Raw genomic sequence first — 56,727 nt, forward strand, 5'->3', positions numbered from 1 at the left:
GTCGGCGCCGCGTCGGTCGAGGGGTTCCGTCGTGTCATGCAGGGCCTTATGGACGACAGGACGCGGCGCGTGCTCGAAGATGTGATCGCGGCGGGCGAGCGGGCGCGCCGGGCCAGGATGTGAAGGCGTCGGGTTGGGCGGCCTGGCAAGGGGCGCGGGCGACAGGGGTGTGGGCGAGGAGCATGGACGGACGGGACAGCGGAACGCGGGATGGAGCGGTCGCCGGGGCGCATATCCTGGTGGTGGATGACGACCCGAGGCTGCGGCGCCTGCTGCAGCGTTACCTGACCGAGCAGGGATTCCGTATCAGCGCGGCGGCGTCGGCGGCGGAGGCGCGGCAGGTGCTGGGGTTCATGCAGCCCGACGCGATGGTGCTGGACGTGACCATGCCCGGCGAGACCGGGCTGGCGCTGACCCGCGCGCTGCGCGACGAGGGGCAGGATCTACCGATCCTGCTGCTGACGGCGCGGGGTGAGCCCGAGGACCGTATCACCGGCCTGGAAGCCGGGGCGGACGATTATCTGGGCAAGCCGTTCGAGCCGCGCGAGTTGCTGTTGCGCCTGAAGGCGCATCTGCGCCGCTTCGCGCCGCCCGCGCCGTCGGAAAATCTGCGCGTGGTGCGGCTGGGCGGCCTGGAATTCGACCCCGCGCGGGGATTGCTGCAGGGCCCCGGGGGCAGCGTGCACCTGACCGGCGGCGAGGTCGCGCTGCTGACCGTGCTGGCGCGCCGGCCCAACGAGACGCTGTCGCGCGAGGAGATCGCGCGGGTCCTGGACATGGAGGAAATCGGCGAACGGGCGGTGGACGTGCAGGTGACGCGGCTGCGCCGGCGGATCGAGTCCGATCCGCGCGAGCCGCGCTTTCTGCAGACGGTGCGTGGCAAGGGCTATGTGCTGAAACCGGGATTATAGCGGCGCGGGGGGCGGTCGGTGCCGCTGTTCGGTGATCGCCGGCGGGAGCGCCGGGCCGGGCCCCCGCCCATGGCGGGGTGGCGCCGCCGCATGGACCGGCCGGTGCGCCGGGTGCTGCCGCGCTCGCTGCTGGGGCGGTCGCTGCTGATCGTGCTGATTCCGCTGCTGGTGACGCAGGGGATCTCGCTGGAGCTGTTCTACGGCAATTACCTGAAGGTCGTGTCGCGGCGCATGTCGGGCAGCATCGCGGCCGAGGTCGCGCTGACGGTGGACCTGCTGAACCATTATCACACCGCCGGCGACCGGAGCTGGATCATGCAGCGGGTGCGCCGGCGCACGCAACTGGACATAGGGTGGCAGCCGGGATGGCGGCTGACCCGCATCGGGTCGAGCCACGTGCTGGGGCCGATGGATGACGACCTGGCCCAGGCGCTGGCGGATTCGCTGGGGCGGCCGACCTATATCGACTGGATCGGCGACAGGCATACCGTCCATATCTATATCCAGCTTCCCGACGGGGTCCTGAGCGTCGGCGCGCCGCGCAAGCGGCTGGACGTGGCACCGATCTGGTTCGTGGCCTGGGCGGTGGGCAGCACGCTGCTGCTGTTCATGATTGCCAGCCTGTTCATGCGCAACCAGGTGCGGGCGATCCGGCGGCTGGCGCGTGGGGCGGAATTGTTCGGCCTGGGGCGCGATACCGGGCCGATCCGGCCGGAGGGCGCGCAGGAGGTGCGCAAGGCGGCGGTGGCGTTCAACCGCATGCAGGAGCGGATCTTCCGCTTCGTGGCGCAGCGGACCGCGGTGCTGGCCGGGGTGTCGCACGATCTGCGCACGCCGCTGACGCGGCTGCGCCTGTCGCTGGCGATGATGCCGCAGCAGGGGAGGGTCGATGCCGCCGCGCTGCGGGACGACGTGGCGGACATGATCGCCGACATCGCCGAGATGGAGCGGATGATCGAAAGCTATCTGTCCTTCGCGCGGGGCGAGGGGGCCGAGACGCCGGTGTCGGTCGGAATCGGGCCGCTGCTGGAGGATGCCGCCGCGTCCTTTCGCCGAGCGGGGGGCGAGATCCTGTCGATTTCCGTGCCGGTGCCGGTCGAGATCATCGTGCGGCCGGATGCGATCCGCCGGGTGTTGGACAATGTGATGCAGAATGCCCGCCGCCATGGCGGGCGCGTGGCGTTGAGCGCCGCGCCGGACGGGCGCGTGATCATGGTGTGCGTCGACGATGACGGGCCGGGGATTCCGCCGGACCGGATGGAAAGCGTCTTTCGCCCGTTCGAAAGCGGCAGCGGGGGCGGCACGGGGCTGGGCCTGACGATCGCCCGCGATATCGTGCGGGCGCATGGCGGCGACATCGCCCTGCGCGCCAGCCGGCTGGGCGGTCTGCAGGTGCGGATCGTGCTGCCGCTATAGGCCGGTGTCAGGACAGGCCGGCATCAGGCCGCGATATCAGGGCAGCGAATTGCCCGTGCCGCCATGGCCCGGACCGTTGTTGAAGCCCATCGGGCCGGTGCTGCCGCCGAACGTGCTGTCCAGGTTGCTCATCGGGTTGTAGCGGCCAACATTGCCCAGGATCTGCTGCATGATATTGACGCTGGTGCCCGGAGTCGGGGTGACGGCGCCGACCATCGAGACGGGGCGCGCGTTGCTCTTGTCCAGGGTGCGCAGGGTGCGCAGCGTACCCTTGTCGTCGAAATTCAGCACCACGACCTGCTGCTGGCGGATGCTGGGGAAGCTGAGCGGCGTCTGCGCGGTCCGCATGGAGATGTAGATCCACGTATTGTCGTCGAACGTGGCGCGCGTGGTCGGCGAGCCCAGCAGGTCCATCGCGTCGGCACGCGTGCTGACGCCGGGTTTGAGCTGGGTATAGTCGTCGCGTTCGATCAGCGAGCCGCGCTGGAACGGCCGGGACGAGAAGACCGAGCAGCCGGAGAGGAGCATGCCGAGGCCGACGACGGCGCAGGGGAGAAGGCGCCTCGCCGGGCGGAGGGCCGAATTCGTGTCCGAAGGTGACCGCATGGCCTGAAGGGCGTCCTGATCCAGGGTAAACTCATCTGTCGGGTGCCCGATTGGGGTGGCGAAGTCAATTCTCCATCGCCATAGATGGGTGAATATCCCGCGTGCCGGCCGGACCGGAGAGCGGGCGGTGTATAGCGTATAAAGGAGCTGGCTGTTCATGGAGGCGGAATTTTCCCGCAAGGTCGCGGTGGGGCGGATCGCCGCGTCGGGCATGGACCTGACGATCGAGGCGGACGCGCGCGAATGCGCCGCCCTGGCCGCGCGTTTCGGCCTGCCGGCGGTGCGCGCGCTGTCCTGCCGCTATCGCCTGACGCCGGGACGGCGGGGCGAGGTCTATGCCGAAGGCTGGCTGGCCGCGACGGTCGACCAGGTGTGCGTGGTGACGACGGATCGGTTTGCCAACGGGGTGGCCGAGACGTTTGCCGCGCGCTTCGTCCCGGCCGAGCGGTTTCGCGAGGATGAGGATCTGGACCCCGAGGCGGTGGACGAGATCCCTTATGCGCGGGACATGATCGACCTGGGCGCGCTGGCGGCCGAGGAATTGTCGCTGGCGCTGGATCCCTATCCGCGCAAGCCGGGCAGCGTGCTGCCCGAAGGTGTCGGCCAGGTGGATGTTCCGCCCGCGAATCCCGGAGACGGGGATACGTCCAGGGACGCGTCGGGGGAGATGTCGGGGGAAAAGCAGTCGCCCTTCGCCGCCCTGGCGGCGCTGAAGAAGGCGCCCAACTGACCGTGCGGCGGGGTGCGTGGCCGGAGAGATGCTTGCGGAATGTCGTGCGGTCTGCTAGAGGCGCCCCCTCATTGTCGATAACTGACCGGGACCCGTGTGATGACGGAGCCCGGTTAAGATCCCAGATCGGAGGGGCCCGGGCCCATGGCTGTACCCAAGAGAAAAACCTCGCCGTCCCGTCGCGGCATGCGTCGCAGCCACGAGGCGCTGCGCGTGCAGGCCCACGCCGAGTGCGCGAATTGCGGTGAACTGAAGCGGCCGCACCATGTTTGCAGCCATTGTGGCCATTATGACGGCCGCGAGGTCGTTGCCGCCGGCAAGGCGCTGAAGACCGCCGTCCGGGCCTGAGCCGGCGGCGCATGGCCGGCCGGTCGCCGGCCGCCCCGCCCCGCGGGACGCCGTCCCGTGGCGGTTTGTGGTTTTGGTGTTCTCCCGGCAGAAGGCAGGCATGAGCGAGACAGGTTCCTCTTTTTCCGGGGCTGAGCCCTTCACGCTGGCCATCGACGGCATGGGTGGGGATGGCGGTCCGGAAGTCGTGGTGGCCGGTCTGGCGATTGCGGCGGACAGGCATCCTGGCGCGCGGGTCCTGCTGATCGGGGATGAGGCGGCGTTGCGCGCGCAACTGGCGCGCCATCCCAAGGCGGCGGCGATCTGCACGATCCGGCCGGCCGGCAGCGCCATCGCCATGGACATGAAGCCGACCGCGGCGCTGCGGGTGCGCGATTCATCGATGCGCCTGGCGATGGATGCGGTGGCCCAGGGCGAGGCCCAGGGCGTGGTGTCCGCCGGCAATAGCGGCGCGATGCTGGCGCTGGCCAAGATCGTCGTCAAAACCCTGCCGGGCGTGTCGCGTCCGGCCATGGCGGCCATCAGCCCGACCCTGAAGGGCGACGTGGTGATGCTGGACCTGGGCGCCAATGTCGCCTGCGACTGGCGCAACCTGGTGGAATTCGCGGTGATGGGTGCGGCCTTCGCCAATGCGGTGCTGGGCCTGCGGGCGCCCACGATCGGCCTGCTGAATGTCGGTTCGGAAGAGCTGAAGGGCGACGAGAGGCTGCGCCAGGCGGCGGACGTGCTGCGCAACAGCCCGCTGGCCGCGCAATTCCACGGCTTTATCGAGGGGCACGACATCACGGCGGGAACGACCGACGTGGTCGTGACCGACGGATTTACCGGCAATGTCGCCCTGAAGACCGGAGAAGGCGCGCTGAAGATGGCGTTCGTCCTGCTGCGGCAGGTCTTCCGGTCGGGCCTGCTGGCCAAGCTGGGCTATCTGCTGGTCCGGCCGGGGCTGGAGCGGATGCGCGAGTGGCTGGATCCGCGCCGCTATAACGGCGCGGTATTCGTGGGTCTCAATGGCGTCGTCGTGAAATCGCATGGCGGGACCGACGCCGAAGGCTTTGCAGCGGCGGTGGACGTTGCCATGGATATGGTGACGCACCGGTTCAACGAGAGCATTCGCGAACAATTGTTGCGCATGGAATCGCTGACGGCCATGCGGCCGGGGGCGGACAAGGAGCAGCCGGCGGTTGCCGCCGTAAGCTGATCCGCAGCCCTGCCCGACCGGCGGCCTGGCTTGGCGGTTTGGAATGATGGACATGATGGCGAGACGTTCGCTTCTGGTCGGGTTCGGCGGTTATCTGCCGGACCGGATCGTGACCAATGATGAGCTGGCGACGCGCCTCGACACGTCGGACGAATGGATCAGGGCCCGGACCGGAATCGCCCAGCGCCATATCGCGGGGCCCGGCGACACGGCCGTGAGCATGGCCAGCGCGGCGGCGTCGCAGGCGCTGGACTATGCCGGCATGCGGGCCGGGGACGTGGGCGCCGTCATCGTGGGGACCAGCACGCCGGACCAGGCTTTTCCGGCGACCGCGGTCAGGGTGCAGGCCGAACTGGGCATGACCGGAGGGTTCGGCTTCGATCTGGCCGCGGCGTGCTCGGGCTTCATCTACGCGCTGTCGATGGCGGATTCGCTGATCCGCAGTGGGCAGGTCGATTCGGTTCTGGTGATCGGCAGCGAAGTCTATTCACGGATCGTCGACTGGTCGGATCGCGGCACCTGCGTGCTGTTCGGCGACGGGGCCGGGGCGGTGCTGCTGCGCGCGGCGGGAGACGAGGATGAGGACCGGGCGGGGATCCTGTCGACCCATCTGCATTCCGACGGGCGGACCGGCGACCTGCTTTATGTCGACGGGGCGGTCGGGCAGCGCGAGAAGAGCGGATTCCTGCATATGCGCGGGCGCGACGTGTTTCGCCACGCGGTGGCCAAGCTGTCGGATTCGGTCGATGAGGTGCTGCGGGTCAATGGACTGAGCCATGGCGACGTGTCGTGGCTGGTGCCGCACCAGGCCAATCTGCGGATCATCGAGGGCGTGGCGCGCAAGCTGGAATTGCCGCCCGAGCGGGTGATCGTGACGGTCGACCGCCATGCCAATACCTCGGCGGCGTCCATTCCGCTGGCGCTGAACGAGGCTGTGCGCGACGGGCGGATCAGGCCGGGCGACCTGGTACTGATGGAAGCGCTGGGCGGCGGGTTGACCTGGGGATCGGCGCTCGCGCGGATCTGAGGCGGGGCGAGGCCGGGGGGCGGGCCGTGTCCGGGCCATTCGGGCGAATCTGTGAAGATGAAAAATTGACGCCGGTCAATGCATTGAATTGACGGTGCATCGCGGCGTGCCTAGGTTTGCTGGCATGAGCACAGTGACCCGCGCCAGTCTGGCAGAACATATCTATAGTCAGGTCGGACTTTCCCGCAACGAGTCGGCGGACTTGCTCGAACACGTGCTTGAGCGGGTCGCCAAGGAACTCGAAGCCGGAAATACGGTCAAGATCAGTGGCTTCGGAACCTTTTCCGTCCGTCAGAAGGGGCGCCGGACCGGCCGCAACCCCAAGACCGGGGTGGAGGTGCCGATCCTGCCGCGATCGGTGCTGGTGTTCCGGCCCAGCCAGTTGCTGCGGTCGCGCGTGAACGGCCAGCCGGACGACGGAAACGAGGAAGACGGCGAATGAGCGCCGCCAGCCCAGGGCAGGAATTCTGGCAGGATGATGCCTCGACCCATGCGGTGGAGGCCGCCGGCGGATATGGCCAGGCGGGAGATGGCCGGATGGAAGAGGGACAGGCGGGGGACGACCCGGCCGGGCGGCTGAAGAAGGCGCCCCATGCCTTTCGCACCATCAGCGAGGTGGCGGACGAGCTGCATGTGCCGCAGCATGTCCTGCGTTTCTGGGAGACGCGATTCAGCCAGGTGCGTCCGCTGAAGCGCGGGGGTGGCCGGCGTTATTACCGGCCCGACGATATCGAACTGCTGCGCCGGATTTCCGATCTGCTCTATGTCCAGGGCTATACGATCAAAGGCGTGCAGCGGATGCTGCGTGAAGGCGCGGATGTCGTCATTCCCGCCGGGTCGGCGGACGGGAGCGACGACGAGGATCTGTTCGGCCAGCCCGAGGAGAGCCCGGCGCATGGAGCGGCGGCCGCGGCCGGGCAGGACGGCGTGGCGGGTCCTGAATCGACGGATCCTGAATCGGCAGGCTTCGAACCGACAGAGCCTGGGCTGGTTTGTGGGGAACCGGTCATTCTGGGGGCGGAAAGCGCCCCCGACGTTGCGGGGCAGGCGCCGTTCGTGACGCCTCCGGCCGCAGCATCCATTTCCGATACCGTCCCGCCTTCGGGTCCGTCCCAGGGGGTGGAGATTTCGGGCGTCGAGTCTTCGGAGACGCGGCCGGCGGCGGATTCGGAATCCGAGCGAATCCGGCAGGAGAACCTGCTGCTGAAGGACAGTCTGCGCGGGATTCTGGTGGAATTGCGTGCCCTGCGGCGGCTGATTCCGGTCTGAGCCGGATTCGGGCCGCGAACACGGGTTGCGGTCCGCGCCGGGCGCTGCTACACGGCGTGTCGTCGCAGACGGACGGGCAGTAGCGCAGCCTGGTAGCGCATCAGTCTGGGGGACTGGGGGTCGTGGGTTCGAATCCCGCCTGCCCGATATTCCCGTCTGCGACCGTTTTCCCTTCTTTCGATGAGTTGGATCATGCGGGGTATCAGCCCCGCGTCAGCCTCCGTCCAGGCAGCGGTCGCGCGTCCAGTTGCGCCACATCAGGTGCATGACCGCCATGATGGCCGGGCCCATGAAGAGGCCCAGCAGGCTCCAGCTTTCGACGCCGCCCAGGATGCCCGTCAGGACCCACAGGAAGGGCAGTTCGGTCGAGCCGCCGATCAGGGCCGGGCGGACGAAATGGTCGGCCACGAAGATCACCGCCATCCCCAGCCCGAGGATGGCCAGGGCGGCGATCGTCGCCCCCTTGACCAGCAGCAGCAATGTCACCAGCCCCACCGCTATGACGGCGCAGAACGGGATCATGGCCGCGACGGCGGTGAAGACGCCGAACAGGAACGGATGCGGGGCGCCGGCGATCAGGTAGGCGACCCCCATGACCGCGCCTTCGCCGATTCCCACGAGAACCAGGCCGGCGACCGTGCCGTGGACCGAGGCGATGATCTGCTGGGCGATCGTCTCGCCCCGCTTGCCGAAGGCACGGCGCGAGACGATGAGGCATTGGCGGATGATGGTGTCGCCGTCCTTGAGCAGGAAGAACAGGGTCAGGATCGAGAACGAGAACAGCAGGCCGCGATGGAAGATCTGCTCGCCCACGCGCTGGGTGACCTGCATGGAATGGCCGAGATTGAAGGAATGCAGGAAGCCCGATACGTCGTCGGGGTTCTGCAGGTGGCTTTCCCACCAGCCGCCGAGCGATGCGGCCCCGAAGGGCAGGCGGTGGATCCAGGTGGGGACCGGCACGCCGGAATGCCGGGCCTCGTTCATCCAGGCCGCGACGCCCTGAGCCTCGCGCGCCGCTTCGAGCGCGAATATCCCCAGCGGGACCAGGAAGATCAGCGCGATCACGATGGTGAACAGCAGCGGCAGCAGGATGCCGTTCGATTGCGCTGCCCGGCGCCGCCGGACGGCGGCATAGGGCGGCCAGGCGGTGATCGCGAAGATGCCGCCCCAGACCAGCGCGGCCAGGAAGCCATGGACGGTGTAGAGCGCGAGCAGGGTGAAGAACACCGCCAGTAATCCCCGGGCGATGCGCTGCGCACGCAGTTGCTCGCGCATCTGGCGGAAGGGCGCGCGATCCGATGGCGGGGGCAGCAGGGCCGGGGGGGCAGTGTCCGTCATGCGCATCGTCCTTGGGAGCAGATCCGTCGAGAGTGGCCGTGTCGGGCGGGGGAGTGTTTCATGTCCGTCTGCGTATCGTCGGTCAGGCGGGCTGGGACATCGTTGCTGCCCAGATGGCGAACGCCTGGATGAGGGCGGATTCCTTCAGCGAGTCGAAGCGCCCCGAGGCGCCGGCATGTCCGGCCTCCATATTCATGCGCAGCAGGATCGGGCGGGTGGCGGTGGTATGGGCGCGCAGGCGGGCGACCCATTTGGCGGGTTCCCAGTAGGTCACGCGCGGGTCGGTCAGGCCGCCGATCGCCAGGATGGCCGGATAGGGACGCGGTGCGACCTGTTCGTAGGCCGCGTAGCCGGCGATCAGGTCATAGGCGGCTTCGTCCTGCAGCGGGTTGCCCCATTCCGGCCATTCGGGCGGTGTCAGGGGCAGGCTGGTGTCGGACATGGTGTTCAGTTCGTCCACGAAGGGCACCACGGCGACGATGCCGGCCCACAGATCGGGCCGCATGTTGGCGATCGCGCCCATGACCATGCCGCCGGCCGAACGGCCGTCGCCGACGATCCGGCCGGCGCGGGTGAAGCACGCGGCGATGAGTTCCTCGGCGCAGGCGATGAAATCGGTGAAGCTGTTGGGCTTGTTGCGGCCGCGCCCGCCCAGGAACCAGTTCCAGCCTTTTTCGGACCCGCCCCGGACGTGGGCGATGGCGTAGAACCAGCCCCGGTCCACCAGGCTGAGCGTTTCGGTGGAGAAGGCCGGTTCGATCGCGTGGCCATAGGCGCCGTAGCCATAAAGCAGCAGCGGCGCCGAGCCGTCGATGGGCGTGCCGCGCCGGCCCAGCACGGTGATGGGCACCTGTTCGCCGTCGGGCGCGGTGGCGGTCAGCCGCCAGCAGCGATAGAGCGCCGGGTCGTGGCCCGAGGGAATGTCCTGGGTCTTGAGCAAATGGCGCGTGCGGGCCTGCATGTCGTAGGCATGCCATTGCCGCGGCGTGGTCGGCGACTGATAGACATAGCGCAGTTCGCGCGTGTCATATTCATAGCTGCCCGAGAGGGAGAGGACGTAGGCGTCCTCGTCGGATGAAAGGGTGTGCTGCCGGCCGTCGGTGTCGCGGATCACCAGGGCGGTGTTGGCGTCGCGGCGTTCGCGCCAGACCAGGTGGCCCGAGAAGGCCATGCAGCCGGTGATGTAGCGCCCGGGTTCGTGCGGCACGAGGTCGCGCCAGTTGGCGCGGCCGGGCGCAGTGTCGGGGGCTTCGGCCAGCTTGAAATCGACCGCGCCGTCGGCGTTGGTCAGGATAACGAAGCGGTCGCCCCAATGGCTGAGGTCATAGCGCACGCCGTTGCGGCGCGGTTCGACGCAGCGCGGGGCGTCCTCGGGCCGTGCGCCGGGGATCAGCCAGGATTCGGACGTGTCCTGGTTGCTGGCGGAAATGACGATCCAGCGCCCGGAGCGGCTGGCCTCGACCCCGATGAAGAAACCCGGATCCTGTTCGTGATAGACCAGCGTGTCGGCATCGGTGCCGATCCGGCGGCGGAAGATCCTGGTGGGGCGGCCATGATCGTCGCGCCAGGTCCAGAACAGCCAGGCCGAGTCCGGCGAGAAGGCGAAATTGCCGCTGCAGCTTTCGATCGCGGGGCCGACCTGCGCGCCGCTGGCGATGTCGCGGATGACGACGCGGTAGATTTCGGAGCCCTGGCTGTCCTCGGCATGGGCGAACAGCCTGTGGTCGGGGCTGTGGGCAGTGGCGGCGACCGAGAAATAATCATGCCCCCGGGCCGCCTGGTCGACATCCAGCAGGACGGTTTCGTCTTGCGGCCTGCCCTCGGGGTGACGGGCATGGATCGGATGCTGGGCACCGGCGGCGAAGCGCATATAGTAGCGCCAGGGACCGTGCGGCAGGGCGGGATAGCTGTCATCCTGGCGGATGCGGCCCTTCATCTCGGCGACGATGTCGGCTTGCAGCGCCTCGGTCGGGGCGAGGATGGCGGCGGTATAGGCGTTTTCCGCATGCAGGTGCGCCGCGATGTCGGCGCGCAGCACCGACGGGTCGCGCAGGACGTCCTGCCAGTTCTCGTCCTTCATCCACGCATAGTCGTCGACGCGGACCCGTCCGAGCTGCGTGATCCGGCGCGGATCCGTGCGGGCGACGGGGGGCGTGGTCATGGGCATCTTCTCCAGCGCAAGGCGCCGCCCGGCGGACGCGGACGGGCCGTCGGGGGCAACCATACAGGACGCGCCGCACGCGCGACAGGGGCGCGGGTCAGAACGCCTGGCAGCCCGGGCGGATCGTCAGGCCGACCGATTGCTGCTGGAAACGCTGCCGGTAGGACGTGCGGATGGCGGCGATCCGGGCGAGCAGGTCCGGCGTCGCCACGCCGGCGGCGATCCAGACGATGCGCGAGGGCTCGTGGGTGACGCGGCCGGTGACGCGATCGCGCCATTGCCCCATGGTCTGGAAGACGCTGAGCCCGTCGGGGAAGCGCGGCGTGACCTCGTCGCGCAGGAAGGCGGCCCATTCCGTGTCCGTGACCGCGCGGCCGTCGGGACGGGTCAGGCCGAACAGCAGGGAGATCTCGATACCTTGGTGCGCGCCGAACGGCGTGCAGGACAGGCCGCTCAGGATGGGAGTGGGGGCGGGGGCGGCGGTGGTATCGGCGGCCGGGGCAGGGGCATGGGGCGCGCAGGCCGCGAGCGGCGCGGCGGCCAGGGCCAGGAGCAGGGCGCGCGCGGACGCGGCGGAGGCGGGGCGGTTCAACGGCGGGCGGCTCATGCGAAGGCCGGATTGTCGCGGCCGGACAGGCCGGCGCGGATCCGTTGTCCGAGATCGCCGGCCGGGTCGATCAGCCCGCGGCGGAGGAACAGGTCCAGCAGCACCAGATTGACGTTGAACTTGAAGGCGTCGCCGTCGCGTACCATCCGGCAGGCTTCCTGGAGCGGGATCAGGGTGAAGAATTCGACCTCGCCGTCCGACGGGGTCGGGACGAAATCCGGCGGCAGTTCCAGGTCGTAGCAATGCAGTACGTCGCGGCGCAGACCCTCGGGCCGTTCCATGGCGTAGCGGATCTCGGCCACCGGCACGGCGCGGTGGATCAGGGCGTCGGGGATGCTGGCTTCCTCGGCGGCTTCCTTGGCCAGGGCCTGGCCGGCGGTGTGGCCGGCGGGAATGCCGCCCGCGACCAGGTGATCCAGCTTGCCGGGGTCCAGCCGCTTGTCCATCGCGCGGCGGCCGATCCACAGATGCCAGCCGTCGGGCCGGCGGACCAGGCCGTTCATGTGCACACCGTGGGCGATCAGCCCGAACAGGGGCAGCGCACCGCGGTCGATCCGCGCGATGGCCGGGGTACCGGAGGCGGGGGTGGCGGAGGTGGGGGCGACGTCGAAGAGTTCGTGGTGCGAGCGATAGAGGCCGGCCGATGCCAGGTCGTCGCCCAGTTCCTCGAGCCTGGCGGGCTGGTCGAGCACCAGAACGCCGTCGCGCAGCGCGACCCCGCGCCGCGTGAGTTCCGGCACCAGTTCGGGGGCGACCCAGCCCGCCGGGGCTTGGCCGGCGGGCTGGGTGGCGAAGCGGAACGGCGTGCGCGGGCCGGGCAGGCGGGCGGTGTTGCAGGCGGCGATATGCCGGAGGAAAGATGCGGCGTCGGACGTCATGCCGGTCTGCTCCTGGTGGTCTGAATGCCATACCGGGCGGGTCAGGCTGTGACAATCCTGCATCCCGGCCGGCGGGATCGGCGCCGCACAGTTTGCAAACCGCCGTGGGCGTGCCACATCGGCACCATGACACCGCCCCCATCCGATGCCCGGCGCGTGCCGGAACGCCCCGTCCTGGTCACGCTGCGCGCGTTGCTGCCTTATCTGTGGCCCCGCAACGATGTGCGCACCCGGCTGCGCGTCGCGGGGGCGTGTTTTCTGCTGGTGGCCGCCAAGGTGGCGACGATCTGCGTGCCGTACCTGTACAGCCGGGTGGTCGATGCCCTGCATCACGGCCGGGATCCGGCGGCGGGGCTGGCGGTGATGCCGCTGGCGCTGATCGTGGGGTACGGGATGCTGCGGCTGATGTCGGCGGGGCTGGGGGAGTGGCGCGACGCGCTGTTCGCGCCGGTGCGCTTCCGGATCAGTTGCGTCGCGGCGATGCGCAGTTTCCGCCACATGCACGCGCTGTCGCTGCGTTTCCACCTGGACCGGCAGTCGGGCAGCGTGACCCGCGCCATCGCCCGGGGGACCGAGGCGATCGAGACGATCCTGCGGGTCGGCGTGTTCAACGTGATTCCCACCCTGTTGGAAGCGCTGATGGTGATCGCGGTCATCTGGCGGCTGTTCGACTGGCGCTATGCGGCGATCATGCTGGCGGCGGTGGTGGCCTATGTCGGCTTTACGGTCACGTTTACCTCATGGCGGATCGGGATCCGGCGCGAGATGAACGAGATCAACAGCGAGGCGAGCTGGAAGGCGCTGGACAGCCTGCTGAACTATGAGACCGTCAAATATTTCGGCAACGAGGACCATGAGAGCCGCCGCTACGAGGAAGCGCAGGCCCGCTATGAGCGCGCGGCGATCCGGACCCAGGTCTCGCTGAACGGGTTGAATTTCGGCCAGGCGGCGATCATCGCGGTGACGCTGACGCTGGTCATGCTGCTGGCGGCGCAGGACGTGGCGCAGGGACGGCTGAGCGTCGGGCGCTTCGTGCTGGTGAACACCTATCTGATGCAGTTGTACCTGCCGCTGAATTTCCTGGGCAGCATCTATTCGGCGATGCGGACCGCGCTGGTGGACCTGGAGCAGATGTTCCACCTGATGGACGAGATGCCGGACGTCGTCGACCGGCCGGCGGCCATCGGCCTGCCGGCGCGGCTGGACGAGGCGCCGGCCGCGTCGGTGCGCTTCGAGCATGTGCGGTTTTCCTATCGCCCCGACCGCGAGATCCTGCACGATGTCAGCTTCAGCGTGCCGGCGGGCGGACGGGTGGCGATCGTGGGGCCGACCGGGGCCGGGAAATCGACCATCAGCCGGCTGCTGTTCCGCTTCTATGATGTCACGGCCGGGCGCGTGGTGGTGGACGGCCATGACGTGCGCGATTACGGCCAGGCGGCGCTGCGGGCCGCGATCGGCGTGGTGCCGCAGGACACCGTGCTGTTCAACGACACGATCGGCTACAACATCGCCTATGGCCGGCTGGGCGCGTCGCAGGACGAGATCGAGCATGCGGCGCGGCTGGCGCAGATCCATGACTTCATCGCCGCGCTGCCGGACGGCTATGCGACGCGGGTGGGCGAGCGCGGCCTGAAATTGTCGGGCGGCGAGAAGCAGCGCGTGGCGATCGCCCGGACCATCCTGAAGAATCCGCGCATCCTGATCCTGGACGAGGCGACCAGCGCGCTGGACACCCATACCGAGCAGGAGATCCAGGCCGCGCTGCGCACCGTGTCGGCCGAACGGACCACGGTGATCATCGCCCATCGCCTGTCGACGGTGGTCGATGCGGATGAAATCCTTGTGATGGGCGACGGGGTGGTGAAGGAGCGCGGGACCCACCGCAGCCTGCTGGCCCGCGACGGGCTGTATGCCGGCATGTGGGCGGCGCAGGCGGAGGAGCGGGCCGAGGAGGAGGTCGGGGAAGGTGTCGGCACCGGGGCCGGGGAAAGGCCCGGGGCGGAGGCGGGCGCGGCCTCGGGGACTGGCCTTGGGGCGTGACGGCGGGCAACATGCGGGTGAATGAATAATGGATAAGGACGGGAGCGAGGCGCGATGACGCGGACGGATCAGGAGAGCCCGGCGGATCCGACGCTGGGCCATGACGGATCGGTGCCCGAGGAACTGAGCCATTGCGGCGCGGTGGTCGACAAGGCCATCGAATATATGCTGGGCGAGAAGCTGCCGCCGATCGCGATCGCCTCGGCCCTGCTGGGCGGATCGCTGGGGCTGCTGGCCCGCACGATGGACCAGGGGACCATGCTGGCCATGCTGGAGAATGCGATGCACAGCGTCCGCGCGGGCGAGCTGCATCCGGATCGCGACCGGGCCCGGCCCGCCGGCTGAAAGCCGGTTTTGGCGCGGCCGGACGGGCGGAGGGGGTGAAAATGCCCCGAATCGCTGCTTTCGGCTTGACGGAGGGCGGCTGCTTGGCCATAAGCCGCGCCTAATCTTGACGATCATTGCCGGAGCATCTTGCCTCGGCCTTAGTTATCCGAGGATGATATCATGTCTCGCCGTTGCCAGATTTCGGGCAAAGGCGTGCTGACGGGAAACAATGTCAGCCACGCCAACAACAAGTCCCGCCGCCGCTTCCTGCCGAACCTGCAGGAGACGTCGCTGCTGTCCGACATCCTGGGGAGCGCGGTGCGCCTGCGCCTGAGCACCCATGGTATCCGCACGGTCGAGCATAATGGCGGTCTGGACGCGTTCCTGCTGTCGACCCCGAACCGCAAGCTGCCGGTCGAGGCCCAGGCCCTGAAGCGCCGCATCCTGCGCGCCCAGGAAAAGAAGGCCGAAGCAACGGCTTGAGTTTCGCATGCAAGCCCGGTCCGAATTTTCGTTCGGACCGGGCTTGCATGTTTTGGGCGCCTGACGCATGTCAGGCCCATCTGTCTATTTCGCCGGCTGCATCTTCCGGAACCCCGGTTCGGGGATGGGGGGCAGCTTCCGGCTCTGGCAGGCGCGAGGGGAGAGGTTCCGTTCGCGCCTGATTTGTCTTGTGGAGGTTCCCCCGTGTCCGACAAGTCCGATCTTTCGCTGATTCGCAATATCGGCATCACCGCGCATATCGACGCCGGCAAGACCACGACCACCGAGCGCATCCTGTACTACACCGGTGTTTCCCATAAGATCGGTGAGGTGCACGAGGGCAACACCACCACCGACTACATGGAGCAGGAGCGCGAGCGCGGCATTACGATCACGTCGGCCGCCGTGACCTGCGAGTGGAACGGCCATCGCATCAACATCATCGACACGCCGGGCCATATCGACTTCAACATCGAGGTGAACCGCAGCCTGCGCGTGCTGGACGGCGCTGTGTTCATCATCGAGGGCGTGGCCGGCGTGCAGCCGCAGTCCGAGACCAACTGGCGCCTGGCCGATCGCTACAACGTGCCGCGCATCATCTTCATCAACAAGCTGGACCGCACCGGCGCCGACTTCTACCGCGCGTTCGACACGCTGAAGGAGAAGCTGGACATCGTCGCCATTCCGCTGCAGCTGCCGATCGGCACCGAGGAAAACTTCGTCGGCGTCGTCGACCTGGTGGAGATGAAGGCCATCGTCTGGGAAGGCGGCGAGCTGGGCGCGAAATACCATGACGAGGAAATCCCGGCCGAGCTGAAGGAAAAGGCCGCCGAGGCCCGCCAGGAGCTGCTGGACACGGCGCTGGCCGTCGACGAGGCGGCCATGGAGGAATATTTCGAGAAGGGCGACGTCGAAGTCGCGACCCTGAAGCGCTGCATCAAGAAGGGCACGATTTCGGGCGAGTTCCGCCCCGTGCTGTGCGGCACGGCCTTCAAGAACAAGGGCGTGCAGCCGCTGCTGGACGCGGTGATCGACTACCTGCCGGCGCCGGACGACGTCGAGGGCATCCGCATCGCGCCGCCCGAGGACGAAGAGGTCGACGAGAACAAGCTGCCGATCATCCCGGTCGACCCGGACGGCAAGTTCGCCGGCCTGGCGTTCAAGATCATCAACGACAAGTACGGCACCCTGACCTTCGTGCGCGTCTATCGCGGCGTGCTGCGCTCGGGCGATTCGGTCCTGAACACGACCAAGGGCCACAAGGAGCGTATCGGCCGCATCTTCCAGATGCATGCCGACAAGCGCCAGGAAGTGAAGGAAGTCCACGCCGGCGACATCGCGGCCTTCGTGGGGCTGAAGGACACCCAGACCGGTGACACGCTGGCCGACTCCACCGATCCGGTGGTGCTGGAGCGCATGAGCTTCCCGGTGCCGGTCATCGACATCTCGGTCGAGCCGAAGACCAAGGACGGGGTCGAGAAGATGACCCTGGCGCTGCAGAAGCTGGCGGGCGAGGACCCCTCGCTGCGCCTGAAGACGGACCAGGAAACCGGCCAGACCATCCTGTCGGGCATGGGCGAGCTGCATCTGGACATCATCATCGACCGCCTGCGCCGCGAGTATGGCGTGGACGCGAATATCGGCGCGCCGCAGGTGGCTTATCGCGAGACGATCACCCAGGCGCATACCGAGACCTATACCCACAAGAAGCAGTCGGGCGGTTCGGGCCAGTTCGCCGAAGTGAAGATCGAGTTCGCGCCGCTGGAGCGGAACGAGGAGATCCAGTTCGAGAACAAGGTCGTCGGCGGCACCGTGCCGAAGGAATATATACCGGCGGTGGAAAAGGGCATCCGCATGCAGTCCTCGACGGGCGTGCTGGCGGGCTTCCCGACCGTGGACTTCAAGTTCACGCTGCTGGACGGCAAGTACCATGACGTCGACTCCTCGGCGCTGGCGTTCGAAATCGCCGCCAAGGCCTGCTTCCGCGAGGGCATGAAGAAGGCCGGCCCGGTGATCCTGGAGCCGATCATGGATGTCGAGATCACCACGCCGAACGACCATGTCGGCGACGTGGTGGGCGACCTGAATCGTCGTCGCGGCATGATCCAGAACCAGGAAAGCTCGGGCTCGACCGTCATGGTCCGCGCGCTGGTGCCGCTGAAGGAGATGTTCGGCTACATCTCGCACCTGCGGTCGATCACGAAGGGCCGCGCGTCCTTCACGATGCAGTTCCATCATTATGACCCGGTGCCGCGCAACGTGGCCGAAGAGATCATGGCCAAGTCGGCCTGATCCCGACCCGATCACAGAGCAGGAAGCCGGCCCCTTCGGGGGCCGGCTTTTTTTGTGCCCGGCCGCACCGGGGCGGATCGTGGTCAGGCGATATCGGAGAAATCCAGGTTCTGCGGGCCACCTTCGATCACGCGACGCACGCGCCGCTGGCGCTCATAATGTTGCCGCGTGGCGGTAGGGGGCGTGTTGTCGTCCACGACCTCGAGACGGACAGTCTTTGCCCAGACGGTTCCCATGCCGGTCAGCAGCAGCCCGTAATGCAGGCTGTCGGCGTCCTCGGGGATCTGGAAGACGATCTGGCGCGCTGTCCAGTCGGACGTCCCCGTCAGCGCGCCGTTGGCGGGACGGCTCATCAGATTGTCGAAGAGGATCGTATCCGGCGCTTTATCGTCGACCCGCATCCAGATGGTGGCATGTCCGGGCACGTCCCGGGTCTTCAACAGGGCCGAGAAGCGCAGGCGCTTGCCGATGAAGGGGCGGGCGTCGACCGCCTGCATCAATGTGCCGAAGCCGTTCTGGATTCTGGCCGCGTCCGGATCGTCGGACGAGAAGAGGCAGCTTATGGCGACGATTTTCTCCGTCCGGCTGCTTTGAGCGGCATCCAGGCCGATCGCGTAGTTTCCGGGGGTCGTGCCGGCGATGGACCAGCCTTTCGGCAGCGCTGCGGGGGTTTCCTGCCGTTCGGCGGCGGCGATGCGGGCGGCCAGGATGTTCCAGTTCCGCAGGCCGAACTGTCGCGCGACGATTTCCAGGCTCTCGGCGTGGCCGATCGAAGCACCTCGTTCCGCAAGCAGCGTGCGGAGCGTGGATGCCATGAGTTTCGCGTGTCTGAAGGTACGCATGCCCAACCTTGCCAATCGGGGCGAACCGTCGGGATCAGGGCCTGCGTTGCTGATGGGCTCGCCCGGACAAGGGGAGGGACGAAACCGGAGACGCGTTCACCATGGCCGGCCGGCCGCAGGCGGCTGGTCGCGTCGGACCGGTCACGACCTTACGGCGCGACCGGTCCGCGTCAATGTTTTTTCGCCTTTACGGTGCGGGCGATCCGCTTGCGGGCTGGTTGTCCGTGCGGCGGATGAAGTCGGCGATGTTGTCGTGCAATTGGGTCAGGGACGGGATGTTGGCGTACACCATGTGTCCCGACTGGTATTGGCGGAATTCGATGTTCTTCTGCAGCGCCGCCGGGATGGGCAGGTGGCGCATTTCGTAGATCCCCTCGTAATAGGGGGTCGCCAGGTCGAAATAGCCGGCATTCAGCATGATTTTCAGCGTCGGGTTGGTCTTCATCGCCTGGGCCAGGTCGGGCATCACGTTGGCCGGGCCGTCCGAGGGCGGGCTGTCGGGACCGCCGGCGGCGTGGTGGAAATTCCAGTGCGGGATGTCGATTTCCGCGCGATAGCTCAGCCCGTCGCCGTAATTCAGCACCTTGCGCACGTAATCATTGAACAGCGAGACATAGGCGGAGCTGATCGAGGCGGATTGCGGGTCGTATCCGGCTTCCTTGCTGAGGGGGTCCAGCACGGGGCCCGAGAAGCGGGTGTCGAGCCGGCCGGTGGTCATGCCGTCATCGGCCTGGAGCGTCTTGGAGAACTCGCCGCCGTCGATCCGCAGGTCGGCGCGGCGGATATAGTCGGCCGGCAGGCCGGTATAGGCGTGCAGTCGTTCGACGATGCGGGCGCGGTCGGCGGCGGGCAGGCCGGCGCCCTGCTGCAGCGCCACCAGATAGTCGGTGGAGGCGAAATGCTCGACCTCGGCCAGGAAAGCTTTCAGGTCGGTGGGCTGCTGCGGCAGCTTGTGGTGGTACCAGGCGGTGGCGGCGTAGGTCGGCAGGGCGAGCACGAACGGCTCGTCCATGCCGGGATTCTGCGTCGGTTCGTCCACGCTGTTGTCGTAGCTGAAGATCTGCGACAGCAGGATGACGCCGTTGAAGTCGATATTTTCCTGGTTCTGCAGGTCGTTGACCAGCACGGCGGCGCGCATCGTACCGTAGCTTTCGCCGAACAGGTATTTCGGCGAATTGTAGCGGCCATATTTGGCCAGGAACCGGGTGATGAAGGCGGTGAAGGCCTGTCCGTCCTCGTCGACGCCCCAGAACTGCTTTTCCTTGTCCTTGCCGTTGATGCGGCCGAAGCCGGTGCCCGGCGCGTCGATGAAGACCAGGTCGGTGACGTCGAGCAGGCTTTGCGGATTGTCGATCAGCCGGTACGGGCCGGCGGGGGTGTGGGTGTCGTCATTCGTCACCACCCGGCGGGGGCCGAAGGCGCCCATATGCACCCAGACGGTCGACGAGCCGGGACCGCCATTGAAGACGAAGGTGATGGGGCGGGTCTCGGGCCGGGCGTCCTTGCGGAAATAGGCGACATAGAACATCGACGCCGTGGCGTCGGGATTGCCGTCGATCGCATGGGCGTCGCTGCCCGGGATTTCCTGATGGACCGTGTCTTCGGAATCGTCCCAGCCATGGGGATGGACGACCAGCGTGCCGGCGACCGCCTGATAGGCGATGGATTTTCCGCCGACCGTCACCGAGCCGCTGCTGGTCCGTTCGATCGGCTGGGACAAATGGGGGGCGGGATGGGCCGCATGGTTGGCATCCGTGTGATCGTCCGCGCGGCCGGAGGCGGGGCCCAGGCAGAGCAGCGAGGCGGACAGCAGCATCAGGCGAGTCTTCAACGAACGGATCTCCGGGTGGATGGGATGCACGGCCGGACGGTCGCGGGCGGGCCGCGGATCGCCGGGTGCTATGCCGGGGGCGTGTGATCGGGTGCCCCGGGAGGGGCCGGGGCGATGCGCCAGCCATCATGCCCGTGAACCGCCTGTCCGTCCTGTTGCAATTTCTCCAGGTGGGCCAGAAGGTTCAGTTCCGCCGCGCGGCGCAGGGCGGGCGGGATGGCGCGGTAGACGCGGCGCATCAGTTCGGCCAGCGGCGCGGCCTCGGGACCCAGGGCGGCGCGAATCCGGGCCTCGCGCGCCAGGCGGTGCGCGATCAGGCCGCGCAGGCAGGAATCGGGCCGGGTGATGGCGGGGCCATGGGCCGGGAGCAGCAATGACGGGGCGAGCGCGCGCAGGCGGGCGAGCCCGTCGAGGAACTGGCGTACCGAACCGTCCGGCGCGGGTGGGACCATCGTGGTGGACCAGCCCATGACGTGGTCGCCGGTAAAGACGATGCCGCCCGGTGCCGCGAAACAGAGATGATCGGTGGCGTGGCCGGGCGTGTGCAGCGCGGTCAGCCCGGCCAGGCGCGCGCCGTCATCGAGCGCCATGTCCGGGGTGAAGGACGGGCTGGCGCTGTTGCGGAAGCCGCAGACCGGCGCCCCGGCCGAAGCGGCCAGGGGGCGGGCGCCGGACAGATGGTCGCGATGGGTGTGGGTCAGCAGGACATGGGTGATCGGGCCGCGCGCGGCCGTCCGGATGGCGTGCAGGTGCGCCGGATCGTCCGATCCCGGATCGATGATCGCGGTGCCGCCCGCATGCGCGACCAGCCAGCAATTGGTGCCGTGGCCGGTCATCGGGCCGGGATTGGGGGCGACGATCCGGCTGATGCCGGGCGCCGCCGGAAGGGGGACGCCCACCGGCGGCGGGGCCTCGCGCACCTGCCAGCTTTCCCCGGGGGCGGTTTCGGGCGGCGCCCCGCTTTCGGAGCCGTTCAGCCGAAGGCCCCGACATGGTGCATGACCGCCATCCCGGTCTCGCGCACCAGGTCGAACAGGCGCTGCATCGGCTCGAAGATCTCGGCATGTTCGCGGACATAGGCGCCGGCGTTCCGCGGTCCGTGGGATTCGGAATAATCCAGTTCCATCCCGCTGCCGGTGGCGTAGGGGAAGATATAGTCCAGTTCGCGCAGCGCGGCGGGGACTTCGAGGCATAGCACGCGGGTGGTCAGCGCGTCGCGCGAGAAGGCGTTGCGGGGCGAGAAATAGGGAATCCGGGTCGAGAGCAGCCAGATCTGCTCGATGGTGGCGATGCGGATCGCATGCAGCAGCTTCTCGGCCTCGCCCATCCGGGGGGCCTGCGGCCAGGCGCGGCGCAGGGACAGGTGGTCGGACTGGATGCGGCGGAACATGGCCTGGGTGCTGGCCCAGAAATTCAGCCGCTCCAGCCCGTGCATCAGTGCAAGATAGGCGTCGCGCCGGGACGGGTCGGATTCGGCGGTCGCGCGGTTCAGCCACATGTCGGGATCGAGCATGTAGATGACGGCGCGCAGCACCGTGTCGTCGGAATGGGCGAGCGCGTGGGTGGCGAAATCCACGGCGCGGCGGAAGCGGGGGCTGCGGCTGAGGAATTCCTCGAAGGTTTCGGGATGGCGCGCGGCGGCGCCGCCCAGGCCCTGGATGGTGTTCGCGCACCAGCCCAATTGCTGCAGGATGGCGTTGTTGGGGATGGCGCGGAGCTGGCTGGGGTGGGAGATCCGCGTCGTGGCCGCGCCGCTGTCGCTCTGCCGCGCCGAGGGGCGGGAGCCGGTCTTGTCGATCAGGGACGGGCCGAAGGCGCCGAGCAGCGCGGCATAGCCGGGATCCTCGACCAGGCCGGCCATGCCGGCGCCGATGGTCGAAAAGAAATCGGCCGAGAAATCGGGCTCGTCATACACCGGGTCGCGGTTGAGCTGCGTGGGTGCGAAGATGTGCGACGCGATCACCCCTACGGTGGCGTCGGCCATCGCCTGGGTGCCGAAGAGCAGGTAGCCGTCGCCGCCCTGGAAGGCCGTCTCCTCGCGGATGCGCAGGCCGGCTTCGGCGAAGACCGCGCGGGCATGGAGCGGCGAGAGATAGTCCAGCCGGTCGGTCAGGCGGAACGGGTGCGCGCCGCGTCCGATGCTCTCGCCATGGGTGTCGAACAGGATGACCTCGACCTCGGTCAGGTTCCAGCGCCGCAGCAGGTCGCAGATCTTCAGCCGCAGCCGTTCGATCAGGTAGGTCGCGGCCAACTGCCCGACATAGCGGCCGGAATCGGAATAGCCGAATTGCAGGCTGAGCTTGCCGGTGCGGCGCAGATAATCGCGCCAATGCGGGGAATGCAGGGCTTCCTCGACGATATGGGCGCCGTTTTCCAGGGCTTCCTGGGTTTCGAAGAGCGGCGAGATCTCGATCTGGTTCTCGATGCCGAAGCAGCGCGCCAGCCACAGCGCGGTCAGCAGCGTGTAGCCGCTTTCGGTCTCGGCGATCAGGAAGCGGACCGGGCTTTCGCGGTCGATGTGCCGGACGATCTGGCGCACCGTCATCATCAGCCGGGCGGCGGTGGCCTGTTCCAGCAGCAGCGAGCCGAAATCGATCTCGACCGGCTGGACCTGGTCCAGGGCCTCGTTGATCCGGCTGAGCAGGCCGCGGCGCTGCGAGGGGATCTCGGGGCTGTCGGTGATGCCCAGGCGCTGGCGCGCGACATTGTGGATCTGCGTCGCGTTCAGCCGCACATGGGTGTGGGCGGCCGCCATGCCGTGCGCCATCAGCCCGGCGCGGGCCACGGCCAGGGTCATGCGCTGCTCGGCGGGGGCGGTATCGATGGCCTCCTGGAACGAGGTGGCCAGTTCGCTGGCGGCGGAGATCGCCTCGTCCCGCCGGCCGATCAGCACGGCGGCGAAGGCGGCGACCGATTCGGGGGTGGGCGATTCGCCGACAGGACAGGCGGCGATCTGGGCATCGACCGCGTCGAGGGCGCGTTCGACGCGCTGGTGCAGCCCGTCGGCCATCGGACGCAGCGGGGTGATCTGGGCGGCCAGGCGTTCGAGCTGCAGGCGCTTCATGCGCAGGCGCAGGCGGATCGTGTCCCACCAGCCGATGTCGGTGCGGCCGTCCGTGTCGTAGCCGACCCAACTGGTCAGGATGATCGGACGGGGGCTGAGGACCGACCATTCGTGCGGCCAGCGGGCGCGGGCCTCGTTCAGCAGGGTCTCGTTCAGCCGGTCCAGGGCGTTGCGGCCGCGCAGGATGGCGGCCGAGGCCAGGGAAAATTCCTCGTCCAGCGTGGGGGGCGCCGCGCGGCGATGGGTGGGCAGGCAGGGCATGTCCGCCAGATGCCCGTCATCGGTCGAGGCCATCACGGCCAGGGTTTCGTAGACCGAATTGGCCAGGGCGAAGGTCGGGTGGGCGGTGAAGACGGCGGCGAACCGGCTGCGTTCCACGGTCTTGCGGAAATGGCCGAAATTGGGCGGCGTGCCGTCGGGGCCGCGTTCGCGCGCCACGGTCTGGGCCACGCCGCGCATCCGCGTGGCGATGGCGGAATCGTCCGTGCCCTCGACATAGGCGCGCAGCCGGGCGGCGCGGTCGCGGAAGGCGGCGTCGCGCAGATGGCGGACGGCCTGTTCCAGCATGTCGGTCGTGACGGTCCCGGCCGTGATCTGCCGGCCGATCCGGCGCGCGAGCGCGATGATGGGATTGCCTGACGACGCGTCCTCGTGATCGGTGACCACCTGCCGCGTGAGGTCGAGCAGCATCTCGGCTGCGTCGCGGGGAGAGATCTCGGTCATGGCGGTAGTCCCAGTCATCCTGAATACGTGGCGTGTCCTGCGGTGGCATCCGGGCGGCATCCGGTCGGCGCACGAGGCGCAAGGTTTCATGTTCGCGCGCCCATCGCAATGTCTGCCGCGGCGACTCGTGCCGAATTTGGGGAACACGCAGTGATTTGTCACGGAACGCAACAGGACCGGAACGGGGGCCTGCGGGTGCTTGGGTTCATGCGGCCGGAATGGTATCGACGGGACGATGAACACGATCCCCGACGCGGACAGGGCGGCCCGGCTGACATTGCGACGCTATCGCCGGGCGGCGACCGGCCTGCTGGTCGCCATGGGGGCGCTGACCGCCGCCGGCTATGCGGCGCCGGCGGCCGGCCTGGTGGCGGACGGACCCTGGCTGGAGGTGCTGCGCGCCGGCGCGAAGGCCGGGGTGGTGGGCGGGCTGGCGGACTGGTTCGCCGTGACCGCCCTGTTCCGCCGGCCGCTGGGCCTGCCGATTCCGCATACTGCGATCCTGCCGGCGCAGAAGGCGCGGCTGGGCGAGGCGCTGGGCCGGTTCGTCGCCGGCCATGTCTTTACCGAGGACGACGTCAATGCGGCGATGGACCGGATCGACCTGCCGGAGATCCTGGCGGGGCTGATGGACGACCCGGCCTCGGCCGAGACGGTCAGCCGCAGCCTGGCCGGCGCCGCCCCCGCGGTGCTGGAACGTCTGGGGGACGGGCGCGCGGGATCGGGCCTGGCGCGGATCATGCCGATGCTGCTGGGGGGCGAGGAGGTGGCGCCGGTCGTGGCCCGGACCCTGCGGGCGCTGGTCGAGGGCGACCGGCACCAGGAGGTGCTGTCCTTTCTGCTGGCGCGCATGAAGGACGGGCTGAAGGCCAAGGAAGCGTCGCTGCGCACGATGATCGAGGACCGGGTGCGCGAGCAGGGCGGGCGGATCCTGGGCTGGGCCATCGGCGGGTCGATCGCGACCAAGGTGCTGGTGGCGGTCAACCAGGAGCTGGACCGGATCGACCCGCAGAATTCGGAGCTGCGCGAGGGCTTTACGAGCTGGGTGCGCGCCGAGATCGACCGGATCGAGACCGATCCGGAGCGGCGGCGCGACATTACCGGCGCGATCATGGGGGTAATGACCCATGACAGCATCCGCAACTGGAGCGGCGATGTGTGGCGGCGGATGCGGCTGATGATCGAGGCCGACATGGGACGGCCCGACGGATGGGCCGCGTCGATCGTCCGCGACACGCTGCTGCGCCTGGCCGAGCAGATGCGCACCGACCCGGCGCTGCGCGAGCGGGTGGCGACGGGCGTGCGGCGAATGATCTTGCGCGGGCTGCCCTTCGTGCGGGAACGGCTGTCGCGCTTCATCGCCGCGGTGGTGGCGGGATGGGATGCCGACATGCTGGCCGAGCGGCTGGAGCTGCGTGTGGGCAAGGACCTGCAATTCGTGCGGCTGAACGGCACGCTGGTGGGATTTCTGGCAGGCGCCGGCCTGGCGCTGGTGCTGCGGCTGGCATTCGGGCCGGGAGCGGGCTAAAGCACGCGGGTTGGACGGGAAGCGGCCCCCGATTATGCCGTTATGCGGCCCGTCAGGTGACTGGGCTGTGCCGATTGCACTTGACGCTGGCCTTGCACGGAAGCATCTGGAAACGGAAATCAGTACTGATTTGGTCCGCTATGGGCGGACGGGACCGTGGCCGGCGAAGGAGGGCGGATGCTGAAATTGTCGAAGCTGACCGATTACGCCGTCGTCGCCCTGGTGCGCCTGGCGCAGGCGGACGAGGTGATGACGTCGCCCGCGCTGGCGCAGGCTACGGGAATCCCGGAACCGACGGTGGCCAAGGTGCTGAAGATCCTGGCGGCCGACGACCTGGTCGTGTCGTTGCGCGGCGCGCGCGGGGGGTACCGGCTGGCGCGGAAGCTGGACGATATTTCCGTCGCGCGGGTGATCGCCGCCGTGGACGGTCCGATTTCGCTGACGGCCTGCGTCGATGGCGGGGGGTGCGATACGCGCGGGCTGTGCGGGCTGTGCGGCCAATGGGACGCGGTCAATGACGCGATCCGCGGCGCGCTGTCGGCCATCAGCCTGTCGGACATGCGCCGTTGCGGGCAGCGACATGGCGCGGGATCGCCCGACTGGGGCTCTGAGCGAGGCTCTGACAGGGAGCCTGGTCAGGGCCCCGATCAGGGCAGGGGGGCCGCGCCGGCGGTCCGGGACATATCCGCGGCCGGCCGGGCCGAAGCGGTCTGAGGGAGCAGGAAGATGCCAGCGATTGCCGAAACCCGCGATGCGGTCGAGAGTCTGAGCCAGTCCACGTACAAATGGGGGTTCGAGACCGAGATCGAGATGGATCTGGCCCCCAAGGGGTTGAACGAGGATACGATCCGCCTGATCTCGCACCGCAAGCAGGAGCCGGAGTGGCTGCTGGACTGGCGGCTTAAGGCGTTCCGGGCCTGGCAGGCGATGGCGGAGCCGGCCTGGGCGAAGCCGCGCCATCCGCCGATCGATTTCCAGGACGCGCATTATTATGCCGCGCCGAAGAAGAAGGCCGGGCCGAAATCGCTGGACGAGGTCGATCCCGAATTGCTGCGCACCTATGAGAAGCTGGGCATTCCGCTGCACGAGCAGGCGATGCTGGCGGGGGTGGAGGTGCCCGAGGGCGAGCAGGCCCGTGCCCCGGTGGCGGTGGACGCGGTATTCGACAGCGTATCGGTCGTGACCACCTTCCGCGAGACGCTGGCCGAGGCGGGGGTGATCTTCTGCCCGATTTCCGAGGCGGTGCGCGCGCATCCGGACCTGGTGCGCCGCTATCTGGGCAGCGTGGTGCCGGTGTCGGACAATTTCTATGCGGCGCTGAATTCGGCGGTCTTTACCGACGGCTCGTTCGTCTACATTCCCAAGGGCGTGCGCTGCCCGATGGAGCTGTCGACCTATTTCCGCATCAATGCGCGCAATACCGGCCAGTTCGAGCGGACGCTGATCATCGCCGAGGAGGGGGCGTCGGTATCCTATCTGGAAGGCTGCACGGCGCCGATGCGCGACGAGAACCAGCTTCATGCGGCGGTGGTCGAGCTGGTGGCGATGGATGACGCCGCGATCAAATATTCGACCGTGCAGAACTGGTACCCGGGCGACGCGGAAGGCCGCGGCGGGATCTATAATTTCGTGACCAAGCGCGGCGCCTGCCGCGGGGCGCGGTCGAAGATCTCCTGGACGCAGGTCGAGACCGGGTCGGCCATCACGTGGAAATATCCGTCCTGCATCCTGCAGGGCGACGGATCGGTGGGCGAGTTCTATTCGGTCGCGGTGACCAACAACCACCAGCAGGCCGATACCGGGACCAAGATGATCCATATCGGGCGCAACACGCGCTCGACGATCATCGCCAAGACCATCAGCGCCGGGGAGTCCGACAGCACCTATCGCGGGCTGGTGCGGATGATGCCCAAGGCGTCGGGAGCGCGGAACTTCACACAGTGCGACAGCCTGCTGATCGGCGACCGCTGCGGGGCGCACACCGTGCCCTATATCGAGAGCCGCAACATGTCGGCCAAGGTGGAGCACGAGGCCACGACGTCGAAGATCTCGGAGGATCAGCTCTTCTATTGCCGTCAGCGCGGCCTGTCGGAAGAGGACGCGGTGGGGCTGATCGTCAACGGGTTCTGCAAGGACGTGCTGAAGGAACTGCCGATGGAATTCGCGGTCGAGGCCCAGAAATTGCTGCAGATCAGCCTGGAAGGCAGCGTCGGCTGAACGGAGATGAGTGACGTGAGCAACGAGTTTGTACGGATCGCCGGCCTGTGCGCCAAGATTTCCGATGGCGGCATGGACAAGGAGATCCTGCGGGGCGTCGATCTGGAGATCCCGGCGGGCGAGGTCCATGCGATCATGGGGCCGAACGGGTCGGGCAAATCCACCCTGTCCTATGTGCTGGCGGGGCGCGAGGATTACGAGGTGACAGAGGGCACCGCGACCTTCAAGGGTCAGGACCTGCTGGCGCTGGAGCCCGAGGCGCGCGCGGCGCTGGGCCTGTTCCTGGCCTTTCAGGCGCCGGTCGAACTGCCGGGGGTGAACAACGCGAATTTCCTGCGCACGGCGGTGAATGCGGTGCGCCGCGCCCGGGGGCAGGACGAACTGGATGCCGTGGCCTTCCTGAAGGCGGTGCGCCAGGAGACCAGGCACCTGTCGATCGCCGACGACATGCTGAAGCGCAACGTGAATGTCGGGTTCTCGGGCGGCGAGAAGAAGCGCAACGAGGTGCTGCAGATGCGCATGCTGCAGCCGTCCTTCGCCATCCTGGACGAAACGGACAGCGGGCTGGACATCGACGCGCTGCGCATCGTGGCCGAAGGGGTGAATTCGCTGCGTGCGCCCGATTTCTCGGCGCTGGTCATCACCCATCACCAGCGTCTGCTGGATTACATCGTGCCGGACCGCATCCATGTGATGGCGCGCGGGCGGATCATCCATAGCGGCGGACCGGAGCTGGCCAAGCAACTGGAAGCCCAGGGTTATGCCCGTTTCCTGGCGGAGGCGGCGTGAACGCGATCGCGCCCGCCGGCGCCAGCGCCGCCGCATTCCTGGCGCGCCATGCGGCGCGGGCCGGGGCCAGCGCCGCGCGCGACGCGGCGGCGGAATGGCTGGGCCGCGCCGGGCTGCCGCGCAGCGGGGTCGAGGCGTGGAAATATACCTCGCTGCGCGCGCTGGGGGACGTGGCCTTCGCCGCCGCGCCGGCGCAGGCCGACCCGGCGCGGGTCGAGGCGATCCTGGCCGAGGCCGGACGGGTCTTCGGGCTGGAGCCCGGCCTGCCGCGCGCGGTACTGGTCAATGGCCGGTTCGATCCTGCGCTTTCGCGCCTGCCGGCCGGGGTGCGCGCGGTACGGTTCAACGAGGCGACCGACCTGCCGTCGGCCGATGACGTGGCGAGCGCGCTGAATGCGCTGCTGGCCGAGGACGGGCTGGTGCTGCATGTCGCCTCCGGCCATGATGCAGGCCGGATGGCGCTGCTGTCGGTGGTGATCGCGGGGGATACGCCGCTGTCGGTCCATCCGCGGCACCGGATCGTGCTGGAGCCGGGGGCGAGATTGTCGCTGCTGGACCTGGCGGTCGGGCAGGGGAATTATCTGAACAACCCGGTCATCGACATCGCGGTCGCGGACGGGGCGTCGCTGGTCCATGCCAAGCTGCAGGCCGAGGATGTTTCGGCGCGGCATCTGGCGGTGGTTCACGCCGATATCGGCGCGGGCGCGCATTATGACAGTTTTACCCTGACCCTGGGGGCGGGGCTGGCCCGGCACGAGGTCCATGCCCGGCTGGGGGCCGAGGGCGGCGTGGTGCACGTCAACGGCGCGCAATTGCTGGACGGGCGGCAGCATGCCGACCTGACCAGCGTGATCACCCACGGCGCGCCGGCCTGCAATTCGCGCCAGACGGTGAAGAACGTGCTGTCGGAGCATGCGCGCGGCGTGTTCCAGGGCAAGATCCTGGTCGAGCGCATTGCGCAGAAGACCGACGGTTACCAGATGAATCAGGCGCTGCTGCTGTCCGAGACGGCCGAGATCGATGCCAAGCCGGAGCTTGAGATCTATGCCGACGACGTGCGCTGCAGCCATGGGGCGACGGTGGGCGCGCTGGACGGCGACCAGTTGTTCTATCTGCGCAGCCGCGGCGTGGCCGAGCATGAGGCGCGCGCCATCCTGGTCAAGGCGTTCCTGCATGACGCGGTCGCGCTGATGGGGGACGACATGTTGCGCGCGGTGCTGGATCGCGCGGTCGAATCCTGGTGGAACCGGAAGGACGCATAAGATGGACCTGTCGCCCGTCGTCATGACCGACCCGATCGACGCGCTGCGCGGCCTGCGCGACGATTTTCCGATCCTGAACGAGACGGTGCACGGCAAGGCGCTGGTCTTTCTGGACAGCGCGGCGTCGGCGCAGAAGCCGGTACAGGTGATCGATGCCATGGCGGGCGCGATGCGCACCCAGTACGCCAACATCCATCGCGGCCTGCACTGGATGAGCGAGCGGACGACCGAGGCGTATGAAGGGGTGCGGGACCAGGTTGCCGGGCTGATCGGCGCGCCGTCGCGCGAGGAGATCATCTTTACCCGCAACAGCACCGAGGCGATCAATCTGGTCGCCCATTCCTTCGGCAGCCTGATGCGGCCGGGGCAGGCAGTGGTGATTTCGGAAATGGAGCACCATGCCAACCTGGTGCCCTGGCAGATGCTGCGCGACCGCACGGGCATCGAACTGCGGGTGGCGCCGATCAGCGATGACGGCGACCTGGAGCTGGATGCTCTGGGGCGGCTGCTGGAGGATGGCAGGGTCGCGCTGGTGGCGGTGACCCATATGTCCAACGTGCTGGGCAGCGTGACCCCGGCGCGGCGGATCGCGGACATGGCGCATGACGCGGGCGCGCGCGTGCTGTTCGACGGCAGCCAGATGGTGGTGCACCGCAAGGTGGACGTGCAGGCGATCGGGGCGGATTTCTATGCCTTTACCGGGCACAAGCTGTATGGCCCCAGCGGGATCGGCGTGCTGTGGGGACGGCGCGCGCTGCTGGACGAGATGCCGCCCTTCATGGGCGGGGGCGAAATGATTTCCGAGGTCCGGTTCGAGGGATCGCGCTGGGCGGCGGTGCCGCATAAGTTCGAGGCCGGGACGCCCGCGATCGTCGAGACGATCGGGCTGGGGGCAGCGATTTCCTATATCGAGGCGGTCGGGTACGACGCGATCGCGGCGCATGAGGCGGCGCTGGTGTCCCATGCCCTGGAGCGCCTGGGCGACGTGCCGGGCCTGCGCGTGGTCGGGCGGCCGGCCGATCGGGGCGGCGTGATCTCGTTCGTCATGAAGGACGCGCACCCGCATGACATCGCGACCCTGCTGGACCGAAGCGGGATCGCCGTACGGGCCGGGCATCATTGCGCCGAGCCGCTGATGCGCCGCCTGGGGCTGAGTGCGACGGCGCGGGCCAGTTTCGGCCTGTATACGACGCGTGAGGAAGTGGACATGCTGGCCACGGCGCTGGAGCAGATCCGCTCCTTCTTCATCTGAAGACTGGCTTCATCTGAAGACCGGCATCTGGAAATCGGCATCTGAGGATCGAGGGGGAATGGACCAGGAGGGGATCTATCAGCAGCAGGTGATGGACCGGGCCCGCGCGCCCGTCCATGCCGGCCTGCCCGAGGGTGCCACGCATGAGGGGACGGGCGTGAACCCGATGTGCGGCGACCAGGTGCGGGTCGGGCTGGTGCTGGACGGGCAGGGGCGGGTGGCGCGGATCGGTCATCGGACCCGGGGGTGCGCGATCTGCGTGGCTTCGGCCGATCTGATGGCCGAGCTGGCGCTGGGGTGCGACGGTGGCGAATTGAAGGCGGTGTCGGCCGCGTTCGACAGGATGGTGCGCGACGGCGGTGCAGCGCCCCGCGATGAACTGGCGGTGTTCGCGCCGCTGCGGCGGCATCGGTCGCGGATACGCTGCGCCACCCTGCCTTGGTCGGCGCTGGAGACCGCGCTGGCGGATGGCCGGCAGCGCGCGACGGACGAATCAAAGGACGGATGAGACGGGAATGAACGTGCAATCCGAAAAGATCGAGACGGCGGAGACGACCGGGATCGGGCCTGCAGAGGCCGGGACTGCCGGGTTTTCGTTCGACGCGCCGGCTTCCGAGCCGGACGGGTCGGTCGAGAGCTGGACGCCGGACGAGATGCCTCCGGCCCGGGGAGCGGAGCCGGGAACGGAGCCGGGAACGAAGCCGACTGGGGACGGAACGCCCGACGAGGATGCGGTGATCGCGGCGATCGCCAGCGTCTATGACCCGGAGATTCCGGTGAATATTTACGAGCTTGGCCTGATCTATGCGATCGACCTGCATCGTGACGGCAAGGTGCGGATCGAGATGACGCTGACTGCGCCCAACTGTCCCAGCGCGCAGGAACTGCCCGCGCAGGTGCAGGAGGCGGTGCGTGCGGTGGCCGGCGTGACCGGCGCCGAGGTCGAGATCGTCTGGGACCCGCCGTGGGACATGTCGCGGATGAGCGACGATGCCCGCCTGGCCCTGAACATGTTCTGAACAGGTTTTGAATGCCGCTTTCGGGAGAATGCCCCCCCAATGACCCAACCAACGACCCAGCCGATGACCCAGCCAATCGGCGGAACGCCCGCCGCCGCCCGCCCGGCGCGCGCGCTGCCGCCGCTGATGTCGCTGTCCGACCGTGCCGCCGAGCGGCTGCGCGCCCTGTATGACACCGCCCATGCCGGCCAGTTGCTGCGCGTCGCGGTGTCGACCAAGGGCTGTTCGGGCCATGGCTACGACATGAGCTTCGTCGGGGCGCCCGGTCCGGGGGACGAAATCGTGACCGACAAGGGGGTGACCCTGCTGGTGGACCGCAAGGCGACCCTGTTCCTGATCGGCACGGTGATGGATTACGAGGTGAAGCAACTGGAAGCAGGCTTTACCTTCATCAATCCGAACGAGAAAGGCCGCTGCGGCTGCGGCGAGAGCTTCCACGTCTGATGCGGGCCAGGCGAGGGCGCTGCCCTCGACCCGCAAGGAGTCGCGGACCCCTTGACCCCAATCTGTTGACAAATAAATGGTTTCCAAAGGCGCCGCCTTTGGTGGGGTCCGGGGCGAAGCCCCGGGTTACCGGCCCGGGCGCCGGGGGCGTCTGGGAGCGGTGAAGACGCACACGGCTTCGGTTTCGGTGGACCAGAGGAACTGGTCGATCACCGTGAGGCTGTCCAGCGTGTAGCCCGCGTCCTTGAGGCCCGCGACGTCGCGGGCCAGGGCCTGGGGATTGCAACTGACATAGATGATGCAGGGCGGGCGCCCGGCGATGATCTGCGCCATCTGCGCGCCGGCCCCGGCATAGGGCGGGTCCAGCACCACGGCGCCGGCCTGGGCCAGGTGCTGCGCCATGACCGGCTGGCGGTTCAGGTCGCGCCGTTCGGCGACGACCCGCGTGCCGGCGGCGGCGCGGTGCAGGGCGGCGTGCGCGTCGGGATGGCCCTCGAACGCCAGGACCTTGGCGTGCCGGGCGAGCGCGAAGGACAGGGTGCCGCAGCCGGCATAAAGTTCGATGATCGTGTCCTTGCGCCCCAGGCGCCGGGGCAGTCCGGCCAGGATGGCGGCGATGATCGCGGCCTCGCCCTGGCGGGTCGGCTGGAGGAAGGCGCCGGGCGGCGGGGTGACGGCGACCCCGGACAGATCATGGCGGACGGGCGCCGTCTGGGAGGCGGTTTCCGGGGACTGGGTACTGCCGGCGGGGCGCCAGGCGATGCGCGGCACATGGTGCGCGCGCGCGAAATCGGCCAGCTTGGCCCGGTCGGCGGCCGCCAGCGGGCCATCGGTGGCGAGCAGCAGGTCGGGGCCGGAATCGAGCAGGTTGACCTGTGCGTCGCCGGTGCGGCGCAGCGCGCCCAGCGATTGCATGAGGCCGCGCAGTTCGGCGATCAGCGCGAACAGCGCCGGGTCCAGCACCGGGCAGGCCGTCAGGTCGATCACGTCGCCGCGCCGGGCGTGCAGGCCGATCGACACACCCTGCGGCAGGCGTCGGACCGCCAGGTCGATGCGCCGCCGGCTGCCCGGCGGGCTCTGATGCGTCGCGGGCGTGGGCGGCGCGGCGAAGCCGGCGCGTTCCAGCGCGTGCCGCACCAGAGCCTCTTTCCATGCCAGGGTGGCAGGACGTGCGAAATGCTGGAGCGCGCAGCCACCGCACAGGCCGAAGAGCGGACAGGGCGGACCGACCCGGTCCGGGCTGGGGCGCAGCACCCGGACCAGCCGGGCCGCGCGCGGGTCCTGCATGTCGGCCAGCACCCGTTCGCCCGGCAAGGCGCCGGGGATGAACAGGCGGCCGCCATCAGGGGCGCGGGCGATGCCGTCGCCGTCGGCCCCGAGTTGGGTGATGTCGGTCTCGATCGTCATGGCGTCATCGCCTGAGCGGACAAGCGCCTGAGCGGAGAAGCGCGCGGCGGATCGCCGCCGGCGCGCCTGTCCGCCCGGGCCGTCAGATCGCGCCGTCAGGCAGGTCCGCCGCGTCGGGGGACGGGGCGACGGAGAAACTGCGCCGGGGCAGCAGCATGAAGGCCGGGACGTCGTCGCCGAAGCCCAGCGCGCCGTTCTGGATGATCTCGTCCGGCACGCGCTCGGCGTCGCGGTCGCGGGGGCGGCCCGTGTCCGGCTTGCGGGGTTCGGGGCGCTGCGGCACGGGCTTGGCCTCGGCGGGTTCGGCCCTGGCCACCGGCGGCGCCGGCGCCTCGTCGCGCGGACGGGATTCGGGCTTGCCGCCGCGTCCTTTGCCCCTGGCCTTGTCCTTGCCGCCGTCCTTGCCGCGCCGGCCGCCGCGGGGCCGGTCTTCCTCGGACCATTCCTGCTGTTCGATACCCTCGACGGCCAGGCGTGGGATCGGGTGGCCGATCAGGGCCTCGATCGCCCCGGCCAGGGTGCGGTCGAACGGCGTGGCCAGGCTGTAGGCGTGGCCGGTGCGTCCGGCGCGGCCGGTGCGTCCGATGCGGTGGACATAGTCCTCGGCATGGAAGGGCAGGTCGAAATTGAAGACGTGGGACAGGCCGCCGATATCGATGCCGCGCGCGGCGACGTCGGAGCAGACCAGGATCTTCAGATCGCCCGCCTTGAAGCGTTCCAGCGTGGCGAAGCGCACTGATTGCGGCAGGTCGCCATGCAGGGCGCCGGCGGCGAAATCATGCTTGACGAGCGATTTGCACAGGATGTCGACATCGCGCTTGCGGTTGCAGAACACGATGGCGTTCTGCACCGCCTCGTCACGCAGCATATGGCGCAGGGCGCGGCGCTTCTCGGTTTCGTCGACGATCACCAGCCCGGCCTCGATCGTCGTGGCGACCGAGGAGGGGCGGCTGACGGTGATCTCTTTCGGGTTCTGCAGGAACATGTCCGCCAGGCGCCGGATTTCGGGCGCCATGGTGGCCGAGAAGAACAGGGTCTGCCGCAGGGGCGAGAGCATGCCGACGATCTTCTCGATATCCGGGATGAAGCCCATGTCGAGCATGCGGTCGGCTTCGTCGATCACCAGCAGCTTGGTCTGGTTCAGCAGCAGGCCGCCCCGTTCGAACAGGTCGATCAGCCGCCCTGGGGTCGCGATCAGCACGTCGACGCCGCGATTGAGCACGTCCTTCTGCTCGGCCATGCTCTCGCCGCCGATCAGCAGGGCGTGGTTCAGCTTGAGGTATTTGCCGTAATTGACAAAATTCTCGGCGACCTGCAGCGCCAGCTCGCGTGTCGGCTCCAGAATCAGGGAGCGCGGCATGCGGGCCCGGGCGCGCGAGCCGGAGAGGATTTCCAGCATCGGCAGGGTGAAGGAGGCGGTCTTGCCGGTGCCGGTCTGCGCCACGCCCAGCACGTCGCGGCCCATCAGGACATACGGGATGGCCTGGGCCTGGATCGGCGTGGGATGGCGGTAGCCCATCTCGTCGATCGCGCGCAGGATCGGCGCTGCCAGGCCGAGGTCGGAGAAGAGCGGATGCTCGGGTTCGGCCTGCGCCTCGGCCGGGGAGTCCGCGCCGGTTCCGGCGCCCGGCCCGTCGGCCGGCGGCTGCCCGTCGGCATGCGACTCCGTGCCCGAATCGGACGGAGCATAGGATGCGGGATGGTGTTCGGCGTCATGCGCGGCCGATGGGGAGGCGTTCGTCTTGGCGCTCAAAATTCTCTCGAACGTGTCAGTGGTGTGGTCCCGTTCGTTCCGCCACGATGCGGTTCGGCAGGCATGGTGGCCTGATTTCCTGCGACGAAGCAGGGCCTTGCGAAAATGAAGGCGAATCCCCCGATTCCGCGTGTTCGTCCGTATCGGCAAATGGAACGAAAATCAAGCGTGGCGCGTTGCATAAACGGGTTCGTGCCTTCGGCATCGCGCGGGCCCGTGGCATCGGGTCTCTGGGAGGTGTCGTGGTTAACGTCGAACCGCAGAAAATCGAAGATTATGGACTGATCGGCGATGGGCGAAGCTGCGCCCTGATAGGACGGAACGGTTCGATCGACTGGCTGTGCTGGCCGCGTTTCGACAGCCCGGCCTGTTTCGCCGCCCTGCTGGGCAATGGCGAGAACGGGCATTGGCTGCTGGCCCCGGACGAGGAGCGCGGCGGCGCGCTGATCACGGTGACGCGGACCTATCGCCAGCAGGGCATGGTGCTGGAGACGGTGTTCGAGACCCATGGCGGGGTGGTGGCCATCCTGGATTTCATGGCGATCGGGACCGAGACCCCGACGCTGATCCGGATCGTCGAGGGGCGGCGCGGTGCGGTGCCGGTGCTGAACTGGCTGGTGCTGCGGTTCGACTACGGCCTGTCGGTGCCCTGGGTGACGCGCCTGCCGGACAACATGGGCATTACCGCCATCGCCGGCCCGTCGCGCTGCGTGCTGCGCTGCCCGGTCGCGCTGCATGGCGAGGGGCGCCATACCGTGTCGCGCTTCATCGTGTCGGAAGGTGACCAGGTGCCGTTCGTGATGACGCATCTGGAATCGCACGGGCCGGTGCCGGACCCGATCGACGCGCTGGCGGCGCTGCGCCGGACCGAGCAGTTCTGGTCGGACTGGATCGCGCGCTGCACGTACAAGGGCGTGCATGCGCCGGCGGTGCGGCGGTCGCTGCTGACCCTGAAGGCGCTGATCTATCAGCCCACAGGGGGGATCGTCGCCGCGGCCACGACCTCGCTGCCCGAGGAGCTGGGCGGCGAGCGCAACTGGGATTACCGCTATTGCTGGCTGCGCGATGCGTCGCTGACGCTGATCGCGATCATGGCGGGCGGCTATTACGAAGAGGCGATGCAGTGGCGCAACTGGCTGCAGGCGGCGGTGGCGGGCAGCCCCGACCAGGTGCAGATCATGTACGGGATCGGCGGCGAGCGCCTGCTGAACGAGTGGGAGGCCGGGTGGCTGCCCGGCTATGCCAAGTCGGTGCCGGTGCGGATCGGCAACGCGGCCGCCGGACAATTGCAGTTGGACGTGTATGGCGAGGCGATCTCGGCGCTGCATGTCGCGCGCCAGACGCGGCTGTGCGCGATCACGGATGGCTGGCGCCTGCAGGTCGGGCTGCTGGAGCATCTGGCGAGCATCTGGAAGGAGCCCGACGAGGGCATGTGGGAGGTGCGGGGCGGACGGCGCCATTTCACCGTCTCGAAGATCTCATGCTGGCTGGCGTTCGACCGGGCCATTCGCGATGCCGAGAAATACGGGCTGGAAGCGCCGCTGGAGGAATGGAAGGCCCTGCGGCAGGATATCCATGACGCGGTCTGCCGGGACGGGTTCAACGCGGACAAGAACAGCTTCGTCCAGTATTTCGGCGGCAAGGGGCTGGATGCCGGGCTGCTGCTGATCCCGGTGGTGGGATTTCTGCCGGCGGAGGATCCGCGCGTGGCCGGGACGATCGCGGCGGTCGAGCGCGAATTGCTGGACGAGCACGGATTCGTCCGCCGCTATATCCCCGATCATGCCGTCGAAGGGGTCGCGGGGGGCGAGGGGGCGTTCATCGCCTGTTCCTTCTGGCTGGTGAACGCCTATGTCGCGCAGGGGCGGCTGGAAGAGGCGCACGCCCTGTTCAACCGGCTGCTGGCGCTGCGCAGCGACCTGGGCCTGCTGGCCGAGGAATATGACGCCCGGAGCGGGCGGCAGGTGGGAAATTTCCCGCAGGCCTTTTCGCACCTGTCGCTAATCAACACGGCGGCGATCCTGAGCGCCGGCCGGATCACCACCATGGGGGCACCGCCGCTGCCGCAGCTATAGTGCCCGCATGGTGTGGGGTGGCCCCGGGGTCGGGTCCGATCAGAGGCCGCGCGCCATGGCGGCGGCGAGGATGGTGAGCACGCCGAGCCCGGTATTGGCCAGCACCAGCGCGCGGATGCTGTCGAAGATGGCCGGTTGCGGCCGGATGGCGCGGCGGGCCTTCTGGAACGGGCCGAAATAGATGCGGGCGAACAGGGCCGCCATCGCCAGGCCCAGCAGTTGCATGGCGTTGACCTGCCACGGGACGGCGGCGAATCCGCCCTCGTGCAGGACCAGCAGCCAGCCGGAGACCAGCACCGTCGGCATGAGGTGCCACACCATGCGGAAGAAGCGGGTCAGGGTCTGCAGATGGACCGAGGCGCGCTGGGTCGCGTCCAGCAGGCCCAGGCTGGGCCGCAGGACGAACACGGCATGGACCATGCCGCCGACCCAGGCGGTCATGCCCAGGATATGGATCGCGAGCACGAGGCTCCAGAGGATGGAGGAGGTCATATCTGCTCCGCTGGCAAATGGAGGGCGGCCCGCGTGACGGGGCGGACGCGGCGATGCTATGTGTGATCGCCAATTCCGCAACGCGGCGCAAGGCCGTTGCTCGCGGGGTCCCCATGGTTGGGTCCAGGGCTGGGTTCAAGGCTGGATCTGGGGAGGAGGCGGGCTGGGGAGTGTCCGATGGAACGGTGCACATGTCTCTGATCGCGGACCTGATCCTGCCTGATCCCGAGCAGATGGGGCGGATCGACCGGGAAGGCAGCCGCACGGTGCCGGTCTACGACCTGATGGAAAATGCCGGGCGGGCGGTGGCACGGGCGGTGCGCCGCCATGTGGCTCCGTGCCGGGTGTTGGTGCTGTGCGGTCCGGGCAATAATGGCGGGGACGGCTATGTCGCCGCGCGCCGGCTGGCTCAGGCGGGCTGGCCGGTGGCGGTGGCGGCCCTGGCCCCGCCGCGGCCGGGCGGAGATGCCGACCGGGCCGCGGCACAATGGACGGGGCCGCGCGTGCCCTTCGCGGCGGCCGAGGCGGCACGGGCCGAACTGGTGATCGACGCGGTGTTCGGCGCGGGGCTGAGCCGCGATGTCGACCCCGAGGCGGCGGCGGTGCTGGCGGCGGCGCGGCGGGTGGTGGCGGTGGACGTGCCCAGCGGCATCGATGGCGCGACCGGCGCGGTGCGGGGCTATGCCCCACGCGCCGAGATGACCGTGACCTTCGTGCGGGCCAAGCCGGGGCATCTGCTGCTGCCGGGGCGTGCGATGGCGGGGCGGCTGGAGGTGGCGGATATCGGCATGCCCGCGGCCGCGCTGGCGGCGGTTTCGGTCCGGACCTGGCGCAACGCGCCCGGCCTGTGGCGGGTGCCGGACGCGGAGATGGACAGCCATAAATATGCGCGCGGCGTCGTCAGCATCTGCGGCGGCGGGACGATGCCCGGGGCGGCGCGGCTGGCCGCCGCGGCGGCGCGGGCGGCGGGGGCCGGGCTGGTGCGGCTGGCGGCGGGCGAGGCGGCGGCGCTGTACCGGATGGGCGAGCCGGGGCTGGTGGTCGATGACGGGACGCTGGACGCTCTGTTGCAGGACGGACGCCGCCGCGTGTGGATCTGCGGACCCGGCCTGACCGAGCCGGAGGTCGGCGAGGCGTTGCCGCGCCTGTTGCGGGCGGGGCGGACCGTCCTGGCCGATGCGGGGGCGTTTCTGCTGGCGGCCGGGCGGCCCGAGCGGCTGCGCGGGGCGGCGGTGATCACCCCGCATGCGGGGGAATTCGCCCGCGTGTTCGGCGCGCCGGGGAATGACCGGCTGGCGGCCGCGCGGGCCGCCGCTGCGCGATGCGGCGCGGTGGTGGTGCTGAAAGGACCCGACACGGTGATCGCGGCGCCCGACGGGCGGGCGGCGATCAACGCGCATGCGACGGCGGCGCTGGCGACGGCCGGGTCGGGCGACACGCTGACCGGGGTGATCGCGGCGCTGCTGGCCGCCGGGATGGCGCCATGGGAGGCGGCATGTGCCGGGGTGTGGATCCATGGCGAGGCGGGGATGCGTGCCGGGGACTGGCCGGTGGCCGAACAGTTCGACCGCCATCTGGGCGCGGCGCGGGCGCGGGCCTGCATGTTGGGCGGAACGGCGGGCTGACGAACGGGGCGGGGCGCGGAATCGCGCCATTGTCGGCTTGCCGGATCGGGCATCGTGCGCTAAAGCCGCCCGCTTGAGGCCCGGGCGCCGTAGCGGGCGTGGTGGAATTGGCAGACACGCCAGATTTAGGTTCTGGTGGCGCAAGTCGTGGGGGTTCAAGTCCCTCCGCCCGTACCAGCCCGGTCAATCGCGTTTTGCGTGCGGACGCCGCCGGCCCGAGCGGCCAGGCGCGTTCTTTGAAAGTTCTGACCGAGAGGATGGCCTGGCAGATGCAGGTTACTGAAACGCTTTCCGAAGGCCTGAAGCGCGGCTTCACCGTCACGGTGCCCGCCGGTGAACTGGAGAGCAAGCGGGCCGCCCGCCTGAAGGAACTGGGGCAGTCCATGAACCTGCCGGGCTTCCGCCCGGGCAAGGTGCCGCTGAGCATCGTCAAGCAGCGCTACGGCACCGCCGTGCAGGGTGAGGTGCTGGAGCAGGCGGTCGGCGACGCCACGCGCGCGCTGCTGGAGGAGCGTGGCCTGCGCCCGGCGATGCAGCCGCGCGTCGACCTGGTGTCGGGCGCCGAGCCGGGGGCGGCCGACCTGGAATTCAAGGTCGAGATGGAACTGCTGCCCGAGATCGCGCAGCCGGACCTGTCGGATTTGGCGCTGACGCGCCTGAAGGCCACGCCGGACGCCGAGACGATCGACAAGGCGCTGAAGGACATTGCCGGCCGCCAGCGCAGCTTCGAGACGATCGACGAAGTGCGTCCGGCCGCCCAGGGCGACGTCGTGGTCGTGGATTTCGTCGGCAAGGTCGATGGCGAGGCGTTTGAGGGCGGTACCGCCGAGGACGTGAATGTCGAGATCGGCGGCGCGGGCTTCATTCCCGGTTTCGCCGAGCAGATCGAAGGCATGACGCCGGGTGAGGAAAAGACCATCGCCGTGACGTTTCCCGCCGATTATTCGGCGGCCGAGCTGGCGGGCAGGGACGCGACCTTCGACATCAAGGCGAAGGGTCTGAAGCGCCCGGTGGATGTCGCGATCGACGACGAGATGGCCAAGAAGATCGGCTTCGAGGGGCTGGAGCAGGTCCGCGAGGCCATCACCAGGCAGGTCGAGCAGGAATACGCGCAACTGTCGCGCCTGCGCATCAAGCGCGACCTGCTGGACGCCCTGGCCGGGAAGACCGACTTCGAGGCGCCGCAGGGCATGGTCGAGGCCGAGTTCGCCCAGATCTGGCAGCGGGTCGAGGCGGATCGCAAGGCCGGCGAGCTGGATGAGGAAGACAAGGAGAAGGACGAGGAGACCCTGCGGTCCGATTACCGCAAGATCGCCGAGCGCCGGGTGAAGCTGGGCCTGCTGCTGGCCGAGATCGGCCGGCTGAACGCGATCACGGTCACCCAGGACGAGATGATGCAGGCCATCCGTGCCGAGGCCATGCGCTATCCCGGCCAGGAGCAGGCGGTGTTCGAGTTCTTCCGCAAGAATCCGCAGGCGACGGAGAGCCTGCGCGGCCCGATCTTCGAGAACAAGGTTGTCGATTACGTGATCGAGCTGGCCAAGGTCGAGGAAAAGGACGTCACCCCCGAGGAACTGGCCGAGATCCCGCCCGCCGACCTGTAAGCCGGTCGATTCCGCGATTCCCCGATTCTGGGTTCTCGATTCCGGGTCTCGGTCCCGGGTCTCGGTCCTGGGGCCAAGCCCCCGGTGCGGTTTGCCGCGCCGGGGGCTTGGCGTTGTGCCGCGGGATCCTGGGCGCCCGGGTTGCGGCGGAGCCGCGCAGGCCGTTGTTTTGGCGCGCGGATCGGCCCGGCGCAGGGCCGGCGGTGCATCGGCGTGGGCTCTAATCGCCGTGAAATGACGGGGGTGGGGTGGTATCCGCGCGGTTTATCTCTATCTTGATCAGCATAACCGGGGAATGACCCGGCCGTCGGTTCCGGCCGGCGCGCGTGCCCCGGCGCGCGTGCCCGCGGGACGATGTGTCGGGTCTTCGCGTTTTCAGGAACGGGAATGAGACTATGAGGGATCGGGATCCCGTGGAGATCTTCAGCAACGCCCTAGTGCCCATGGTGGTCGAGCAGACCTCGCGCGGGGAGCGGGCCTTCGACATCTATTCCCGCCTGTTGCAGGAACGGATCATCTTCCTGACCGGGCCGGTCTATGACCAGGTCGCCTCGCTGGTGTCGGCGCAGCTTCTCTATCTGGAGAGCGTGAACCCGACCAAGGAAATCTCGTTCTACATCAACAGCCCCGGCGGCGTGGTGTCGGCGGGCCTGGCGATCTATGACACGATGCAATATATCCGCAGCCCGGTCAGCACGGTGTGCATCGGCCAGGCGGCATCGATGGGGTCGCTGCTGCTGGCCGGCGGCGAGAAGGGGCGGCGTTTCGCCCTGCCGAATGCGCGCGTCATGGTGCACCAGCCGTCGGGCGGCGCGCAGGGACAGGCCAGCGACATCGAGATTCAGGCGCGCGAGATCCTGACGATTCGCCAGCGCCTGAACGAAATCTACGAGCAGCATACCGGCCAGTCGCTGGAAGAGATCGAACGCAAGCTGGAGCGCGACAGCTACATGTCGGCCGAGGAGGCGCTGGCGTTCGGCATCGTGGACGAGGTGGTGCGCAACCACGCGGCACCGGCGCCAGCCAAGAGTTGAGGGGGGTGGGCGCGATTTTTTGCTTTGCGGCGTCCGTCGGCTTGGGCAGGGTTGAAGGAAACCCTGACCCGAGTCAGGATTTTCGGTCCCGGTCCGGACGCCACGGCGTTTCGGCTGCCCGGGCGTAGGAGCGGTTATGAACAACAAGTCCAGCGATTCGAAGAACACGCTATATTGCTCGTTCTGCGGCAAGTCGCAGCATGAGGTCCGGAAGCTGATCGCTGGTCCGACTGTCTTCATCTGCGACGAGTGCGTCGAGCTGTGCATGGATATCATCCGCGAGGAGCACAAGACGCATCTGGTGAAGTCGCGCGACGGCGTGCCGACGCCCAAGGAGATCTGCAAGGTCCTGGACGATTACGTGATCGGCCAGTTCCATGCCAAGAAGGTGCTGTCGGTCGCGGTCCACAACCATTACAAGCGCCTGGCCCACAGCCAGAAGAACAACGACGTCGAGATCGCGAAGTCGAACATCCTGCTGGTCGGGCCGACCGGGTCGGGCAAGACGCTGCTGGCGCAGACGCTGGCGCGCATCCTGGACGTGCCGTTCACGATGGCGGACGCGACCACGCTGACCGAGGCGGGCTATGTCGGCGAGGATGTCGAGAACATCATCCTGAAGCTGCTGCAGGCCGCCGACTACAATGTCGAGCGGGCGCAGCGCGGCATCGTCTATATCGACGAGATCGACAAGATCTCGCGCAAGTCGGACAATCCGTCGATCACCCGCGACGTCAGCGGCGAGGGCGTGCAGCAGGCCCTGCTGAAGATCATGGAAGGCACGGTGGCCTCGGTTCCGCCGCAGGGCGGGCGCAAGCATCCGCAGCAGGAATTCCTGCAGGTGGATACCACCAACATGCTGTTCATCTGCGGCGGCGCCTTTGCCGGGCTGGACAAGATCATCAGCGCGCGCGGCAAGGGGTCGGGTATCGGGTTCGGGGCCGACGTGCAGTCGCCCGACGAGCGGCGCACGGGGGCGATCCTGCGTGACGTCGAGCCCGAGGACCTGCTGAAATTCGGCCTGATCCCCGAATTCATCGGCCGTCTGCCGGTGGTCGCGACGCTGGAGGACCTGGACGAGGCGGCGCTGATCGAGATCCTGACCAAGCCCAAGAACGCGCTGGTGAAGCAATATGCGCGCCTGTTCCAGATGGAGGGGGTGAAGCTGACCTTTACCGAGGATGCGCTGAAGCAGGTGGCGCAGCGGGCGATCGCGCGGCGCACCGGCGCGCGCGGCCTGCGGGCGATCATGGAGAGCATCCTGCTGTCCACCATGTTCGACCTGCCGGGACTGGAGAATGTGGACGAGGTGGTGATCAACAAGGATGTCGCCGAGAGCAAGACCAGTCCGGTCTATGTCTACGGCAAGGAGAAGCCGGCCGAGCAATCCGCCTGAATCCCGGCCGGGGGCGCCCTGTCGGGCGTGCCCCGGGCCTTTTTCCTGGCATGCCGGGCCTTGTGCCGCCCGGGACCGGCGTGCCGTTTTTCCCCGTCATTCGGGGACCTTGCCGCGGCGGTCCTGAATGACGACATGATAGTCCGAGTGTTCGCGGCTGCGAGCACGCCGGGCGGCGCAGGCCTTGTATGGGTGCCCGCCCGGGATCGTCCTTCAGGAGGTCATACGACATGTCCGATTCCGAGCGGCAAGACCGCGGCCCTTCCGGCGCGGAAAAGCGCGTTTCCGGCGCGGCTCCGGCCGAATCGAACGATAATGTGCAGAATGTTTCAGGCGGTCCCGACATGATGGCGGTGCTGCCGCTGCGTGACATCGTGGTGTTTCCGCACATGATCGTGCCGCTGTTCGTCGGCCGCGAGAAATCGGTGCGCGCGCTGGAAGCGGTGACCAAGCACGACAAGCAGATCCTGCTGGTGGCGCAGAAGAACGCGTCGCAGGATGACCCGGCGGCCGACGACATCTATCGCTACGGCACGGTTTCCACGATTCTGCAGTTGCTGAAGCTGCCCGACGGCACGGTGAAGGTGCTGGTCGAGGGCAGCCGGCGGGCGCGCATCACCGCGCTGCACGAGGTCGAGGGGTATTTCGAGGCCGAGATCGCGCCGGTGACCGAAGAGGCCGCCAGCGGCAGCGAGGGCGAGGCGCTGGGCCGCACGGTGGTGTCGCAGTTCGAGCAATATATCAAGCTGAACAAGAAGATCGCGCCCGAGGTCCTGGTCTCGCTGAACCAGATCGAGGATCTGTCGAAGCTGGCCGACACGATCGCCAGCCATTTGAACCTGAAGATCGCCGAGAAGCAGGAAATCCTGGAAATTCCGGGGGTCAATGCGCGCCTGGAACGTGTCTTCGCGCATATGGAGGCCGAGATCGGCGTCCTGCAGGTGGAGAAGCGCATCCGCAACCGCGTCAAGCGGCAGATGGAGAAGACGCAGCGCGAATACTACCTGAACGAGCAGTTGAAGGCGATCCAGAAGGAACTGGGCGAGGGCGAGGAAGGCAAGGACGAGACGTCCGAGCTGGAGGAGCGCATCGCCAAGACGCGCCTGCCCAAGGAGGCGCGCGACAAGGCGCTGGCCGAGCTGAAGAAGCTGCGGACCATGAGTCCGATGTCCGCCGAATCGACGGTGGTGCGGAACTATCTGGACTGGATCCTGAGCATTCCGTGGAAGAAGCGCTCGAAGATCCGCCGCGACATGGATGCGGCCGAGACGGTCCTGGATGCCGATCATTACGGCCTGGACAAGGTCAAGGAGCGGATCCTGGAATATCTGGCGGTGCAGAGCCGCGCGCAGAAGATCAAGGGGCCGATCCTGTGCCTGGTGGGGCCGCCGGGCGTGGGCAAGACCTCGCTGGCGCGGTCGATCGCCAAGGCGACGGGGCGGCAATATGTGCGCATGTCGCTGGGCGGCGTGCGCGACGAGGCCGAGATTCGCGGCCATCGCCGCACCTATATCGGGTCGATGCCCGGCAAGATCATCCAGGGGATGAAGAAGGCCAAGACGTCGAATCCGCTCTTCCTGCTGGATGAGATCGACAAGCTGGGCGCCGACTGGCGGGGGGATCCGTCCTCGGCGCTGCTGGAGGTGCTGGACCCCGAGCAGAACGGCAGCTTTGCGGATCATTACCTGGAGGTCGATTACGACCTGTCGGACGTGATGTTCGTGACCACGGCCAACAGCCTGAACATGCCCCAGCCGCTGCTGGACCGCATGGAGGTGATCCGCCTGTCCGGCTATACCGAGGATGAGAAGGTCGAGATCGCCAAGCGCCATCTGCTGGCCAAGCAGGGCGAGGCGCACAGCCTGCGCCCCGATGAATGGTCGGTCAGCGACGATGCGTTGCGCGAGCTGGTGCGCAGCTATACCCGCGAGGCCGGGGTGCGCAACCTGGAGCGCGAGATTGCAACCCTGGCGCGCAAGGCGGTCCGGGAAATCGTGACCGGCAAGGCCAAGAAGGTGGCGATCACCCGCAAGAACCTGGAAAAATATGCCGGCGTGAAGCGCTTCCGCTATGGCGAGACCGAGGCCGAGGACATGGTCGGCGTGGTGACCGGCCTGGCCTGGACCGAGGTGGGCGGCGAGATCCTGACTATCGAAAGCGTGATGGTGCCGGGCAAGGGCGCGATTCGGCAGACCGGCAAGCTGGGCGACGTGATGCAGGAAAGCGTGGCCGCGGCCCTGTCCTATGTCCGGAGCCGGGCGGTGAATTTCGGCATCAAGCCGACCTTGTTCGAAAAGCGCGACCTGCATGTCCACGTGCCCGAGGGGGCGACGCCGAAGGACGGGCCGTCGGCCGGTATCGCCATGGCCACGTCGCTGGTCAGCGTGCTGACGGGCATTCCGGTACGGCGCGACGTGGCGATGACCGGCGAGATCACGCTGCGCGGCCGCGTGCTGGCCATCGGCGGGCTGAAGGAGAAGCTGCTGGCCGCCCATCGGGCCGGCATCCGCACGGTGTTCATCCCCAAGGATAACGAGAAGGACCTGGTGGACATCCCCGACACGGTGAAGAAGGGGCTGCGAATCCTGCCGGTGGCCCATGTCGACGAGGTGATCGGCCAGGCCCTGGTGACGCGTCCCGAACCCATCGAATGGTCCGAGGAAGCCGAACCGGTGGCGTCGTCGAATCAGACTGCGGGAATCGCCGCCCCATCTCTGCCGCATTAAATGTGTCAAAAACGCACCAGCCCCCCGGTTTGGCGGAGTTTTCCGCCATTGCCGGGGGGCTGGTTGGTTGACGCGGACAAAAACGGCTGCATAGTGCGGCGCAATGCGGTGCAGGCGATCACATCGGTCCCGGCGCGCGCGCAGTAGAAGAAAGGCGTAAAATGGAGAAGCCACTTAACAAGCAGGAACTCGTCGCCGCGGTGGCCGACGACGCCGATCTGCCGAAGGCGAAGGCGGGCGAAGTGGTCGATGCCGTGTTTGGCGCCATCGAGAAGGCCCTGTCCAAGAAGCAGGAAGTCCGGCTGGTGGGTTTCGGCACGTTCGTGACCGCGACGCGCAAGGCAGCCAAGGGCCGCAATCCCCGCACGGGCGAGGAAATCGACATTCCGGCATCCACCTCGGTGCGCTTCAAGCCGGGCAAGAACCTGAAGGAAGCCGTGAGCTGATCAGGCTCTGACGGTTTGCGGGGCTGGGGCGGCGTGCGGGCCTGCCCTGGTCCCCGTTTCTGTGGAACCGGGGCAGGTTCCGCTTTCGGGTACAATACCTCGCTTTGGACCTCGCTTTTGGGGCGATTAGCTCAGCGGTAGAGCGTCTCGTTTACACCGAGAGGGTCGGCGGTTCGATCCCGTCATCGCCCACCATTCCGTCCCCGAGGGGATCCGGGCGGACGTCCGGAAAATTCGACCGAAAGATCCGCCCGGTCGGTTGACGGGTCCCGGGGGGAGGATTAAACACCCCTCACGCCTTCGCGGGTGTAGCTCAGTTGGTTAGAGCGCCGGCCTGTCACGCCGGAGGTCGCGGGTTCGAGCCCCGTCACTCGCGCCACGGCAACGATGCCGGATCATCGGGCGGCGATGCGCAGGGTGGTGTTCCACCGCGCAATATTCGCCGAAAAATATTCACCAGAAAATCGAATTTAATATTGGTGCGGAGCGCAAGTAAAAGGCGCTGAACGTGCGTCCGTGGGCGATATTTCCGTCATCACGGGAATGTGCCCAACCCGACGGGGGCTGGCGCACTGGTCGCTTCGGATTCTTGGGTCTAACCTTCCGAACGATGGAGCCTGGCTTCGGGGCCGACTTCGTCAAGCCGCCGCAGCGGCGTGCCATCAGCGCGGGAGAGCCTCATGCAGTCCGTTCTTGCGGATTACTTTCCGATTCTGATCTTCGGTGTGATCGCGGTCGTGATTGCCGGGGCGATGCTGGGAAGTTCCCTGCTGTTCGGTCACCAGAAGCCCTATGCCGAGAAGGTTTCGGCCTATGAATGCGGGTTCGAGGCGTTCGACGACGCGCGACGGCGCTTTGACGTGCGGTTTTACCTTGTTTCGATCCTGTTCATTATTTTCGATCTCGAGGTCGCCTTTCTTTTTCCCTGGGCGGTCAGCCTGTCGCGGATCGGCCTGTTCGGCTTTCTGTCGATGATGGGCTTCCTGGGCGTCCTGACGGTCGGGTTCGTCTATGAATGGTGCAAGGGCGCGCTGGATTGGGATTGAGCGAGGGAAGGGAGAGACGGGCATGAGCACCGCCAACGCGACGGGCGAGGCGCAGGACGCCATCGCCTGGAACCGGGACATGCTGCCGCCGGGGCCGGAGCAGGATGCCGTGATCAAGGGCATTACCGGCGAGATCACCGAGAAGGGCTTCGTCGTCGCCAATCTGGACAAGCTGGTGAATTGGGGCCGCACCGGCAGCCTGTGGCCGATGTCCTTCGGCCTGGCCTGCTGCGCGGTGGAAATGATCCATGCCTACATGCCGCGCTATGATCTAGACCGGATGGGGATCATTCCCCGCGGCTCGCCGCGCCAGTCGGACGTAATGATCGTGGCCGGTACGCTGACCAACAAGATGGCCCCGGCGCTGCGCCGCGTCTATGACCAGATGGCCGAGCCGCGCTGGGTGATCTCGATGGGGTCGTGCGCCAATGGCGGCGGGTATTACCATTATTCCTATTCCGTGGTGCGCGGCTGCGACCGAATCGTGCCGGTGGATGTCTATGTCCCCGGCTGCCCGCCGACGGCCGAGGCACTGATCTACGGCATTCTGCAACTGCAGAAGAAAATCCGCAGGACAGGGACGATTCTCCGTGGCTGACATCGGACGTGACCTGACGGGCGCCGCCGCGTCCGCCGCCTTGGCGCGCGGCAATCTGGGGGCGCTGGCCTTCACGCTGTCCACCGCGGTGCCGGGCATCCATTCCGCCGCGATCGAGGGGGGCGAACTGGTGGTGCGGACCAGCCGCGCGCGGCTGATCGGGCTGATGGAGATGCTGCGCGACGATCCGCGCTATGCCTGCGAGCAGATGATGGATCTGTGCGGGGTCGATTACCCCGAGCGGGCGGAGCGATTCGAGGTCGTCTACAATTTGCTGTCGGTTTCGCACAACCACCGGATCCGGGTGGTCGTCACCACCGACGAGACCAGCCCCGTGCCGTCGGTCCACCTTTTATGGCCGTCGGCGACCTGGTGGGAGCGCGAATGCTACGATTTGTTCGGCGTGCTGTTCTCGGGCCAGCCGGATCTGCGGCGAATCCTGACCGATTACGGATTCGAGGGGCATCCGCTGCGCAAGGACTTCCCGCTGACCGGCTATGTCGAGATGCGGTACGACGAGGACCGGCGCCAGGTGGTCTATGAGCCGGTGAAGCTGACCCAGGATTTTCGCAATTTCGATTTCGAATCGCCGTGGGAGGGCATCCTGACCCTGCCGGGCGACGAGAAGGCGCACGAGACCCGCCAGGGGCTGAAGCTGCCGCGATGACCGGGGTGAAGGGAGGCGACCGATGAGCGACATTGTCCTTCACGAGGATATTCCGGAAAGCCTGCAGCCGGGCGGCGGCGTGCCGGCGCCGGGCGCGCGGACGGTGGAAATCGATTCACACGCGCTGAATTTCGGCCCGCAGCATCCGTCGGCCCATGGCGTGCTGCGTCTGGTGCTGGAGATGGAGGGCGAGGTCGTCGCCCGCGCGATACCGCATATCGGGCTGCTGCATCGCGGCACCGAGAAGCTGATCGAATACAAGACCTATCCCAAGGCGCTGCCTTATTTCGACCGGCTGGATTACGTCTCGCCGATGTGCGAGGAGCAGGCTTTCGCGCTGGCGACCGAGAAGCTGCTGGGGATCGAGATCCCGGACCGCGCGAAATGGATTCGGGTGATGTTCGCCGAGCTGACGCGCATCCTGAACCATATCCTGAACCTGACATCGTTCGGACTGGATTGCGGCGCGCTGACCCCGGCCCTGTGGGGGTACGAGGAACGCGAGAAGCTGATCGAGTTCTATGAGGCCGCGTCGGGCGCGCGGTTCCACGCCAATTATTTCCGCCCCGGCGGTGTCGCGCGCGACCTGCCGGCCGGGCTGGAGGAACGGATCGCCGAATGGGCGCGGCAATTCCCCGCCTGGATCGACGATCTGGAATCGCTGCTGACCAATAACCGGATCTGGAAGCAGCGCACGGTGGGGATCGGCGTGTTCACCACCGAGCAGGCGCTGGCCTGGGGGTTCAGCGGGCCGTGCCTGCGGGCGTCGGGCGTGCCATGGGACCTGCGCCGCGCACAGCCTTATGACAATTACGACAAGGTCGAATTCAACATCCCGGTCACCCGTCAGGGCGATTGCTATGACCGCTATCTGGTCCGGGTGGCCGAGATGCGCGAGAGCGTGCGCATCGTCGAGCAGTGCCTGGCGCAGATGAAACCTGGCCCGGTCAAGATCCAGGATCACAAGATCACGCCGCCGCCGCGCCGCGAGATGAAGCGGTCGATGGAGGCGCTGATCCATCATTTCAAGCTGTTCACCGAAGGGTACCACGTGCCGCCGGGGGCGACCTATACCGCGGTCGAGAGTCCCAAGGGCGAATTCGGGGTCTATCTGGTCGCGGACGGCAGCAACCGGCCCTATCGATGCAAGATCCGGCCCACCGGATTTGCCCATCTGCAGGCGATCGACGAGATGTCGCGCCGGCACATGCTGGCGGACGCGGTGGCGATCATCGGATCGCTCGACCTGGTGTTCGGTGAGATTGACAGGTGAAAGAGATGTCCGCTCATTCCCCCATTGACCAGATCGCGCAGCCCGACAGCTTCGCCTTCGATGCCGAGAGCGAGGCGCAGATCGCGGCGATCCTGGCGAAATATCCGGCCGAGCGGAAGGCCAGCGGCACGCTGCCGCTGCTGTATGTCGCGCAGAAGCAGATGGGCCGGCAGACCGGCAGCGCCTGGGTGCCACGCGCGGCGATGGACGAGATCGCCCGTCGGCTGGAGGTCGCGCCGATCCGCGTCTATGAGGTCGCGACCTTCTACCTGATGTTCAATACCCGCCCGATCGGGCGCCATCATCTGCAGGTCTGTACCACGACCTCGTGCTGGCTGCGCGGGTCGGACGAGGTGGTCGCGGCCTGCAAGGAGGCGACCGGCATTTCGGCCTTCGGCCAGTCCAGCGCGGACGGGCTGTTCACCCTGACCGAGGTCGAATGCCTGGGGGCGTGTGCCAACGCGCCGATCCTGCAGGTGGATGACGATTATTACGAGGATCTGGACGGGCCGCGCACGATCGAACTGATCGAGGCGCTGCGGCGTGGGGAGCGCCCCGCGTCGGGCCCGCGCATCGACCGCATGGGCTCGGCGCCCGCGGGTGGACGCAAGACGCTGACGGACAGTCCCGCGGACCATGCGGCGGACCATCCGGCGAATCTGGGCTGAGCGGGAGAGACGGGGATGCTGCAGGACAAGGACCGGATCTTCACCAACCTGTACGGCCAGCTTGATTGGCGCCTGGCCGGCGCCCGCCAGCGCGGGGACTGGGACAATACGGCCGAGATCCTGGCGCGCGGGCGCGATGCGATCGTCAATGAGATGAAGGCGTCGGGCCTGCGCGGGCGGGGCGGGGCGGGATTTCCGACCGGCGTGAAATGGTCGTTCATGCCCAAGGCTTCGGACGGGCGGCCGCATTACCTGGTCATCAATGGCGACGAGTCCGAGCCCGGGACCTGCAAGGATCGCGAGATCCTGCGCCACGAGCCGCACAAGCTGATCGAAAGCGCGCTGATCGCGTCCTTCGCGATGGGGGCGCACACGGCCTATATCTATATTCGCGGCGAGTTCTACAACGAGGCGCGGCATCTGCAGATGGCGATCGACGAGGCCTATGCGGCCGGGCTGATCGGCAGGAATGCGGCCGGATCGGGCTGGGATTTCGATTTCCACATCCATCGGGGGGCCGGGGCCTATATCTGCGGCGAGGAGACGGCGCTGCTGGAGAGCCTGGAGGGCAAGAAGGGCCAGCCGCGCATGAAGCCGCCATTCCCGGCGGCGATGGGCCTGTATGGCTGTCCGACAACGGTGAACAATGTCGAGAGCATCGCCGTGGCGTCGACGATCCTGCGGCGCGGGGCGACGTGGTTTTCCTCGCTGGGCCGGCCGAACAATGCCGGCACCAAACTGATGGCCATTTCGGGCCATGTGAACACGCCCTGCGTGTTCGAAGAGGAATTGGGGGTGCCGCTGAAGGAGATCATCGAGAAACATGGCGGCGGGGTGCGCGGCGGATGGGACAATCTGCTGGCGGTGATTCCGGGCGGCTGTTCGGTGCCGGTGCTGCCGGCATCGGTCTGCGAAACCGTGCTGATGGATTATGACAGCCTGCGCGCCGAGCGGTCGGGGCTGGGCACGGCCTGCATGATCGTCATGGACAAATCGACCGACATCGTCCGCGCGATCGCCCGGTTTTCGCAATTCTTCAAGCATGAGAGCTGCGGCCAGTGCACGCCGTGCCGCGAGGGCACAGGCTGGATGATGCGGGTGATGCAGCGCATGGTCGAGGGGCGGGCCGAGATCGACGAGATCGATATGCTGGAGCAGGTGACGCGCCAGGTCGAGGGGCACACGATCTGCGCCCTGGGCGATGCGGCGGCGTGGCCGATCCAGGGTCTGATCCGCCATTTCCGCCCGGTGATGGAGGAGCGGATCCGGGCCTACAAGGCAGCCCATGGCGGGCGGATCACGCAGGTGCCGGCGCAGGCACGCATTCCGGTGGCGGCGGAGTAGGGGCGATGGTGAAGGTTACCGTCGACGGGATCCAGGTCGAGGTCCCCAACGGGTCCAGCGCGCTGCAGGCGTGCGAGGCGGCGGGGAAGGAAATCCCGCGTTTCTGTTTTCATGAGCGGCTGTCGGTCGCGGGCAATTGCCGCATGTGCCTGGTGCAGGTGGTGCGTGCGCCCAAGCCCGTGGCGTCCTGCGGGTTTCCGGTGGCGGAGGGGATGGAAATCCTGACCGACACCGACATCGTGCGCAAGGCGCGGCGCGCGGTGATGGAGTTCCTGCTGATCAACCATCCGCTGGATTGCCCGATCTGCGACCAGGGCGGCGAATGCGACCTGCAGGACCAGGCGTTCGGCTATGGCGCGGATCATTCGCGCTACCAGGAAGCCAAGCGGGCGGTGACGGACAAATATCTCGGCCCGCTGGTCAAGACGGTGATGACGCGCTGCATCCAGTGCACGCGCTGCGTGCGCTTCGCGACCGAGATTGCCGGCGTGCCGGAACTGGGCGCCGTGTCGCGCGGCGAAAACATGGAAATCACCAACTATGTCGAGAAGGCGCTGACATCGGAATTGTCGGGCAACCTGATCGATATCTGCCCGGTGGGGGCGCTGACGTCCAAGCCCTATGCCTTCGTGGCGCGGCCGTGGGAGTTGAAGCGCACCGATTCCATCGACGTGTCCGACGCGGTCGGCACCAATATCGGCCTGCATGTCCGCGGCAGCGCGGTGCTGCGCATCGTGCCGCGCGTCAATGACGCGGTGAACGAGGAATGGCTGGCGGACAAGGGGCGGTTTTCGGTCGACGGGCTGAAGCATCGCCGGCTGGACCGGCCGTGGGTGCGGGTGCACGGCAAGCTGCAGCCCGTATCCTGGCAGGATGCGTTCGTGGCCATCGGCCGCCGGCTGGACGGCGTGGCGGGCGAGCGGATCGGCGCCATTGCCGGCGATCTGTGCGACGCCGAAAGCATGATGGCGCTGAAGGACCTGCTGACGGCGCTGGGGTCGAAGAATATCGATTGCCGGCAGGATGGGGCGGAGTACGATCTGTCCAGCCGGGCCTATTACACGTTCGGCAGCACCATCGCCGGGATCGAGGAGGCGGACGCGCTGCTGATCGTGGGGTCGATCCCGCGCCAGGAGGCGCCGGTGCTGAACGCGCGGATCCGCAAGCGCTTCCTGGCAGCCGGGCGCGGGGGATTCCCGATCGGCATGATCGGCGTGCCGACGGCCGATCCGACCTATCAGGCGCAGGTGCTGGGCGACGGGCCCGCCGTGCTGGCGGGCCTGCTGGATGGCAGCCATCCGTTTGCCGGGACGCTGAAGGCGGCGAAGCGGCCGATGATCATTCTGGGCCACGGCGCGCTGGTGCGCGACGATGCGCGCGCGATCCTGGCGGCGTGCTGGGCGCTGGCGCGGGAGGTCGGCGCGGTCGGCGCCGGGTGGAACGGGTTCAACGTGCTGCATCATGCGGCCGGCCGCGTGGCGGGGCTGGATCTGGGCCTGGTGCCCGGGCCGGGCGGGCGCAGCGCCGCGGGCATGATGAGCGGCGGGGTCGACGTGCTGTGGCTGCTGGGGGCGGACGAGTTCCATACCGCGCGGATCGGGCCGGAGACCTTCGTGATCTATCAGGGCCATCATGGCGATGCGGCGGCGGCGCGGGCCGACGTGATTCTGCCGGGGGCGAGTTTCGCCGAGAAATCCGGCACGTACGTGAATACCGAGGGGCGCGTGCAGCGCACGTTCCGCGCGGTGATGCCGCCGGGCGACGCGCGGGAAGATTGGCGGATTCTGCGGGCATTTTCCGAAGTGGTGGGCAAGACTCTGCCCTATGACACGCTGGAGGCGCTGCGCGAGCGGATGGCGCTGGCCAATCCGGTCTTCCGCGTGATCGGCGGTGTCGAGGCGGTGGACGTCACCGGCCTGGGCGGTCCGGCGGGCGAGGCGCGGGGCGTATCGGGCGCGCCGTTCCGCCCGATATTCGACGATTATTACCAGACCAATCCGATCTGTCGGGCCAGCCCGACGATGGGCGAATGTTCGCGGATCTATGTCCATGCCGGGATCCAACCCGGGATCGAGGCGGCGGAGTAGGGCGACGTGGCGCATTTCTTTCTGCACACACTGATCGGCCAGGTGATCCTGACCGTACTGGAGGCGCTGGCCGTTCTGGTGCCGCTGCTGCTGGGGGTGGCGTATCTGACCCTGGCCGAGCGCAAGGTGATGGCGGCGATGCAACTGCGCAAGGGGCCGAACGTGAACGGCCCGTTCGGCATGCTGCAGGCCTTTGCCGACGCGATCAAGATGATCACCAAGGAGACGGTCATACCGGCGGGTGCCAACCGGTTTCTGTTTCTGTTCGCGCCCTTTCTGACCTTTTCGCTGGCCATGGTGGCCTGGGCGGTCATTCCCACCAACAATGGCTGGGCAGTCGCGAACATCAATGTGGGCGTGCTGTACCTGCTGGCGATTTCCTCGCTGGGGGTCTACGGCATCCTGATCGCGGGGTGGGCGTCGAATTCCAAATACGCCTTCCTGGGCGGGCTGCGCTCGGCCGCGCAGATGGTGTCGTACGAAGTGTCGATCGGGCTGGTGATCGTGTCGGTGCTGCTGGCGGTCGGCAGCCTGAATTTGAACGACATCGTGCTGGCGCAGCGGCATGTCTGGTTCTGCCTGCCGATGTTTCCGATGTTCATCGTCTTCTTCATCTCGGCGCTGGCGGAAACCAATCGCGCGCCGTTCGACCTGCCCGAGGGCGAGAGCGAGCTGGTGGCCGGGTTCTTCGTCGAATATTCGGCGCTGGCCTTCGGTCTCTTCTTCCTGGGCGAATATGCCAACATGTTCCTGATGTCGGGAATGGTCAGCATCCTGTTCCTGGGCGGCTGGCTGCCGCCGGTCGGGATCGCGCCCTTTACCTGGATTCCGGGGCCGCTGTGGCTGATCGCGAAAATCCTGTTCTGCCTGTTCGTCTTCATCTGGGTGCGCGCGACGTTTCCGCGCTACCGCTATGACCAGTTGATGCGGCTGGGATGGAAGGTGTTCCTTCCGTTCTCGCTGGTCTGGATGGTGCTGACGGCAGGCTTCCTGATGGCGACCGGGCTGCTGCCCCAGGGAGGAGCGAGCTGATGGGATATCTGGACCGGACTGTCCGCTCCTTCCTGCTGGCCGAGCTGGTGGCCGGCATGGGGGCGACCTTGAAGGCGTTCTTCAAGCCCAAGGCCACGATCAACTACCCTTATGAAAAGGGGCCGCTGTCGCCGCGCTTTCGCGGCGAGCATGCGCTGCGCCGCTATCCGAACGGCGAGGAGCGGTGCATCGCCTGCAAATTGTGCGAGGCGACCTGCCCCGCCGAGGCGATCACGATCGAGGCCGAGCCGCGCGAGGACGGGTCGCGGCGCACCACGCGCTATGACATCGACATGACGAAATGCATCTATTGCGGGCTGTGCGAGGAAGCGTGCCCCGTCGATGCGATCGTCGAAGGCCCGAACTATGAATTCGCGACCGAGACGCGCGAAGAGCTGATGTACAACAAGGAAAAGCTGCTGGCCAACGGCGATCGCTGGGAAAGCGTGCTGGCGCGGCGGCTGGAGCTCGATGCGCCTTATCGCTGAGAGGTCCGGCCCGGCGATCGTGCCGGTCCCGGCGGGACGGCGCGGCGCGCGGCGGCGGCAGGAGGAAAGAGCCATGCGGCAGGAAGGTCACGGATGATGACCCAAATCGTCTTCTATGTATTTGCGACGGTGCTGGTCCTGTCGGCCGGGATGGTGGTCAGCGCCCGCAACCCGGTCCATTCGGTACTGTTCCTGATCCTGGCCTTCTTCAACGCCGCGGGGCTGTTCCTGGTCGCGGGGGCCGAGTTTCTGGCGATGATCCTGGTCATCGTCTATGTCGGCGCGGTGGCGGTGCTGTTCCTGTTCGTCGTCATGATGCTGGATGTGCGCTTCACCGAAATGCGCGAGGGGCTGCAGCGTTATG

General features: G+C 67.8%; 51 protein-coding genes and 4 tRNA genes (2 of these 55 only partly in view). 43 read left to right on the forward strand and 12 right to left on the reverse strand.

The genetic code is table 11. The annotated features are described in order from the left end of the window. The 3 genes from AAC691_RS00800 to AAC691_RS00810 all read left to right on the forward strand — a co-directional run. Positions 1-123: the final stretch of a helix-turn-helix domain-containing protein gene (locus tag AAC691_RS00800; RefSeq protein WP_323990831.1), read on the forward strand. The gene continues 429 nt to the left of window position 1, outside the view; only the last 123 of its 552 coding nucleotides appear in the window; the start codon falls outside the window, past its left edge; the stop codon is at positions 121-123. Positions 124-182: 59 nt separating this feature from the next. Beyond that, a complete protein-coding gene (locus AAC691_RS00805; RefSeq protein ID WP_176641532.1) occupies positions 183-911 on the forward strand; it encodes a response regulator in 729 nt (242 codons plus the stop codon). Positions 912-980: 69 nt separating this feature from the next. Continuing rightward, positions 981-2,327, forward strand: coding sequence for an ATP-binding protein (locus tag AAC691_RS00810; RefSeq protein WP_323990833.1), 1,347 nt, complete (start codon positions 981-983; stop codon positions 2,325-2,327). A 36-nt stretch (positions 2,328-2,363) separates the two neighbouring features. On the opposite strand, the gene AAC691_RS00815 is transcribed toward AAC691_RS00810, so the two are convergent. Continuing rightward, positions 2,364-2,933 carry an outer membrane protein assembly factor BamE gene (locus AAC691_RS00815; RefSeq protein ID WP_176640782.1) on the reverse strand — a complete coding sequence of 190 codons (570 nt, stop codon included), beginning with the start codon at positions 2,931-2,933 and terminating at the stop codon, positions 2,364-2,366. 157 nt (positions 2,934-3,090) lie between these two features. Here AAC691_RS00815 and AAC691_RS00820 point away from each other — a divergent pair, with 157 nt between their 5' ends. The 7 genes from AAC691_RS00820 to AAC691_RS00850 all read left to right on the forward strand — a co-directional run bounded on the left by AAC691_RS00820 (position 3,091) and on the right by AAC691_RS00850 (position 7,652). Further along, positions 3,091-3,663: a DUF177 domain-containing protein gene (locus tag AAC691_RS00820; RefSeq protein WP_342628645.1), complete on the forward strand. Its 573-nt coding sequence runs from the start codon at positions 3,091-3,093 to the stop codon at positions 3,661-3,663. Positions 3,664-3,807: 144 nt separating this feature from the next. Further along, complete coding sequence (gene rpmF, locus AAC691_RS00825) at positions 3,808-4,011, forward strand: 50S ribosomal protein L32 (RefSeq protein ID WP_176640780.1); 204 nt, start codon at positions 3,808-3,810, stop codon at positions 4,009-4,011. A 100-nt stretch (positions 4,012-4,111) separates the two neighbouring features. After that, positions 4,112-5,209 carry a phosphate acyltransferase PlsX gene (plsX, locus tag AAC691_RS00830; protein WP_176639743.1) on the forward strand — a complete coding sequence of 366 codons (1,098 nt, stop codon included), beginning with the start codon at positions 4,112-4,114 and terminating at the stop codon, positions 5,207-5,209. Between the two features lie 52 nt (positions 5,210-5,261). Beyond that, positions 5,262-6,236, forward strand: a complete 975-nt coding sequence (locus AAC691_RS00835; RefSeq protein WP_176639744.1) for a beta-ketoacyl-ACP synthase III — start codon at positions 5,262-5,264, stop codon at positions 6,234-6,236. Positions 6,237-6,342: 106 nt separating this feature from the next. Then, on the forward strand, positions 6,343-6,678 hold the full coding sequence (locus AAC691_RS00840) for an integration host factor subunit alpha (protein ID WP_317135251.1): 336 nt from the start codon (positions 6,343-6,345) through the stop codon (positions 6,676-6,678). A 95-nt stretch (positions 6,679-6,773) separates the two neighbouring features. Beyond that, positions 6,774-7,505 carry a MerR family transcriptional regulator gene (locus tag AAC691_RS00845; RefSeq protein WP_342630100.1) on the forward strand — a complete coding sequence of 244 codons (732 nt, stop codon included), beginning with the start codon at positions 6,774-6,776 and terminating at the stop codon, positions 7,503-7,505. A gap of 73 nt (positions 7,506-7,578) precedes the next feature. Then, positions 7,579-7,652 (forward strand) — tRNA-Pro (locus AAC691_RS00850). Positions 7,653-7,718: 66 nt separating this feature from the next. On the opposite strand, the gene AAC691_RS00855 is transcribed toward AAC691_RS00850, so the two are convergent. The 4 genes from AAC691_RS00855 to AAC691_RS00870 all read right to left on the reverse strand — a co-directional run bounded on the left by AAC691_RS00855 (position 7,719) and on the right by AAC691_RS00870 (position 12,489). After that, a complete protein-coding gene (locus AAC691_RS00855; RefSeq protein WP_176639746.1) occupies positions 7,719-8,843 on the reverse strand; it encodes an AI-2E family transporter in 1,125 nt (374 codons plus the stop codon). 82 nt (positions 8,844-8,925) lie between these two features. Next, entirely contained in the window at positions 8,926-11,004 is a 2,079-nt protein-coding gene (locus tag AAC691_RS00860; RefSeq protein WP_342628646.1) for a S9 family peptidase, read from the reverse strand. A 97-nt stretch (positions 11,005-11,101) separates the two neighbouring features. Continuing rightward, positions 11,102-11,596, reverse strand: a complete 495-nt coding sequence (locus tag AAC691_RS00865) for a DUF3574 domain-containing protein (protein WP_342628647.1) — start codon at positions 11,594-11,596, stop codon at positions 11,102-11,104. Positions 11,597-11,607: 11 nt separating this feature from the next. Further along, positions 11,608-12,489 (reverse strand): NUDIX domain-containing protein, encoded by an 882-nt coding sequence (locus AAC691_RS00870; protein ID WP_342628648.1) that lies wholly within the window; start codon positions 12,487-12,489, stop codon positions 11,608-11,610. Between the two features lie 126 nt (positions 12,490-12,615). Here AAC691_RS00870 and AAC691_RS00875 point away from each other — a divergent pair, with 126 nt between their 5' ends. The 4 genes from AAC691_RS00875 to fusA all read left to right on the forward strand — a co-directional run bounded on the left by AAC691_RS00875 (position 12,616) and on the right by fusA (position 17,631). After that, a complete protein-coding gene (locus AAC691_RS00875; protein WP_342628649.1) occupies positions 12,616-14,529 on the forward strand; it encodes an ABC transporter ATP-binding protein/permease in 1,914 nt (637 codons plus the stop codon). Positions 14,530-14,583: 54 nt separating this feature from the next. Then, positions 14,584-14,874: a hypothetical protein gene (locus AAC691_RS00880; protein WP_342628650.1), complete on the forward strand. Its 291-nt coding sequence runs from the start codon at positions 14,584-14,586 to the stop codon at positions 14,872-14,874. 162 nt (positions 14,875-15,036) lie between these two features. Then, the gene (gene rpmB / locus AAC691_RS00885; protein WP_176639616.1) at positions 15,037-15,339 is read left to right on the forward strand and encodes a 50S ribosomal protein L28; all 303 of its coding nucleotides are present in this window, start codon (positions 15,037-15,039) and stop codon (positions 15,337-15,339) included. A 204-nt stretch (positions 15,340-15,543) separates the two neighbouring features. Next, on the forward strand, positions 15,544-17,631 hold the full coding sequence (gene fusA / locus AAC691_RS00890) for an elongation factor G (RefSeq protein ID WP_176639617.1): 2,088 nt from the start codon (positions 15,544-15,546) through the stop codon (positions 17,629-17,631). Between the two features lie 83 nt (positions 17,632-17,714). On the opposite strand, the gene AAC691_RS00895 is transcribed toward fusA, so the two are convergent. From AAC691_RS00895 to AAC691_RS00910, 4 genes are all read right to left on the reverse strand, one after another. Continuing rightward, entirely contained in the window at positions 17,715-18,473 is a 759-nt protein-coding gene (locus AAC691_RS00895) for a glyoxalase superfamily protein (protein WP_342628651.1), read from the reverse strand. Positions 18,474-18,660: 187 nt separating this feature from the next. Further along, positions 18,661-20,304, reverse strand: a complete 1,644-nt coding sequence (locus AAC691_RS00900) for a S10 family serine carboxypeptidase-like protein (RefSeq protein WP_342628652.1) — start codon at positions 20,302-20,304, stop codon at positions 18,661-18,663. 68 nt (positions 20,305-20,372) lie between these two features. Then, on the reverse strand, positions 20,373-21,224 hold the full coding sequence (locus AAC691_RS00905; RefSeq protein ID WP_342628653.1) for an MBL fold metallo-hydrolase: 852 nt from the start codon (positions 21,222-21,224) through the stop codon (positions 20,373-20,375). Positions 21,225-21,277: 53 nt separating this feature from the next. Then, positions 21,278-24,091 (reverse strand): phosphoenolpyruvate carboxylase, encoded by a 2,814-nt coding sequence (locus tag AAC691_RS00910; protein WP_342628654.1) that lies wholly within the window; start codon positions 24,089-24,091, stop codon positions 21,278-21,280. Positions 24,092-24,326: 235 nt separating this feature from the next. Between AAC691_RS00910 and AAC691_RS00915 the strand changes: the two genes are divergently transcribed. The 9 genes from AAC691_RS00915 to AAC691_RS00955 all read left to right on the forward strand — a co-directional run bounded on the left by AAC691_RS00915 (position 24,327) and on the right by AAC691_RS00955 (position 32,602). Continuing rightward, positions 24,327-25,619, forward strand: coding sequence for a DUF445 domain-containing protein (locus tag AAC691_RS00915; protein WP_342628655.1), 1,293 nt, complete (start codon positions 24,327-24,329; stop codon positions 25,617-25,619). 177 nt (positions 25,620-25,796) lie between these two features. Continuing rightward, the gene (locus AAC691_RS00920) at positions 25,797-26,333 is read left to right on the forward strand and encodes an SUF system Fe-S cluster assembly regulator (protein ID WP_342628656.1); all 537 of its coding nucleotides are present in this window, start codon (positions 25,797-25,799) and stop codon (positions 26,331-26,333) included. Between the two features lie 12 nt (positions 26,334-26,345). Next, positions 26,346-27,836, forward strand: coding sequence for a Fe-S cluster assembly protein SufB (gene sufB / locus AAC691_RS00925; protein ID WP_176640414.1), 1,491 nt, complete (start codon positions 26,346-26,348; stop codon positions 27,834-27,836). A 6-nt stretch (positions 27,837-27,842) separates the two neighbouring features. Next, complete coding sequence (gene sufC, locus AAC691_RS00930) at positions 27,843-28,625, forward strand: Fe-S cluster assembly ATPase SufC (protein ID WP_323990849.1); 783 nt, start codon at positions 27,843-27,845, stop codon at positions 28,623-28,625. Beyond that, positions 28,622-29,887 (forward strand): Fe-S cluster assembly protein SufD, encoded by a 1,266-nt coding sequence (sufD, locus tag AAC691_RS00935; RefSeq protein ID WP_342628657.1) that lies wholly within the window; start codon positions 28,622-28,624, stop codon positions 29,885-29,887. The genes sufC and sufD overlap by 4 nt, the downstream gene beginning before the upstream one ends. A gap of 1 nt (position 29,888) precedes the next feature. Continuing rightward, entirely contained in the window at positions 29,889-31,139 is a 1,251-nt protein-coding gene (locus AAC691_RS00940) for a cysteine desulfurase (protein ID WP_342628658.1), read from the forward strand. Between the two features lie 58 nt (positions 31,140-31,197). After that, positions 31,198-31,647: an iron-sulfur cluster assembly scaffold protein gene (locus AAC691_RS00945; RefSeq protein WP_323990852.1), complete on the forward strand. Its 450-nt coding sequence runs from the start codon at positions 31,198-31,200 to the stop codon at positions 31,645-31,647. Positions 31,648-31,654: 7 nt separating this feature from the next. Next, positions 31,655-32,158 carry an SUF system Fe-S cluster assembly protein gene (locus tag AAC691_RS00950; RefSeq protein WP_408906037.1) on the forward strand — a complete coding sequence of 168 codons (504 nt, stop codon included), beginning with the start codon at positions 31,655-31,657 and terminating at the stop codon, positions 32,156-32,158. Positions 32,159-32,221: 63 nt separating this feature from the next. Then, positions 32,222-32,602, forward strand: coding sequence for a HesB/IscA family protein (locus AAC691_RS00955; protein WP_408906085.1), 381 nt, complete (start codon positions 32,222-32,224; stop codon positions 32,600-32,602). 126 nt (positions 32,603-32,728) lie between these two features. Here AAC691_RS00955 and AAC691_RS00960 read toward each other — a convergent pair whose 3' ends face one another. Beyond that, positions 32,729-34,009 (reverse strand): class I SAM-dependent RNA methyltransferase, encoded by a 1,281-nt coding sequence (locus AAC691_RS00960; protein ID WP_342628660.1) that lies wholly within the window; start codon positions 34,007-34,009, stop codon positions 32,729-32,731. Between the two features lie 82 nt (positions 34,010-34,091). Next, positions 34,092-35,762, reverse strand: a complete 1,671-nt coding sequence (locus tag AAC691_RS00965; protein WP_342628661.1) for a DEAD/DEAH box helicase — start codon at positions 35,760-35,762, stop codon at positions 34,092-34,094. 242 nt (positions 35,763-36,004) lie between these two features. On the opposite strand from AAC691_RS00965, the gene AAC691_RS00970 reads away from it, so the two are divergent. Then, entirely contained in the window at positions 36,005-37,837 is a 1,833-nt protein-coding gene (locus tag AAC691_RS00970) for a glycoside hydrolase family 15 protein (RefSeq protein WP_176640382.1), read from the forward strand. 39 nt (positions 37,838-37,876) lie between these two features. Here AAC691_RS00970 and AAC691_RS00975 read toward each other — a convergent pair whose 3' ends face one another. Then, positions 37,877-38,329, reverse strand: a complete 453-nt coding sequence (locus tag AAC691_RS00975; RefSeq protein ID WP_176640383.1) for a CopD family protein — start codon at positions 38,327-38,329, stop codon at positions 37,877-37,879. A 191-nt stretch (positions 38,330-38,520) separates the two neighbouring features. Between AAC691_RS00975 and AAC691_RS00980 the strand changes: the two genes are divergently transcribed. From AAC691_RS00980 to AAC691_RS01070, 19 genes are all read left to right on the forward strand, one after another. Beyond that, positions 38,521-39,954 (forward strand): NAD(P)H-hydrate dehydratase, encoded by a 1,434-nt coding sequence (locus AAC691_RS00980; protein ID WP_342628662.1) that lies wholly within the window; start codon positions 38,521-38,523, stop codon positions 39,952-39,954. Between the two features lie 92 nt (positions 39,955-40,046). Next, positions 40,047-40,131: transfer RNA gene (locus AAC691_RS00985), tRNA-Leu, on the forward strand. A 92-nt stretch (positions 40,132-40,223) separates the two neighbouring features. Next, complete coding sequence (gene tig, locus AAC691_RS00990; RefSeq protein WP_342628663.1) at positions 40,224-41,558, forward strand: trigger factor; 1,335 nt, start codon at positions 40,224-40,226, stop codon at positions 41,556-41,558. A gap of 395 nt (positions 41,559-41,953) precedes the next feature. Then, positions 41,954-42,592 (forward strand): ATP-dependent Clp endopeptidase proteolytic subunit ClpP, encoded by a 639-nt coding sequence (gene clpP, locus AAC691_RS00995; protein ID WP_176639220.1) that lies wholly within the window; start codon positions 41,954-41,956, stop codon positions 42,590-42,592. A 136-nt stretch (positions 42,593-42,728) separates the two neighbouring features. After that, positions 42,729-43,988 carry an ATP-dependent Clp protease ATP-binding subunit ClpX gene (clpX, locus tag AAC691_RS01000; RefSeq protein ID WP_176639219.1) on the forward strand — a complete coding sequence of 420 codons (1,260 nt, stop codon included), beginning with the start codon at positions 42,729-42,731 and terminating at the stop codon, positions 43,986-43,988. A gap of 344 nt (positions 43,989-44,332) precedes the next feature. Further along, positions 44,333-46,714, forward strand: coding sequence for an endopeptidase La (gene lon / locus AAC691_RS01005; protein ID WP_246285391.1), 2,382 nt, complete (start codon positions 44,333-44,335; stop codon positions 46,712-46,714). 161 nt (positions 46,715-46,875) lie between these two features. Next, on the forward strand, positions 46,876-47,160 hold the full coding sequence (locus tag AAC691_RS01010) for an HU family DNA-binding protein (protein ID WP_176639217.1): 285 nt from the start codon (positions 46,876-46,878) through the stop codon (positions 47,158-47,160). Positions 47,161-47,280: 120 nt separating this feature from the next. Beyond that, positions 47,281-47,355 (forward strand) — tRNA-Val (locus tag AAC691_RS01015). A gap of 107 nt (positions 47,356-47,462) precedes the next feature. Further along, positions 47,463-47,539: transfer RNA gene (locus AAC691_RS01020), tRNA-Asp, on the forward strand. A gap of 301 nt (positions 47,540-47,840) precedes the next feature. Further along, complete coding sequence (locus AAC691_RS01025; RefSeq protein ID WP_176639216.1) at positions 47,841-48,206, forward strand: NADH-quinone oxidoreductase subunit A; 366 nt, start codon at positions 47,841-47,843, stop codon at positions 48,204-48,206. Between the two features lie 22 nt (positions 48,207-48,228). Next, positions 48,229-48,804 carry an NADH-quinone oxidoreductase subunit B family protein gene (locus AAC691_RS01030; RefSeq protein WP_176639215.1) on the forward strand — a complete coding sequence of 192 codons (576 nt, stop codon included), beginning with the start codon at positions 48,229-48,231 and terminating at the stop codon, positions 48,802-48,804. Between the two features lies 1 nt (position 48,805). Then, on the forward strand, positions 48,806-49,471 hold the full coding sequence (locus AAC691_RS01035) for an NADH-quinone oxidoreductase subunit C (RefSeq protein WP_342630102.1): 666 nt from the start codon (positions 48,806-48,808) through the stop codon (positions 49,469-49,471). Positions 49,472-49,493: 22 nt separating this feature from the next. Further along, positions 49,494-50,744: an NADH-quinone oxidoreductase subunit D gene (locus AAC691_RS01040; protein WP_342628664.1), complete on the forward strand. Its 1,251-nt coding sequence runs from the start codon at positions 49,494-49,496 to the stop codon at positions 50,742-50,744. 5 nt (positions 50,745-50,749) lie between these two features. Then, positions 50,750-51,412, forward strand: coding sequence for an NAD(P)H-dependent oxidoreductase subunit E (locus AAC691_RS01045; RefSeq protein ID WP_176639213.1), 663 nt, complete (start codon positions 50,750-50,752; stop codon positions 51,410-51,412). Positions 51,413-51,427: 15 nt separating this feature from the next. Beyond that, positions 51,428-52,756, forward strand: coding sequence for an NADH-quinone oxidoreductase subunit NuoF (gene nuoF / locus AAC691_RS01050; RefSeq protein ID WP_176639212.1), 1,329 nt, complete (start codon positions 51,428-51,430; stop codon positions 52,754-52,756). Positions 52,757-52,761: 5 nt separating this feature from the next. After that, complete coding sequence (nuoG, locus tag AAC691_RS01055) at positions 52,762-54,843, forward strand: NADH-quinone oxidoreductase subunit NuoG (protein ID WP_342628665.1); 2,082 nt, start codon at positions 52,762-52,764, stop codon at positions 54,841-54,843. Between the two features lie 6 nt (positions 54,844-54,849). Continuing rightward, positions 54,850-55,875 (forward strand): NADH-quinone oxidoreductase subunit NuoH, encoded by a 1,026-nt coding sequence (gene nuoH / locus AAC691_RS01060; RefSeq protein WP_176639866.1) that lies wholly within the window; start codon positions 54,850-54,852, stop codon positions 55,873-55,875. Continuing rightward, positions 55,875-56,363, forward strand: coding sequence for an NADH-quinone oxidoreductase subunit NuoI (nuoI, locus tag AAC691_RS01065; RefSeq protein WP_176639867.1), 489 nt, complete (start codon positions 55,875-55,877; stop codon positions 56,361-56,363). Before nuoH ends, nuoI begins: the two co-directional genes overlap by 1 nt. A 93-nt stretch (positions 56,364-56,456) precedes the next feature. Next, positions 56,457-56,727: the start of an NADH-quinone oxidoreductase subunit J gene (locus tag AAC691_RS01070; RefSeq protein WP_323990861.1), read on the forward strand. The gene runs 476 nt beyond the window's last position; only the first 271 of its 747 coding nucleotides appear in the window; the start codon lies at positions 56,457-56,459; its stop codon lies off the right edge, out of view.

Source organism: Nguyenibacter vanlangensis (assembly GCF_038719015.1).
In the GTDB taxonomy this organism is placed as follows: Bacteria; Pseudomonadota; Alphaproteobacteria; order Acetobacterales; family Acetobacteraceae; genus Gluconacetobacter; species Gluconacetobacter vanlangensis.

What these genes read in the sequence shown, in the direction of transcription:
- clpP (WP_176639220.1), top strand. Translation starts at nt 41,954, where the DNA reads ATGAGGGATCGGGATCCCGTGGAGATCTTCAGCAACGCCCTAGTGCCC.
- nuoF (WP_176639212.1), top strand. Translation starts at nt 51,428, where the DNA reads ATGCTGCAGGACAAGGACCGGATCTTCACCAACCTGTACGGCCAGCTT.
- AAC691_RS00835 (WP_176639744.1), top strand. Translation starts at nt 5,262, where the DNA reads ATGATGGCGAGACGTTCGCTTCTGGTCGGGTTCGGCGGTTATCTGCCG.
- AAC691_RS00910 (WP_342628654.1), bottom strand. Translation starts at nt 24,091, where the DNA reads ATGACCGAGATCTCTCCCCGCGACGCAGCCGAGATGCTGCTCGACCTC.
- AAC691_RS01040 (WP_342628664.1), top strand. Translation starts at nt 49,494, where the DNA reads ATGAGCGACATTGTCCTTCACGAGGATATTCCGGAAAGCCTGCAGCCG.
- clpX (WP_176639219.1), top strand. Translation starts at nt 42,729, where the DNA reads ATGAACAACAAGTCCAGCGATTCGAAGAACACGCTATATTGCTCGTTC.
- AAC691_RS00945 (WP_323990852.1), top strand. Translation starts at nt 31,198, where the DNA reads ATGGACCAGGAGGGGATCTATCAGCAGCAGGTGATGGACCGGGCCCGC.
- nuoI (WP_176639867.1), top strand. Translation starts at nt 55,875, where the DNA reads ATGGGATATCTGGACCGGACTGTCCGCTCCTTCCTGCTGGCCGAGCTG.
- AAC691_RS00875 (WP_342628649.1), top strand. Translation starts at nt 12,616, where the DNA reads ATGACACCGCCCCCATCCGATGCCCGGCGCGTGCCGGAACGCCCCGTC.
- tig (WP_342628663.1), top strand. Translation starts at nt 40,224, where the DNA reads ATGCAGGTTACTGAAACGCTTTCCGAAGGCCTGAAGCGCGGCTTCACC.
- AAC691_RS01025 (WP_176639216.1), top strand. Translation starts at nt 47,841, where the DNA reads ATGCAGTCCGTTCTTGCGGATTACTTTCCGATTCTGATCTTCGGTGTG.
- AAC691_RS00920 (WP_342628656.1), top strand. Translation starts at nt 25,797, where the DNA reads ATGCTGAAATTGTCGAAGCTGACCGATTACGCCGTCGTCGCCCTGGTG.
- AAC691_RS01045 (WP_176639213.1), top strand. Translation starts at nt 50,750, where the DNA reads ATGTCCGCTCATTCCCCCATTGACCAGATCGCGCAGCCCGACAGCTTC.
- nuoG (WP_342628665.1), top strand. Translation starts at nt 52,762, where the DNA reads ATGGTGAAGGTTACCGTCGACGGGATCCAGGTCGAGGTCCCCAACGGG.
- sufC (WP_323990849.1), top strand. Translation starts at nt 27,843, where the DNA reads ATGAGTGACGTGAGCAACGAGTTTGTACGGATCGCCGGCCTGTGCGCC.
- sufB (WP_176640414.1), top strand. Translation starts at nt 26,346, where the DNA reads ATGCCAGCGATTGCCGAAACCCGCGATGCGGTCGAGAGTCTGAGCCAG.
- AAC691_RS00955 (WP_408906085.1), top strand. Translation starts at nt 32,222, where the DNA reads ATGACCCAGCCAATCGGCGGAACGCCCGCCGCCGCCCGCCCGGCGCGC.
- AAC691_RS01010 (WP_176639217.1), top strand. Translation starts at nt 46,876, where the DNA reads ATGGAGAAGCCACTTAACAAGCAGGAACTCGTCGCCGCGGTGGCCGAC.
- AAC691_RS00805 (WP_176641532.1), top strand. Translation starts at nt 183, where the DNA reads ATGGACGGACGGGACAGCGGAACGCGGGATGGAGCGGTCGCCGGGGCG.
- AAC691_RS00960 (WP_342628660.1), bottom strand. Translation starts at nt 34,009, where the DNA reads ATGACGATCGAGACCGACATCACCCAACTCGGGGCCGACGGCGACGGC.
- AAC691_RS00855 (WP_176639746.1), bottom strand. Translation starts at nt 8,843, where the DNA reads ATGACGGACACTGCCCCCCCGGCCCTGCTGCCCCCGCCATCGGATCGC.
- AAC691_RS00820 (WP_342628645.1), top strand. Translation starts at nt 3,091, where the DNA reads ATGGAGGCGGAATTTTCCCGCAAGGTCGCGGTGGGGCGGATCGCCGCG.
- AAC691_RS00860 (WP_342628646.1), bottom strand. Translation starts at nt 11,004, where the DNA reads ATGACCACGCCCCCCGTCGCCCGCACGGATCCGCGCCGGATCACGCAG.
- AAC691_RS00895 (WP_342628651.1), bottom strand. Translation starts at nt 18,473, where the DNA reads ATGCGTACCTTCAGACACGCGAAACTCATGGCATCCACGCTCCGCACG.
- AAC691_RS00915 (WP_342628655.1), top strand. Translation starts at nt 24,327, where the DNA reads ATGAACACGATCCCCGACGCGGACAGGGCGGCCCGGCTGACATTGCGA.
- AAC691_RS00810 (WP_323990833.1), top strand. Translation starts at nt 981, where the DNA reads ATGGCGGGGTGGCGCCGCCGCATGGACCGGCCGGTGCGCCGGGTGCTG.
- lon (WP_246285391.1), top strand. Translation starts at nt 44,333, where the DNA reads ATGATGGCGGTGCTGCCGCTGCGTGACATCGTGGTGTTTCCGCACATG.
- AAC691_RS00870 (WP_342628648.1), bottom strand. Translation starts at nt 12,489, where the DNA reads ATGACGTCCGACGCCGCATCTTTCCTCCGGCATATCGCCGCCTGCAAC.
- AAC691_RS00815 (WP_176640782.1), bottom strand. Translation starts at nt 2,933, where the DNA reads ATGCGGTCACCTTCGGACACGAATTCGGCCCTCCGCCCGGCGAGGCGC.
- AAC691_RS01030 (WP_176639215.1), top strand. Translation starts at nt 48,229, where the DNA reads ATGAGCACCGCCAACGCGACGGGCGAGGCGCAGGACGCCATCGCCTGG.
- AAC691_RS00880 (WP_342628650.1), top strand. Translation starts at nt 14,584, where the DNA reads ATGACGCGGACGGATCAGGAGAGCCCGGCGGATCCGACGCTGGGCCAT.
- plsX (WP_176639743.1), top strand. Translation starts at nt 4,112, where the DNA reads ATGAGCGAGACAGGTTCCTCTTTTTCCGGGGCTGAGCCCTTCACGCTG.
- AAC691_RS00975 (WP_176640383.1), bottom strand. Translation starts at nt 38,329, where the DNA reads ATGACCTCCTCCATCCTCTGGAGCCTCGTGCTCGCGATCCATATCCTG.
- AAC691_RS00940 (WP_342628658.1), top strand. Translation starts at nt 29,889, where the DNA reads ATGGACCTGTCGCCCGTCGTCATGACCGACCCGATCGACGCGCTGCGC.
- rpmB (WP_176639616.1), top strand. Translation starts at nt 15,037, where the DNA reads ATGTCTCGCCGTTGCCAGATTTCGGGCAAAGGCGTGCTGACGGGAAAC.
- AAC691_RS00980 (WP_342628662.1), top strand. Translation starts at nt 38,521, where the DNA reads ATGTCTCTGATCGCGGACCTGATCCTGCCTGATCCCGAGCAGATGGGG.
- rpmF (WP_176640780.1), top strand. Translation starts at nt 3,808, where the DNA reads ATGGCTGTACCCAAGAGAAAAACCTCGCCGTCCCGTCGCGGCATGCGT.
- AAC691_RS00845 (WP_342630100.1), top strand. Translation starts at nt 6,774, where the DNA reads ATGGAAGAGGGACAGGCGGGGGACGACCCGGCCGGGCGGCTGAAGAAG.
- AAC691_RS00950 (WP_408906037.1), top strand. Translation starts at nt 31,655, where the DNA reads ATGAACGTGCAATCCGAAAAGATCGAGACGGCGGAGACGACCGGGATC.